Below are 54,458 nucleotides of genomic sequence, written 5' to 3'. Positions count from 1 at the left end.
CGTATTGGCCAGGCAGGAAGGCGGGTGCTGCGTCGACCTCCAGTTCGAGCATGATCGCCGCATCATTGTGCGGGCTTATGCTTGTCACCGTCGCGGAGAATGTCTGCTGCCCTGTCTTGCAGGCCGCCGATGTCGTCGGAACTGCGACTACACAATCCGAAGTCGGCTTCATCTGACAGGTCAGCACGAGGCCGCTCTCCGCCTCATCCGCCGTCAGCGCGTCGTCGATAAAGTCGTCGCCGAGGTCGTAGCTGCCGCTCTCGGCCCGGCACTTGCAGGTGCCGCACACGCCGTCGGAACAGTCCATCGGCAGGTTGATCTTGCTGCGGAAGGCGGCGTCGAGCACTTTCTCGCCGTCCTTGCATTCGATGAAACGGGTCACCCCGTCTTCGAAGTTCAATGCGATCTTGTGGCAGCCCACGGTATCCTCCTGTTCAGTCCCTGTGCCGGCCGACGACGCTCGTCAGAGGTGATAGACGTCGACGACCTGGCGGATGTAATCGTTCTTCAGCACGATCTTCTTGTTCGCGATCAGAAGCCTGTCGCCGCTCTTTTGCAGCGTGACGAACATGGTTCCGAAGAACTGGTCGGTGACCTTGTAGCGATGGTTCAAGGTTTGGAAGTTGTAGCGCACGTCGACCGCATCGCCCCGATCCTGCAGCACCTCGACATTGGTCACGTTGTGGCTGGTGCGCGGTTCTGGTGTGGAGGCGCCGGAGCGCTCGGTCTTGATGCGAAACACCCGGTCTTCCAACCCGTCCCGGCTTGGGTAGTAGATCAGCGAGATCTGCGAGTGCGGGTCTTCGGTGAGTTGATCATCGTCGTCCCAGGCCGGCATCCAGTAGGTCACGTCGGGGGCATAGCAGGTCAGCCATTCGTCCCATTGGCGATCGTCCAGAATGCGCGCCTCGCGGTAGAGGAAGGCGCAGATGGCGTCGTAGGAGATGCTCATGCGACCACTCCGCTCTTCTCGGCCGTAAGCGCATCACGCATCACCTTGGCCCAGTATTCGTGCTGGCGGACGAAAAGCCCCTCGTCCTCGCTGCGCTCTCCAGACAGGAGCGGCTCGATGCCCATGCGCCTGGCGTTTTCGTCGGGGCCGTCGATCCACAACGGCGCGCCGCGCGACAGGTCGTTCCAGAGCGCGGTGGTTCCGGCATAACCCTGTTGGCAGGCGCGAAACTCCTCCAGGTCGTCGGACGTGCCCATGCCGGACACGTTGAAGAAATCCTCGTACTGGCGGATGCGCAGCGCACGGTCTGCGGCGCCTTCGCCTTTCGGCCCGAAGCAGAAGATACTGATCTCGGTCTTGTCGACGCTGATCGGCCGCGTCACGCGGATCTGCGTGCTGAACTGGTCCATCAGGAAGACGTTCGGGTAGAGGCAGAGATTGCGGGTCTGATTGACGATGAAATCCGCCTTGTCCTCACCGACGCGCGCCGTGATCTCATGCCGGCGGTTGTAGACCGGCCGGACCTCGGGGTTCATCGTGTTGGTCCACAACAGGATATGGCCGTTTTCGAACCCGTAGACGCCTGCGACCGATCGGCTCCAGCTGTTGGCGTCGACTGCCTTTGTGCCCTCCTCGTTGCGCCGGCCCATGGTGGCGGCATAGTTCCAGTGCACGGAGCTGACGTGATAGCCGTCGCAGCCGTTTTCCATCTGCAGTTTCCAGTTGCCGTCGTAGATGTAGGACGAATTGCCCCGCAGCACTTCAAGTCCGTCGGGTGCCTGGTCGACGATCTGGTCGATGATGACCTTCGTCTCGCCGAGGTAGTCTTCCAGAGCCGGCACATCCGCCTTGAGGCTGCCGAACAGGAAGCCGCGATAGCTTTCGAACCGCGCGACGCGCTTCAGGTCGTGTGAGCCATCCTTGGCAAATTGCGGTGGATACTGTGTGGATTTTTCGTCCTTGACCTTGAGCAGCTTGCCGCTGTTGGAAAAGGTCCAGCCGTGGAAGGGACAGGTGAAGCTGCTCTTGTTGCCGTGCTTGCGGCGGCACAGCATCGCGCCACGATGCGCGCAGGCATTGATGACCGCGTGCAGTTCGCCTTGCTTGTCGCGGGTGACGACCACCGGCTGACGGCCGATATAGGTCGTGTAGTAGTCGTTATTGTCAGGAATCTGGCTCTCATGGGCCAGATAGACCCAGTTGCTTTCGAAGATGTGCTTCATCTCCAGCTCGAACAGGTCTTCGTTGGTGAAGATGTCGCGGCGGCAACGGAATATGCCGGCTTCCTTGTCGTCCTGCACGGCGGTGGCCAGCAGATGATTGAGGTCCCGGGCCTTGTCGATGATCGCAGACATGAACTATCTCCCGCAAAGCGCGCATCTTCGGGCGCAGCCTTTGCAACACAGTCGTTTATGACGATGATTGTCAGGGGTGGCGGCCCATCCGGGCCGCCGGTTTTGCCGCTCAGGCGGCCGCGCGCTTGCGCTGTTCGTTGATCTGGTTGTCGACACCGTTCACCAGGGCCGTGAGGTGAATGTCGAACTTGATCTCCGCAAAGGGGCCGGTCAGGCCATTGGCCTTTATGCTGGCCTCGTCGGTCCGCTCGATGACGGCCGGAACCAGGCCGTCTCGCGTCGCATAGGCGAAATCGTCGTCGACCAGCGGATCGCCTTCTATGTTGATTTGTGTCGTCAGCTTGCGGTGGTCGTCGGCGCTGATGAACAGGTGGATATGCGCCGGGCGCTGGCCATGGCGGCCGAGTGCCGACAACAGCCGCTCGGTCGGGCTGCCAGGTGGTACGCCATAGCCGTGCGGCACGATGCTGCGGAACTTGTAACAGCCCTTTTCGTCCGCGACGATCGTGCGGCGCATATTGAACGGCGCCTGCTTGCCTGTCGGATCGAAGTGCGAATAGAAGCCGCGGGTGTCACAGTGCCAGACTTCGACCGCGGCGCCCGGCAGCGGCCTACCGTCGGCGCCAAAAACGGTGCCATGCATGATCAGGGTGTGGCCGTTTTCGTCGGTGCCGTCGTCGAGACGGGCAAAGCCGTGCGATACGGGCGCGCCTGCCACATAGAGCGGGCCTTCGATGGTGCGCGGGGTCGGGTTGTCGATGCCGAGAGCCTCATCGATCGCGTCGAGGCGCTCGTCGAGGAAATGGTCGAGACCAAGACCGGGCGAGATCAGACCGGCCTGGCTGGTGGCGCCGATCTCGTTGAGCCAGGCGATGCCGGTCCAATATTCATCGGGGGTGATGTCGAGATCGTCGATGGCCTTGAACAGGTCGGACATGATCCGATGGACGATCTGCTTGACACGCGGATTGCCGCCGTTGTTGTCGAGGCCGCTCAGGACCTTGAGAAAGTCCTGTATCTCCGGCCTGTCGAAGATCTGCACGTTCATTTTCATCCTCCTCTTGGATTACTTGAGAAAACTGGCGCGGTTCGCATCCTCCCGGGAGCGCCGCCAAAGACGGTCTTAGCTATCGTCGTCGCGGACTGCCGAGGGATGCCGCACGAGTGGCGTCACCTCGAGGTCCATGAACTTGAACAGCGGAAGTCCCGAAAGTATCTCGTGCAGTTCCGCGTTGTCCTTCACGTCAAAGACGCTGTAGTTCGCGTACTGGCCGACTATTCGCCAGATGTGTCGCCACTTGCCGCTCTTCTGCAGATCCTGCGAATAGGCCTTTTCCCGGGCGATGATGTCGGCCGCCTCCGCCTTTGGCAGATCGTTGGGAATGTTCACGTCCATGCGCACATGAAAGAGCATGTTCAGCCTCCCTGCCCGGCAATGCTGACCGTCTTGCGCAGTCCATCGCGCGTGAAGAAGGCCAGACGCTCTTCGTCCAGCTCGATACCGAGCCCAGGTCCTGAGGGCACGGTCAGTTCAAACTCGCTGTAGTTCAGCGGTGTCGTCAGGATCTCTTCGGTCAGCAGCAGCGGTCCGAACAGCTCCGTCCCCCATTGAAGGTTGGTAAAGGTGGAGAACACCTGCGCCGATGCCACCGTGCCGAAAGCCCCTTCAAGCATCGTGCCGCCATAAAGACCGATGCCGGCTGCGTCCGCGATGGTCGCGACCCGCTGGGCATTGAAGAGCCCGCCGCTTTGCTCGATCTTGACGGCGAACACGTCCGCACCGCTGACTTTCGCGAGTTCAAAGGCGCTTTCCGGGCCGTGCAGCGATTCATCGGCCATCAGCGCGACGGGAAAGCGACGCACGAGCCGGGCCAGTGCCGCAGCCGAGGCGACCGGCTGTTCGACCAGGTCGCAACCGGCGTCCGCCAAGGCGGCCATGCCGTAGGCGGCATCTGTCTCGCTCCACGCCATGTTCACATCCACCCGAACCGAGCCACGCTCGCCCAGCGCCCGCTTGATGGCCGCAACATGGGCGATGTCCTGATGCAGGGGCCTTGCCCCGATCTTCAGCTTGAAAATCCTGTGCCGGCGCAGGTCGAGCATCTTCTCGGCCTCGGCGATGTCGGCCTTCGTATCACCGGACGCCAGCGTCCATGCGACAGGCAGATGGCTGCGCATGCGACCGCCCAGCAACTCGCTGACAGGCAACCCGAGCCGCTTGCCATGCGCATCGAGCAGCGCGGTTTCAATCGCGCATTTGGCGAAACGGTTCTCCTTGACCATCTTGCCGATGCGCGCCATCAGCGTCTGCACGGCTGTCGCATCTTGGCCGACCATGACGGGCCTGAAATAGGTATCGACCGCCAGCTTCATGCTTTCCGGGCTTTCGCCCCCATAGGCCAGCCCGGCGATCGTCGTGCCCTCGCCCACGCCGACGATGCCGTCGCTGCAATGGAGCTTGACCAACATCAGGGTCTGGCCGTTCATGGTCGCCACCGAGAGCTTGTGCGGCCGGATGGTCGGCAGATCGACGAGCAGGGTCTCGACGCGTTCTACGAGGGGGAACGCTGCTGCGGTCGGGACAACGGATGTCAAGGTCGTGTTCATGGGGCGAACTTTGCGCCGGGTATGAAGCCTCGTCCAACATCATTTGCATCTGCTATGATACCTTTCTGGTATCATAGCCAGAAAAATGCCACCTTATCTGCACTTCCCGCAGCGCAGCATATCGTCGATAGCTGCGAATCCGGAATAAGGGATGAGAGCAAAATGATGGATCTTCGCCAGCTTCGCTATTTCGTAGCCGTCGCACGCGAGCGAAACTTTACCCGCGCAGCCCAGACGCTGCACATCGCCCAACCGCCCTTGAGCCGGCAGATCCAGTTGCTTGAGGAGGACCTGGGCGTCCCACTCATCATCCGCAAGAGCCGCCCCGTCCGCCTGACGGAAGCAGGGCGTCTGTTCTATGAACAGGCGCTGCAGGTCCTCGGTCGGGTCGAACAGATGCAAGCGGCAACCCGCCGGGTCGGTTTGAACCAGAACAGCGTCCTCTCGATCGGCTTCGTTGCCTCGACCCTGTACGGCGGGCTGCCGTCACTGGTGCGAAAACTGCGCCAGCACGCCCCGGAAGTGGATATCCAGCTATTGGAAATGGTCTCCGTCCAGCAAATCCCCGCGCTCAAGGAGGGCCGCATCGACATGGGTTTTGGCCGCCTGCGGCACAGCGACCCGAACGTGGTCGGTATCGTGTTGCGCGAAGAACGTCTTGTCGTGGCAATACCGAAAGACGCGCCGCTGGCTAAGGAGGCTTCGCCGCTTCCAGTCGCCGCCCTTGCCGGTCAAAAGGTCATCGTCTACCCCAAGGAGCCTCGACCCGGCTATGCCGACCACGTGCTGAGCCTGCTGCAAAGTCATGACGCGCGCCCGGCCGAGGTTCAGGAAGTGCGGGAAATCCAGACCGCCCTCGGACTGGTCGCCGCCGAAGCAGGTGTGTGCATCATCCCCTCCTCCGCACGCCAGATGCGTTCGGACGTGCACTATCGGCTGCTCGAGGGAAAAGGCGCAACCTCACCGGTCATCCTCAGCCACCGGATCGGCGACAATTCGCGGTATATCGACCTCGTCAAACAATTGATTGCCGAAATGTACAAGGAAAGCCCGCCCTGGCTGGACCCGGAATACAACCTTGTCCATGGCTTGATCGGCAGCCCAACCGAGCACACTGAGAAATTTTAACAGGCGTACGGCGCGGTCGAGCAAATTGGCGCTTGATCTACGAGTTTCACGCGTTGGTCTGCGCCATTGGTCTCCGTGAAACAGGCAGCTACTCTGCCTGCCGGAAATTGCGGATGCGGTCGAACAGGACGGCAAGGATGGTGGCGCCGCCGATGAACGTTCCCTGCCAGAAGGCGTTGATGCCGAGCAGCCCGAGGCTGTTACGGATCACCTCGATGAGCGCCGCGCCGACCAGTGCGCCGAAGGCCGTGCCGACCCCGCCAGCCAGATTGGCGCCACCGATCACCGCCGCTGCGATGACCTGCAGTTCCATACCGGCACCGATGTTGGTCGTAACCGCGCCGAGCCAGCCGGTCTGAACGATGCCGGCGATGCCGGCCGAAAGGGCGGAAATCATGTAGACACCGACCTTGATCGGGCGCACGGGGATACCGGTGGCAGTCGCCGCCTGCTCGTTGCCGCCGATAGCGTAGATGTAGCGGCCCAGCCTCGTCCACCGCAGGACGAACCCCGTCAGCAGCGCCAGAACGATCATGTAGATCACCGGGTTGGCGATGCCGAACAGCCATGCCCCACCGCCAAGAGCGAGCAGTTTATCGTGATCCGGACCAAACTGGAAAACGACCGTGTTGTTTGACGCGACCATCGCCAGACTTCGCGCAATCGAAAGCATGCCGAGCGTGACCACGAAAGGGGGAAAGCCGACATAGGCAATGAGCACACCGTTGAAAGCACCGATGAGGACCGCAGTTGCCACCGAAGCGGCAATCCCGACCTCGATGCTGTAGCCGGAATGCATGACCACCGCGAGGACCATGCTGCATAGGCACAACACCGACCCTACCGACAGGTCGATCCCGCCGGTGATGATAACCAGCGTCATGCCGAGGGCAATGATTGCGACGAAGGTGGTGTTGCGGGTGATGTTGTAGAGGTTCTTCGCTGTGGCGAATGAATCCGTCGCGAAGGACAGGAAGATGCAGGCCAGAACGACGGCGACCAACACCCAGAACGTCTGGTTGGAGAGGATTGCAGCACCCAGCGTACGTTGTTTCTGAGCAATCGTCTGGTCGAGCGTCGTTGCCATTGTCCTTCGCATTCCTCCTATCCCGCGCTCATACCCTTTCGATGGCGCCGGTAATCAATCCCGTCACTTCTTCAGGCGACGTCTGCGCGATAGGCTTGTCGGCGACCATTCGGCCACGCCGCATGACGACAACGCGATCGGCGACATCGAAGACATCAGGCATGCGATGGCTGATGAGCACGACCGCAATGCCGCGGTCACGCAGTTCCCGGATCAGATGCAACACCTCGGCGACCTGGCGCACTGAGATGGCGGCAGTCGGCTCGTCCATGAGCACGATCTTTGCCTCGGAGATCATCGTTCGCGCGATCGCGACCGCCTGCCGTTGCCCCCCGGACATCTGCCTGACAAGATCGCGGGGGCGGGTTTCGGATCGGAGCTCCCTGAAGATTTCTCCGGCGCGTCTGTACATCGCCTTGTAGTCCAGCACACGCAAAGGGCCAACGCCGCGCCTCAGTTCGCGCCCAAGGAAAACGTTCGCCGCTGCCGTCAGATTGTTGCAGAGCGCCAGGTCCTGGTGAACGATTTCAATGCCGTGCTGTCGCGCCTCTACCGGCCGATGCAGCACGATTTCGCTACCGTCGAGCCGTATCGTGCCCTGGCTCGGACGGTAGTTCCCGGCAATCATTTTGACCAGCGTCGACTTGCCGGCGCCGTTGTCTCCCATGAGGCCGACCACCTGCCCCGCTTCCAGTGAAAGCGAAACGTCGCTGACCGCCTGGATGGCGCCGAAGTGCTTGGAAATGTTGGTGAGCTCAAGTACCGCCACCAGCCTTCTCGCCTCCAGAAGCGCACCGGTACGCCAAGGGGCGCGATCGTTCGTCTGACTTCACCCAGCGGCCGACATCGCATTTACGCAAATCCTTATGAAGGCGTCAATGACGTCCTTTGCCGAGCAACTGTTTTGTATGACAAATAGACGTTGCGCTGTATATTAGCTGTCGGTGGGAGACCAGCATGCTTATCCTTGTTACCGGTGCAACGGGCAAGGTCGGGCGGAACCTCATCGCGGGGCTGCTTGACCAACCGCGTTTTTCGAGGGCGCTGATCCGTGCGCTCTGCCACAATCGCCTGCTCGATCCGTCGGAGCGACTGGACGTGGTCTGCGGGACGATCGCCGACCGCGAAGTCGCCGAAGCGGCGATGAAGGGCGTCACCCATGTCGTGCACCTCGCCACCTGCAAGGAAACGCCCGACGCTGTCATGGACATCACGGTCAAGGGATTGTTCTGGCTGCTCGAGGCGTTCCGGACCAGTTCTTCCGCACGCCAGTTCATCCTCGTCGGTGGGGACGCGGCGGTCGGCCATTTCTTCTACCGCCACGATGGTCCCGTGACGGAGAAGACGCCGCACCGCGCCTATCCCGGTTGCTACGCGCTGTCGAAGGTCCTCGAGGAAGTGATGCTCGAGCAGTACGCGGTTCAATACGGCTCCAACACTTGCTGCCTGCGCGCGCCGTGGATCATGGAGAAGGACGACTTCAAACAGACATTGTCGTTCGGCGACGATGTTTTCGGTGCCCCCGACTGGAAGACCTTTTTTGCGCCCGCAGAAGCGCGGCGATACGCCGAGGCCGGCACGGTGCCGCTCCTGCGTGATGCCGATGGCCGGCCGCTCAAGCGCAATTTCGTGCATGTCGGCGACCTGGTCTCGGCGATCCTCGAGGCGATCGACAACCCGCGCGCCGAACGGCAGCTCTTCAACATATCGATGGACCGTCCGGTCGACTATGGCGAGGTCGCACGCTACCTCGCACGCACGCGTAACCTCGACTCGGTCGACGTTCCGAGCGCCTTCCACTCGAACTGGATGGACAACAGCAAGGCGAAGTACCTTCTGGACTGGCGCCCTGATTACGATCTCGAAAAGCTTATCGACTCGGCCTGGCAATACGAGCGTCAGCCGAACGATCCTCGTGTCGTCTGGTATCCGGGTTGATTTGTGCCGCGGACAGACGCTGTCCGCTTGTTCAACGGGAGGAAAGAATGAGAAAGACATTATTGCTGGCCGCCGTTGCCGTCCTGGCGCTCTGCGCCGGTCAGGCCCTGGCCAAGAAGCAGCTCGTCATCGTCGTGAAAGGCCTCGACAACCCATTCTTCGAAGCGATCAACCAGGGTTGCCAGAAATGGAACAAGGAAAATACGGATTCCGAATATGAGTGCTTTTACACCGGGCCTGCCTCGACATCCGACGAGGCCGGCGAAGCGCAGATCGTTCAGGACATGCTCGGCAAGGCCGACACGGCTGCCATCGCAATTTCGCCCTCCAATGCCAAACTCATCGCTCAGACGCTGAAGACCGCAAACCCGACGATCCCCGTCATGACGCTGGACGCCGACCTTGCCAAGGAGGACTCGGCCCTGCGCAAGACCTATCTGGGGACCGACAACTACCTGATGGGCGCGCGGATCGGTGAGTACATCAAGAAGGCCAAGCCGACTGGCGGCAAGATCTGCACGATCGAAGGCAACCCCGGGGCGGACAACATTCTGCGCCGAGCCCAGGGCATGCGCGACACGCTGACCGGTCAGGACGGACTGGCGGAACTGAAGGGCGAGGGAGGTTGGACGGAAGTCGCAGGCTGCCCGGTGTTCACCAATGACGACGGGGCCAAGGGCGTGCAGGCGATGACGGACATTCTCGCCGCCAACCCGGACCTCGATGCGTTCGGCATCATGGGCGGCTGGCCGCTGTTCGGTGCACCGCAGCCCTATCGCGACCTGTTCAAGCCGATAGCGGACAAGATTGCGAAGAACGAATTCGTCATCGGCGCGGCCGACACGATCGGCGACGAGGTGGCCATCGCGCGTGAAGGGCTGGTGACGGCTCTCGTCGGGCAGCGTCCGTTCGAAATGGGCTACAAGGCGCCGTCTGTCATGCTGGACCTGATCGCCGGCAAGCCGGTGGAAGATCCGGTGTTCACCGGTCTTGATGAATGCACCAAGGATACGGTCGACACGTGCATCCAGAAGTGACGCCATAGTCCGGGGTCTCGTTTGCGGGCGCCCGGACAAAGGTCGTTATTTCCGGCCGAGCCCGCATGGCGGCTTCATGCCGCCGGCGCGGGGGGTGTCAGGTCGACCCCGTTGACGCAAGCGCCACGCATCGACAGCATCAGAACGTATTGATCGGCGGCGGTGAAACCATTCTTCGCGGCGTTGCCGGCCGGGTTTGGCATGCCGCCCATGTGAGCCGTCGGCTCGAGGTCCTTGAGCGCATTGGCGAAGACAATTCGTGCGCATCACAACGGGGAGAGCAGAATGACAAAGAGGATCATCTTCACCGGCGGCAGCGGCAAAGCCGGCCGCCACGTCGTGCAATATCTCGTCGAACGAGATCACCAGGTGCTCAATCTCGACACCCGACCGCTTGATAACCCGAAAGTCAGGACGCTCACCACCGATATCACCGATAGCGGGCAAGTCTTCAACGCCTTGTCGAGCTACACCGGGCTGCACGAATTCGACCCATCCTTGAGGCCGCAGCCGATCGACGCCGTCGTACACTTTGCCGCCATTCCGCGCATCATGATCGCGCCCGACAACGAGCTTTTCCGCGTCAACGCACTCGGCACCTACAACGTCATCGAAGCGGCCGTGAAACTGGGTATCCGCAAGGTCGTCATCGCATCCAGCGAGACGACCTACGGTCTCGTCTTTGCCAACGAGCCCCGCACGCCCGCATACTTTCCGCTCGATGAGGAATACGATGTCGACCCGATGGACAGCTATGCCTTGTCGAAGGTCGTCAACGAACAGACGGCACGCGCCTTCGCGCTTCGCAGCGGCATCGACATCTACGCCTTGCGCATCGGCAACGTCATTGAGCCGCATGAGTACGAACTGTTTCCCGGATGGTTCGCAAATCCGGGCTTCCGCAAGCGCATCGCCTGGAGCTACATCGATGCGCGCGACCTCGGTCAGATCACGCTTCGTGCGGTGGAGAAGGATGGGCTGGGGTTCCAGATCTTCAACGCAGCCAGCGACGACACCTCTTCCGATCTGCCTACCCGCGAACTAATCGACCGTTTCTATCCGGGCGTGCCGCTCAAGCGGGAACTCGGCGAATTCGAGACGCTGCTGTCGAACCGAAAGGCCCGTGAAGTGTTGGGCTTTCGCAGCGAACATGGCTGGAGAAGATACGTCCCCGCTGGCTAACGTATCGGGCAAATATCGGAGGCGAGGTAACTCCGCTGCCGGGCCGCCGAGAGCGAGCAGGCGGCACGAACACTGTAGTCATCTCGCGATGACGGACGATGCCAGTTTCTATTGCATGCGGACGTAACATAACCCGCGAAACGGGTGTTCGTCCCGCCTCGAAGAAACGGCGGCAAGAGGGCAGCCGCTTCTTCGATTCAATGCCCTATTTGGCCACGTGTCACACGCCGCCAACACCGTCGACGTCGACATCTCCGGCTTTCGTGTCCTCGGCGTACTGACGGTCGAATGTCGAATAACGTGGTGGCACGAGGCAAGAAATGATAAGCCAGTTAGGCGGAGGCGTGACCATGCAGAACAGCATGAGGCTGGCATATGGCTAAAGTTGTTTCCACACGAGCCACCGACGACTTGGTGCAGCAGGTTCTGGAACGTCCGCGAGCACTTAAGAAGAAAACTCTGCCCTCCGACGGTTCCACGACGAAACTCACGCTCAATGTCGACACCGACGTGGTCGATTGGTTCAAAGCATCCGGCACCGATTGGCGCGCAAGGATGCAGGACGCTCTTCGAAATGCAACCAAGCGCGACAAGGATGCTTGATCCCAACGGATCCGCCTACGGCCTTGCGGATGGGACACGTGCTGCGTGCGTCTCAGGGTAGCCCGCGAGCACATGCTCGATGGCACGGTCAGAGTCGACCATTTCCCTCTCGGCCGGCGCCCATCCGTGACGCACACATCGTATACAATGCTTGCGTATTATGTTGACAATATTCTATTTTAGCGCTTCCTTATTGTAATCCGCCGCGCCATTTCGTGCCGGATGCCAAAAATGGGGAGTGAGATGATCAACAGACGCTCGACATTGAAATCGTTGGCGCTCGGCGCCGTTTCGATCCTGGCAATTGCAGTCGCAAGCACCTTTCCCGCACAAGCGGAGAACAAGGAACTCAAGATTGGCTTCGTCGGCGTGACCAGCGGTCCCGCCGCGGCCTGGGGTACGTCCAACGTCCGCTCGATGCAGACGCGCGCAGATTGGCTCAACGAGGCCGGCGGCGTGAAGATCGGCGACGACACCTACAACATCACCATCGTCACCTTCGATGACCAGAAGGATCCCAAGCGGGCCATCGCCGGCATGGAGAAGATGGCCCAGGAAGGCATCCATTATGTCGTCGGACCGAATGTCGATGACGGCGCGGCGGCCGTTCGTCCTGTGGCGGAATCCAAGGGGATCATCTATTTCCCCTACGCCTTCCCGAAATCGCTTTATGTCGCACCGGCCTCGAATGCGGTCCTCGGCATGGTTGCCAATTATCAGTCCGGACCGGCAATCTACAAATATCTGAAGGAAAACAAGAGTGTGAAGAAGGTGGCTTTCATCGCCGCCAACGAATCCGACCCGATCAGCCAGCGTGACGGCGGCGTCGCTGCCGCCAAGGAACTCGGGCTGGAAGTGGTCGCCGAGACCGATACCTACCAGAACGACACACGCGACTTCACACCGGTGCTGACGCCGATCGTCCAGTTGAAACCGGATCTGCTCGTCCTGTCCGGTGTGGCCCCCGCCAACGCGCCGCTGTTGATCCGCGCGGCACGCGAACTCGGCTATGAGGGCCTGATCTCGGCAGAAACGGCGCAGGACGCGACCGTGCTGCAGGAAGGCGCTGGTGAACTCGCCAACGGCTTCATCTCCGTCGGCGGCGCTTCGACCCCGGAGATCCGCACGCCACTGATGGAGGAGTTCATCGATCGCTACACCAAGAAGTTCGGCGAATACAACGATGAGTCCAACACCAAGGTCTACGCGCTCGAATACATCATCGAAACGCTCAAGGCGAACCCCAAGGCGATAGACGACGTGGCCGAGTTCAAGAAGACCATCGACAGCTTCTCCGCGCCCAATCCCTACGCCAAGGACAGCATGCTGAAATATGTCGGCACGACCTCCTTCGGCCAGAAGCGCCAGGTCTCCGTGCCGATGGTGGTGACCGAGTTCAAGGACGGCACGTTCAAGACGTTGTTCATCGGCGAAGTGGACTGACGTTGCCTGATTAAGTCAATCGAGGTTCGGGACCGGTCCCGAACCTCCCCGGCGATCGGATTTTCCGCCATGGAACAGGTCATTGCCAACGGACTGTATCTGGGTGCCCAATATGCGCTGATCGCGCTCGGGCTGACACTGATCTTCGCGCTCATGAACGTTCTCAACTTCGCGCACGGGCAGATGTACGTGCTGGGCGGCTTCGTGACATACTCGATCTACGGCCAGCTCAAGCTGCCCTTCGTGGTTGCGCTGATCTGTTCGGGGGTATCGCTGGCGATTGTCGGCGCGCTGATGGAGAAATTCCTTTTCCGGCCGGTCATCCGACGCAGCAAGCGCGAGGAAAGCACGATGCTGCTCGCCGCTGCCATCGCATTTTTCCTCGATGCCCTCATATTGCTGCTGTTCGGCGAGAAACAGCGCGGCGTGCCGAAGATCGTCAGCGGCGTTTTCATCTCCGACAGTGTGATCTTGCCTTACGATCGCATCGTCGTCGGCGTGATCGCGATACTGATGATCGCCGCCTTCATGCTCTACATGCAATACAGCAAACCCGGCCGCGCCATGCGGGCGCTGGCGCAAGATCGCATTGCCGCGCAGCTGATGGGTGTCAAGGTCGAGCGCTATTCCATGATCGGCTTCGCACTCGGGGCAATGCTCGCCGGTGTCGTCGGCGGCTTGCTCGTCAGTATCACCGGCGTCAACTCCGGCATCGGCGGACCGATTTCGATCAAGGCGTTTCTGATGGTGATGATCGGTGGCGCCGGCGTGGTTGGCGGCGCAATTGCCGGTGGTTTCATCCTCGGCATGATGGAATCGGTCGGCCTCACCGTGCTGCGCGAATATGGCGACGTCACCTATCTGGTCATCTTCGCGCTGCTGATGGCCTTCCTGAGCATCCGCCCGAACGGGCTGATGGGCAAACCGTGGGGCTGATGTCATGCGCAAATCGTCGTCCGTCAGGATCGTCTCCGCCACCCTGTTCCTGTTGGCGCTGCTTGTGGCCGTCCCGCTGCTGATCAGCGCCACCGGCCGGAGCGACCTCTATTACACGCTGACCTCGGTCGCCCTTCTCAGCATCATCAGCGCGGGCGTGTGGATCACCTTCTATATCGGCCGCATCAATATCGGCCAGGGCGCCTACGCGCTGATGGGCGGCTATGTCTCCGCCATCCTGGTGACGAATTATGGCGTGTCGTTCTGGCTGACCCTGCCTCTGGCGGGCCTGTTCTGTGCCGTTGCAAGCGTTCTCATCGGTCTGCCGATTCTGCGCCTGCGCGGCGTTTATTTTGCCATGGTGTCGCTGGTGCTGACCGAAGTCGCGCGCCTGCTTGCGCTTGCCATGCCGATCACCAACGGTGCCAAAGGCATTGTCAGCATTCCGTTGCCGACCGGCATAAGCCTTTTCGGCATCACCTTCGTTCCGGATTTCGCGAGCCTCGCCAATCCCCGGTTTGCCTTCTACATCGTCGCTGTATTGTTGATGGCGCTTTGCTTCCTCGGTCTCTATCGGCTCGCCCATTCGCGCATCGGCCAGCTCTGTCAATCGCTGCAGCAGAACGAGGAGCTCGCCTCGTCGATCGGCGTCAATATCGCCTACCTCCGCGTGGTCGCCTATGCGCTCTCGTCTTTCCTCGGCGGCGTCGGTGGGGCGATGTTCGCATCGATCTCCCAATCGATCTATCCGTCGAGTTTCACGGTCGCCGACTCGGTCAATTTCATGCTCAATTGCTTCCTCGGCGGGCTTGGCTATGTGCTCGGACCGATGCTTGGAACCTTTGTCCTCTATTTCGGTTGGGACGTGCTGTTCCAGGCGGGCGAATTCCAACTCCTGATCTTCTCGACAGTGCTGATCGTGCTGATGCTGGTCCTACCCAACGGCCTGCTGAGCCTAGCCCTGCCCGGCAAGAGGAGCGGCTAGCACCATGACCGACATTCTCGAAGTCATCGGCCTTACCAAACGTTTCGGCGGGCTCGTCGCGGTCAACGACGTCTCCTTTTCGGTGCGCGAGCGCGAGATCCTTTCAGTCATCGGGCCGAACGGCGCCGGCAAGTCGACCCTGTTCAAGCTGATCGCCTCCTTCCTGCGGCCGACCGAAGGCGAAGTGAGGTTCAAGGGCGAGCGGATCTCCGGGCTGTCGCCGCACATCACGGCTCGAAAGGGTGTGGTGCGGACATTTCAGGAGACCACAATCTTCAAGGACATGACCGTGCGCGACAACGTCGTGACGGCTCACCATCTGCGGTCCCGCGCCAGCCTCGTCGGCTTTTACTTCGGCAGTGCCTCGGCGCGCAGCGATCTGGACGCCTTCGGCAGATCCGCCGACGAGATTCTCGCCTTCCTTGGACTGGGAGCGATGCAGGCCGAGATCGCCAGCAACCTGCCCCACGGGCATCTGCGGGCGCTCGGCATTGCCATCGCGCTTGCCACCGATCCGTCCGTCATCCTGCTCGATGAGCCCTTCGCGGGCATGAATCACGACGAGACCAGGCGCGCGGTCGAAATCGTGCGTAAGCTGCGCGAACGCGGCATTACCGTGCTCCTGGTTGAACACGATATGCCGGCCGTCATGAACATTTCCGACCGCATCGTCGTACTCAACTTCGGCGAGAAGATCGCCGAGGGTACCCCGGCGGAAATCCAGCAGAACCCAAAGGTCATCGAAGCCTATCTCGGTGCCGAAGACGAATCGATCGGATTGTAGGCCATGGAACCGCTTCTCAAATTCGATGACGTCGAGCTCTACTACGACCACGTCTATGCCCTGAAAGGCGTGTCGATCGAGGTTAAGGAAGGCGAGACCGTGGCGCTGATCGGCGCCAACGGGGCGGGCAAGTCGTCGATCCTGCGTGCCATCACCGGCCTCAGAAGGATCCGCAAGGGTGAGATCCGCTATCGCGGCAACCGTATTGACGGCATCGCGCCGGATGAGATCGTCCGCATGGGAATCTCCATGGTGCCGGAAGCGCGTCGTGTCTTCCCTTTCATGACGGTGCGCGACAACCTTCTGATGGGTGCCTTCACGCGCTCCGACAAGGCCGAGATACAGCAGAGTATGGATATGGTGTTGACGCGCTTCCCGCGGCTCAAGGAGCGTTATTCGCAGCAGGCGGGGACGATGAGCGGCGGCGAGCAGCAGATGCTGGTGATCGGCCGAGCGCTGATGGCGCGCCCCCGTTTGCTGCTGCTCGACGAACCGTCGCTTGGCGTCGCGCCGAAGCTGGTCCAGGACATCGCGCGGTCGATCGTGGCGATCAACCGCGACGAAAAGGTCAGCGTGCTGCTTGTCGAGCAGAACTCGCGCATGGCGCTGCGGATCTCCCAGCGTGCCTACGCGTTGACGACCGGCAAGGTGGCGCTCAGCGGAAATTCGGTCGAGTTGCTGAATGACGACCGTGTCAGGCATCTCTATCTCGGCGGCGAAGTGTAGGTAGGACCGGACATGCGCATCCTTGTCATAAATCCCAACACCACGGCCTCGATGACCGGCAAGATCGGCAAGGCTGCAAAGATCGCGGCGTCGGCCAGAACCAGGATCATCGCAGTCAATCCCGAGGACGGCCCACCAAGCATCGAGGGCTATTTCGATGAGGCCTTCGTGGTGCCTGGCATTCTCGCCGAAATGTTCAAGGCAGGCGATATGGACGCCTATGTCATCGCATGTTTCGACGATACCGGTCTCGATGCGGCGCGCTGCGCTACAAGCGCACCGGTGATTGGAATAGGCGAAGCGGCGTTTCACCTTGCAACGTTGATTGCCGGTAAGTTCAGCGTCGTCACCACGCTTGCGCGCTCAGTGCCGGCGATCGAGCACAATCTATCGAAATACGGTCTGTCCTCTCGCTGCGCCAAGGTGAGGGCGTCGGATGTCGCCGTACTTGACCTCGAAGAGCCGGGTTCTGAAGCGCGTCAGAAGATCTCGGTTGAAATTGCCCGTGCGATCGCCGAAGACAAAGCAGAGGCGATCGTACTCGGTTGTGCCGGGATGGCCGATTTGGCGCACCAGCTTTCGAGCGAATATGGGGTGCCGGTGCTTGACGGTGTGGCCTGTGCGGTCAAGCTTGCCGAAGCCATCTGCGCTTTGGGTCTGAGAACCTCGAAGGTCGGCGGTTATGCCGCGCCACTCGTCAAGCAATTTGCCGGTCACTACGCGCCATTGTCGTCGGGGTTGAGCAAGCTTCAATAAGGATGCATCGGGATGCCCAAGGACGTTGTCCGTCGGCGAGCGAGACAAAAGACGAGCCCGCCAGAAACGATGAATATGTCGCCTATACTCGATCCGGAAATCCACAGTCGGATGCCGGCCACGCGTTGGTCGCCGATCTATCACGGCCTCCGGGACGCAATCGTCGCACATCGGCTCGCCCCGGGCACGAAGCTGCCGGAAGACGAGCTTGCATCGATCTATGCGGTCAGCCGCACGGTGATCCGGGCCGCCCTTCAGGCGCTGGCCCACGACCGTCTCGTACGACTAGAACCTAATCGCGGTGCCTTTGTCGCTCAGCCGTCGACCAGAGAAGCGCGCGAGGTTTTCGAAGCGCGCGCACTGATCGAACCCAAAGTCGCCGCACTTGCCGCGGAAGTGGCTAAACCGGAGGACATATTGCTGCTGCGCCGCCATCTCGACAAGGAGCATGAGGCGCTGCATGCCGGCCGCGACAGCGACGCGATCATGTTATCGGCGCGATTTCATGTGGGTATCGCGGAAATTGCCGGCCATTGCGTTCTGACCGGCTTCGTCCGTGATCTCGTTTCCCACTCCTCGCTGATTATTGCTCTTTACTGGAAGCGGCGCGACACAACCTGCGAAAGCCACGCGCATCATGCGCTGGTCGACGCCATCGAGGCGGGCGAATCCGCTAAGGCCGCCGACCTGATGAAGGAACACCTGCTTGACCTCCTGTCGGGCCTGGAGCTCGCTCGGCCGGCAGGCAAGCCGGCGAGCCTCGCAGACGCGCTCCGCTGAATTGCCGCTGGTCTGGCAAAGACATCAAAGCGGAGAGCGGTCGGATCGGTGGTCTGCCGACGTTTGTGTTGGTTTTGGAACGCCAGAAGCCCGCGGACATTTCTGTCTCGCGGTTTTTTTGATTTGGTTGCGGGGGCCTGATCGCACGGAGGCTTGTGAGAACCAGCCGAACTCAAGTTCTGAGTGAAGTCGTTTGCGCCAAGCGCCCAACAGCAAAGCGGAAATGATTTCCGCTTTGCAACTGACGCATCGTCGCTGTACCGTAAAGGCTGGCAAGCGTAGCGTTCAACATATAGCTGGAGCCAAAGTCCGGGCGTCGTTTCAACCCGATGAATAAGTAGCCGCTGATCATGGAACTTATCGTCGCTCTTGGCCTGATCGTCTTCAAGGTCGCGTTTCTGATTGCGATCCTGCTACTGCTGCCCTTGCCGCTGACCTGGCTGGAACGCAAGATCGCCGGTCACATCCAGCAGCGTATGGGGCCAATGCGTGTGGGTTGGCACGGGCTGCTGCAGCCGGTCGCGGACGGAATCAAGCTGTTAACCAAAGAGGACCATATCCCGGCCGAGGCCGATCGCTTCCTCTTCAAACTGGCGCCGATCCTGGCGCTTGCCCCACCCTTCGTGGTGTTCGTCGCGATCCCCTTCGGCGAAACCGTCTCGGTCCTCGGCGCCGAAATTACGCTCTACGTCTCCAACATGAATGTGGCGCTCCTTTTCGTCTTCGCGGTCATCGGGATCGAGGTCTATGGCGTCATCTTCGGCGGCTGGGCCGCCAACAGCAAATACGCTGTCCTGGGCAGCCTCAGAACCTGCGCGCAGATGATCAGCTACGAGATCCCGATGGGGTTCGCGGTCATCGGCGTGGTCATGCTGGCGCAGTCCATGAGTCTGCTCGAGATCGTGCGGGCGCAGGCCGATGTCTGGAACATCGTCTACCAACCAGTCGGCTTCTTCGTGTTCTTCGTCGCCGGACTGGCCGAAGCGCAACGCATTCCCTTCGACCTCGCGGAAGCGGAGGGCGATCTGGGGGCCGGGTTCCATACCGAGTACAGCGGTATCCGCTTCGCGTTCTTCATGGTCAGCGAATATGCCATTATGCTGCTGGTGTCGGTCCTGGTGGTGATCCTGTTCTTCGGCGGCTGGAACGGCGTGCTGCTCCCCTTGCCGCCGATTCTCTGGTTTGTGCTCAAGGTCGCCTTCTTCGTCTATGTATTCATATGGTTCCGCTTCACGTTCCCACGCTATCGCTACGACCAACTGATGGCGATCGGATGGAAAGTCTTGCTTCCGCTGTCGATGGCGAACATAATTATAACCGGTGTTCTTTTGGGAGCCACGGCGGCTCCGTAGCGGGGCGGCGATGTCGCACGCAGGAGACAAAGTTGGAACATGGATCGGCTGGGCGTTCTTCGCCGATCTAGCGAACGCTTTGGCTCTGACCTTCGGCTACATGTTCTCCAGATCCGTGACCATGCAGTATCCGGACAAGGAAAAATGGTTGCCTTACGCCCGTTACCGCGGGCACCACTTCCTGAAGCGCGACGACGAGGGCGAGATCAAATGCGTGGCCTGCGAGCTCTGCGCAAAGATTTGTCCCTGCGACTGCATCGAAGTCATCCCCTACGAGGACGAAAAGGGCAACCGTCACCCGGCAAAATTTGAAATCGACACGGCCCGGTGCCTATTCTGCGGGCTGTGCGAGGACGCGTGCCCGGCGGACGCGATCGCGCTTGGCCAGCAATACGAATTCTCGAGTTTTTCCTCGCGTGATCTGGTGATCGGGCGTGACGATCTGCTCGGTAAGCCGGGCAAGGCGACGACCGGTGGCGCTGTAGTCGCGGCGCGCCTGAACACCGAACACGACGTTCTGGTCGAGACGAGTGAACTGCAAGGGTACAACTGGTGGCGGAATATCCGGCGAACGTGAGTACGCGTCCGCCGTCAAGCCGGAACGCGTAGACAGGAGGCTCAGATGCATGTCTGCCAAATCTTGAAAACCAAGTCTCCCGGACTCATCTCGGTTACGCCGGATCAGACGATGGTAGAAGTCCTGCGGCTGTTTCGGGAAAACAACATCGGCTTTGTGGTTGTCAGCCGTTCGCCCGGGGAATGCCTGGGCACGCTGTCAGAGCGGGACTGCTGCAATGCGGTGGCCGAATACGGTATAGAGGCGCCCACCATGCGGGTCGCCGACATCATGAACCGCAGTGTGGCGACGTGCTCGACAGAGGATTTTCTGCCCTTTGTGATGGCGATCATGACCAATTGGCGCACACGCCATGTGTTGGTCATGGACGGCGGCGTTCCTGTCGGCGTGGTGAGCATCGGCGACGTGGTCAAGCACCGGCTCGAAGAAGCGTTGCGCAATGAGCAGGCGCTGCACGAATATATTGCCGGGACGGCTTATCACTAGAGCATTTCCAGGAAAAGTGCGAAGCGGTTTTCCGTCAGGAAATGCGTAAAAACAAAGAGTTATAGCGTTTCTGCGATTCCGTTTAGACCGAAAACGCTCTAAGGGCGCAAACCGGGCGCGTCGATTAAAGCGTGTCGCGCAAACGTGTGCAGCGGTCTTGCGCGTCTGATAAGACGCGCGGCGCTGTAGAGATCGCGACGCGCTTTAGGGTGGACTGCCCGGAAGCTCGGCAGTGCCTCGGCCGGGATTTTCAGGCGCCGCCCCGGCTCCCGCCGCCGCATCGAAGGCAGCGCGCACCCTTTCAACCTCCACGGGACAAGGGTATTCGCCCTGCCGCATCAGGCTGTTGAGACGCAGGTCTCTGTAATTTTCCGGCACGAACACGAGCCCCCTGGGAAAGTGCCTGTTGACCTTGAGCTGCGCTCTCAGTTCGCCCTGAGTGGATCGAACGACCACGTGATCGCGATCCGAAAGACCAAGCTGCGCGGCATCGCGCGCGCTCATCTCGACATATGGGTCGGCCGCAACCGTATTCAGGATCGCGGAGCGTTCGGAAAGATATCCGTTGTGGAACAGGCAGTTGCCGGTGATCAGCATGAGCCGGTCGCCGGCATTCGGAACGGCTGGCGGCGGCGCGAGGAACTCATCAGCCGGTGGTGTCGGGACCGATCTGGTAAATGCTCCGTCAGTACCAAGCCCGCCTGGCGTCAGCCCCTGATAGGCCGGAACCAGTTGGGTCATCTCGTCGAAGATCTCGCCTTGCGTCGACGTCCGCGCCTGCTGGTTTCGAAGCGCTGCGACGAAGTCGAGGACCGCCAGATTGCCGCGCGCCTCGAAGGCGGCTTCGCGGAACTTGCAGACTTTCTGGGTCCGGCCCTCATTGTTGGTGAAGATACCGGATTCTTCGCCGTAACTCGCTGCGGGCAGCACCACATCGGCAAGCCCCACCGTATCCGTGAGGAATGCGTCCTGCACGATCAGGAGATCGGCGGCGCCAAGCGCCCGCGTCACGAGTTTCCGGTCGGGATAGCTCATCAGAGGGTCGCTCCCAACGATATAGAGCGCACCCATCCGCCCGCCGTCGCAGAGCGCAAGCATGGTCTCGAAATCTGCGCCCGGTTCAGACGGGATCCCGGTGCCCCAGGCCCGTTCGAAAGTTGCGCGCGCAGCATCATCGGCGACGGCACGCAGTCCCGGTAGCGCCGCCGGCAGAACCCCCATGTCCCAGGCGCCCAGCTGGTTGGCACGGTCGAAGAGGAATTGCATCGCCAGATCCTTGCCGAGGGCACGAAGAATCCTCAGCAGCTTGTTGATCTGCTGTAATGCGGTGCTTGCCAGTGGCGACCTCAGGAGATCGACGCTGACAAGAACAGTGATGCTCCTGCTGTCCAGCAGTGCAGCAGCTAGGCGGTCCGGGTCGTCACCATCGGGTGCTCCCTGCTTGCCGTTTGGCGCGCCGATATCCACTGGAACATCGCCCGCCAAGGCCTGGCTGGTCGGCGCAACGAGACGGGCCACCACCGCAGCAAGGCCCGCCGCCTCACCACCCGGCGGAACGCGAACGACCGCCCGGGCATCGGCGTCCAGACGGGATGGCCGCGCCGAGAGCATGAGCAAGCCGGTCTGGCGTCGCCGCGCGCCGTCCCGCAGCAGATATTCGGTGACCGGGTTTTCCTCGGTCACGTTGCCACCGACGACCAGCACACAATCGTTGCCGATCACTTCTTCGAGCGGCGCGCGCGTGTAGAAGTCCGCCACCAATGGGCCGAGCGCATCGAAAGGTGTGGACCAGCGAGACGCGCAGTCTATGTTGTTGGTGCGGAACACCGTCCGCATCACTTTCTGGAACTGATAAAGAACCTCGTTGGGAAGGCGCGGCGAGGCCAGCCCGCCCACAACCTTTCCCTCGACGGCCGACAGCCGCCGTCGCAGATAGTCCGCCGCCTCTTCCCAGGAAACCGGAACGAGGGCGCCATCACGACGGACCATCGGCCGTTTGATCCGGTCCCGGCTCTCGACGAAATCGAGGCCGAAGCGTCCCCGCACGCAAAGCGTTTCCCGGTTGACCCCATGCTCCTGTTTCGAGCGGACCCGCATGAACTCGCCTTTGCGCGTGCCGACGGTCAGCTGGCAGCCAGTGCCGCAATGCGGGCAGACCGTATCGGTCTCGGCCAGATCCCAGGGCCGCGCCTTGTAACGATAAGGAAAGCTCATCAGCGCGCCGACCGGGCAGACCTCGACGCAATTGCCGCACTGGTCGCAACTCGCGAGACTGCCTTCAAAGCCGGTCACGGCGGTATCCATGCCTTTTTCGACCGTGCCCAAGGCGACAGCGCCGACCACTTCCTCGCACATCCGGACGCAGCGCTGGCACTGGATACACCGGTTGACATTCATGATGATGACCGGGCTGAGGCGGATGTCCTTGGAGTGGAAGACGCGTTTGGCATCACGGAACCGGCTTTCGCGGGGCCCGTAGGCCATCACCAGGTCCTGCAGCTCGCACTCGCCGCCCTTGTCGCAGATCGGGCAGTCGAGCGGATGGTTGGCGAGCAGCATGTCGAGCATGGAAGAGCGTGTTTCCTCGATCAGCGGCGTGCTCGCCCGCACCACCATGCCGTCGGTGACAGCGGTCGCGCATGCGGGCTGCAGTCGCCGCTGCCCCTCGATCTCCACCAGGCACATGCGGCAGGAGGCCAGCGCCGGCAGCCGCTTCAGATAGCAGAAGGTCGGGATGTCGATCCCCAAACGCTCGGCAGCCTGCAGCACGGTAGAGCCCGCCTCCACTTCCAGCGTTTGTTCGTTGATCGTGATGCTAACCATTGCTTTCCTGTGGCCTTCTACTTGCGCTCCTCAGTGAAACGGGCACCGCCGCGCTTCGATATGGGCGACGAATTCATGCTCGAAATGCGTTAGTGCCGCCCGCAGCCCCATGGCTGCACCGTCGCCCAGAGCGCAGAACGTGTTGCCGAAAATGCCCTTGCAGAGCGCCTCCAGCTGTTCCAGATCGCCCGGCGCCCCTTGCCCCGCCTCGACCCGGCGCAGCACTTTTACAACCCAATTGAGCCCTTCGCGGCACGGGGTGCACTTGCCGCAGGACTCATGGTGGAAGAATTCGATGATCCGGGTGGCGACCTTTACCATGCAGGTCGAGTCGTCGATTACGATTACCCCGGCCGAACCGAGCATCGAACCGGCGGCGGCCAGCGAGTCGAAGTCCATTCCAACGTCCAGCCCGCGCTCCGGGATCAGCGGCGCCGAGACCCCGCCGGGGATCACGGCCTTGATCTTGCGCCCCGGTAGCGGCCCGCCGGCGTGCTCCTCTACCAGTTCGCGCAATGGTATGCCCATCGGCAGCTCGTAAAGGCCCGGTTTGCGCACCTGCCCGCTGAGGCAATAGAGCTTCGGGCCGGGACTTTTGTCCGGGCCGATGCCGCGGAACCACTCCGGCCCCCGCGCGACGATATGCGGAACGCAGGCCAATGTTTCGACGTTGTTGATGACGGTCGGGCTGGCGTAGAGCCCTTCGACCGCCGGAAACGGCGGTTTCAAGCGCGGCTGCGCGCGCTTGCCTTCAAGCGAGTCGAGCATCGCCGTCTCCTCGCCGCAGATGTAGGCGCCGGCGCCGCAATGGATATGCACGGTGAAATTGAAATCCGAGCCGAGAATCCGCTTTCCCAGATATCCCTTCGCATGGGCCTCGGCGAGCGCCTGCTCCAGCCGCCGGATCGCCAGCACGTATTCCCCGCGGATATAGACATAGGCGGTTTCGGCCCCGATCGCGTAGCCACTGATAGCCATGCCCTCGATCAGCTGGTGCGGGTCACGCTCCATGATGATCCGGTCCTTGAAGGTGCCCGGCTCGCCCTCATCGGCGTTGCAGCACAGGTATTTCGGCTTGCCGGCGCGCTTCGGCACGAAGCTCCATTTCATGCCGGTTGGGAATCCGGCCCCGCCGCGACCGCGCAGGTTGGATTTCTTGACAAGATCGATGATCTCGTCGGGCGTGTGCTCGTGAACCGCCTTCGCCAGTGCCTGGTAGCCGCCGCCGGCCTCGTAGGTCGTGAGCAGATGGCCATCCGGCACGTCCACGTTCCTGAGAAGGACGGGTTCTGACATGGCGCTACTCTCCCGGCGGTGCTGTGGTGGCGGGATCGGCGCCAATCGCCTGCCCCGTCACCGCCCGCAGCCTTTCCAACAGCGCGTCGATCCGCGCGATGTCGAGGCCGCCGTGATAGTCGTCTCCGACCTGCATCACGGGGGCCATCTCGCAAGCGCCGAGGCATTCGACGGTCGAAAGCGTGAACAGCCCGTCCAGGGTCGTGCCGTCCTTTTCGATCCCCAGCACTGCCTCCAGATGCCTCAGCAAATCCTCGGATCCACGCAGCATGCAGGATACATTGTCGCAGAGCTGCAAGTGGAACACCCCCACTGGCTCGGTGCGGAAGAGTGTGTAGAACGTCGCCAGCTCGTAAACCCAGATCCGCTCGACACCGAGGATGTCGGCGACCTCTTCCAGCACGGGGCCGGGCAGATGCCCATGTTCCTTCTGCGCGATCAGAAGCGCGGGCATGATCGCGGAGCGCTGGTCCGGATACCGCGCCGCCGCCACTTCGATCTTTTCGCGCATGCTCATCGCGTCCAAATCTCCCGCTACTTGTCCACCTCGGCCATCACCGGGTCGAGGCTGCCCAGCACGGCGATCATGTCGGCCAGGTAGTGGGCATTGCTCGTCCCGAACAGGCCCTGCAGGTTGACGAACGACGGTGACCGCACCTTCATGCGGAACGGTTTTGCCGACCCGTCGCTGATGATGTAGAACCCGAGCTCGCCCTTTGGCGCCTCGATCGCCGAATAGACTTCGCCCTTCGGCACCTTGAAGCCATACGCCGACAGGTCAAAGTGCTGGATCAGCGCCTCCATCGAACAATGCACCTTGTCCTTGTCCACTGGGAAAGCGATCGTCGGCATGTCGATCTGGAACGGCCCCTCGGGCATCTGCTCGAGGCATTGTTCGATGATGCGCACACTCTCGCGCATCTCCTCGACCCGGCATTGCCAGCGCGCGTAGCAATCGCCCTCGTTGCGGGTGATGACGTTGAAGTCGAGCCGGTCGTAGATCTCGTAGGGCTCGTCGCGGCGGATGTCCCAGTCGACGCCTGAGGCGCGCAGGTTCGGGCCACTCAGGCCCAAATCGATGCCGTCTTCGGCGGTGATCACGCCGATTCCCTGCGTGCGCTTCAGGAACACCCGGTTGTTCTCGACCAGCCGTTCATAGTCGCGGATCCGGTTCGGGAAGATGTCGCAGAACTCCCTGATCTTGGGGAAAAAACCGTCGGGCAGGTCCTCGCGCACACCGCCGACCCGGCAGAAGGAGGTGTGCATCCGCGCGCCGCTGATCATCTCTAAAAGGTCCATGATCATTTCGCGCTCGCGCATGGCGTAGAGCAACGCGGTCATGGCGCCCAGGTCCAGCGGCAGCGCGCCGGTGATCAGGAGATGACCGGAGATCCGCGCCAGTTCGGCCATCAGCACGCGGATATATTGCGCGCGGATCGGCGCTTCGATGCCCAGGAGTTTCTCCACCGCGAGCGCGAAAGCCAGGTTGTTCGACGGCGGGCAGAGGTAATCCAGCCTATCGGTCAGCGGAAAAATCTGGGTGTAGGTGAAGCTCTCGGCCAGTTTTTCTGTGCCGCGGTGGAGGTAGCCGATATGCGGGTCGACGCGAGCGACATATTCGCCGTCCAGCTCAAGGACAAGCCGCAGCACCCCGTGTGTGCTGGGATGTTGTGGGCCAAGATTGAGGAGCACCTCCTTGGTGTCGAGCGCTTCGCCTTCTGGCCTGCTCAGTTCCGTGACTTCAGTCATCTCACGTTCCGGGCGTGGAGCGGCCTCCCTTATGGAATGTTCTTGGTCGCGAGGTCGGGCCGCGTCGGCGGCGGGCCTTCGGCGCCAAACGGGTTCAACTCGTCCTTGTAGCCGCGAAGCGGAAAGTCCTTGCGCTGAGGGAAGCCCTCGAAGCCTTCCCACATGTAGATCCGCCGCAAGTCGGGGTGGCCCTCGAACCTTATCCCGTACATGTCCCAGGCTTCGCGCTCATGCCAATTGGCGGTCCGCCAGACGCCCGTCACCGTTGGGACCCGTGGCGGATCGCCAAGGCGGCATTTGATGCGAACGCGCCATTTGTTCGGCAGCGAGTAGAGGTGGTACACGGCCTCGTAGCGCGGCACCTCAGGGTAATGATCGACCCCGCAGATGTCCGACAGGAAATTGAACCGCAGCGCCGGATGTTCCTTCAGAAACCGGCAAAGCTCGACGATCATCTGAGGCGGAGCGGCGAAGGCGTGAACACCATGCGCGAAGCCAAGATCATCGATTGCGTTGCCGAAGTGCTCCGTAATCAGGATGAGGTTGAGGGGTGTCTCCACGCTCATGGCACCGCGACCCGGTCCAGAGGAGTCCCGGCCAGCGCTCGGGATTTCTTGATCTTCTCCTGAAGCAGGAGGAAGCCATGCATCAGCGCCTCGGGCCGTGGCGGGCAGCCGGGAACATGCACGTCCACCGGCACGAAGGTCTCCGCCCCCTGCACCACGGCGTAGGTATTGTAAACACCGCCCGATATAGCGCAGGTGCCCATTGCGATAACCCAGCGTGGTTCCGGCATCTGATCATAGAGCCGGCGTACGACGGGCGCGAATTTCCGGGTTATGGTACCGGCGATAATCATCACGTCGGACTGGCGCGGTGATGGCCGGAACACCACGCCGAACCGATCGAGATCATAACGGGCGCACCCCGCCGAAATCATCTCGATGGCGCAGCAGGCAATACCGAAGGTCTCGGGCCACAGCGCCGATTTTCTGCCCCAGTTGATAACGCTCTCGGCGGTGGTGAACAGCACGCTGTCGCGGATCCCATTGTTTACGCCTCCCATTCCAGCGCTCCCTTCAACCAGGCGTAGGCGAAGCCCACAAGAAGCAGCAATATGAAGACGAACATCTCGACATAGCCGACCAGCCCGATGTCTTTCAGCACGACAGCCCAGGGAAAGAGGAACATCGTTTCGACATCGAAGACGACCAGCAGGATTGCGAGAACAAAGAACTGCACCCGGAAGCGGCCTCCGGCGGCCTCGCCTGCCGGGTCCATGCCGCATTCATAGGGCATGTTCTTTGCGGGATAGGGATTGGACGGACGCAGCAGCGAAGAGACAAATAGCGTCGCCCCCGCCACCCCAACAATTCCGGCGACCATGACAAGAACCGGGAGGAACTCCATCGCAATCATATCGCGTTGCCCCACTCACCCGCCGAGGGCTTTCCTCAGGCCGCGACCGACCCAATTTAGGACCGGTAACGCGTCGCCCAGGGAAGGGACTTGGGCTATCCTTTCTTGAACTCCCAGTCTATTCTGTCGGGCGGATCATTGCAAATCCAATCGATTAGCCCCCAAACACCGAATGCTGGGCAAGCCTCAGAAACCACGCCGGGAATAGGCCGATGCCGATGGTGCCGACGGCGGTGAAGGCGAGCGTGGCGCGGACCAAGGGCGTCAGTGCCGGGTCGAACGCCCTCTCCGGCTCCCGCATGTAGATCACCATGACGATGCGGATGTAAAAATAGGCGGCGACGGCGCTCAGCAGCACTGCGATCACCGCCAGCATGACGAAACCGCGCTCGACGAGCGCGACCAGGACGTAGAACTTGGCGAAGAACCCGGCCGTCGGCGGAATACCGGCCAGTGAGAACAGATAGAGCAGCATCAGAAGCGCCAATCCGGGATGCGACTTGGCGAAACCCGCGTAGTCTTCGATAATCTCGCCCGAGAAATCGCCGTTCCGCATCATGATGACGGTGCCGAAAATGCCGAGATTCATGAAAGAGTAGATCAACAGGTAGAGCATCACGCTGGCAATCCCGTCGGCACCGCCGGCCACCACGCCGAAAATGGCGAACCCGGCATGTGCGATGCTGGAATAGGCCAGCAGGCGCTTGAAATTATCCTGCACCAGCGCCACGAAACTGCCGAGCGCCATCGTCACCACCGCAATGACCGCGACGATAATCCAAACGTCGGAGGTCGCGAACAGCGGGTTGAGGAACACCCGCAGGATCACCGCGAACCCCGCCGCCTTGGGACCCACCGACATGAAGGCGGTGATCGTCGTCGGCGCGCCTTCATAGACGTCCGGTATCCACATGTGAAACGGCACCGCGCCGACCTTGAAGACCAACCCCGCGACGATGAAGACCACAGCCAGCAGCAATCCGGGATCGGGCGGATCGCCGGTCACCGCCGCAGCCATCGCGTCCAGTTGTGTGGTGCCGGTGAGCCCGTAGACCAGCGAAACGCCGTAAAGGAAAATCCCGGTCGAGACCGAGCCAAGGATCACATATTTCAGCGCCGCTTCGTTCGACCGCTGCTCTCGGCGCAGGAAGCCGGTCAGCACATAGGTGCAGATCGCCATCAGTTCGACGCCGACATAGACCGACAAGAGGTCGGTCGCCGAGGCCATGATCATCATTCCCGAAAGCGCAAGAAGCAGCAGGACATAGTATTCGCTGCTCCCGATCCCCTCGGTCTCGGCATATCGCTGCGAAAGCAGGAATGTCAGAACGGTGGCGAGGTAGAACACAAACTTGAAGAAGACAGCGAAGCGGTCGGCGATGAACATGCCCGTGTAGGCCGGCCGCACCTCGCCGGCCAGCATGAGTGTCACAAAAGCGGCAATCAGCACGACCGCGACGGAAGCCCAGACAAGGAACGGTTCCTGCCCCTTGCGCAGAAACTGTCCCAGGATCAGCAGGATGCAGGCCCCAGTGATCACCACGATCTCGGGTAGGCTCGCTAGCACCGACTGGAAGAGCGCGACGGCGGTCATTGGCCGCTCCCCTCACCGTGCACCTGCATCAGCAGATGCTTCGCGGAGGCGTCGATAATGTCGAGAAAGGGTTTCGGATAGAGCCCGACCCAAAGCACGAAGGCGGCCAGGGGCAGGATTGCGGCCATCTCGCGGGCATTCACATCGCGTATGCTGAACCGGGCGACGCTGGCCGGACCAAGCGCGACTTTCCTGTACATGCCAAGCAGATAGGCCGCGCCCAGCAATGCGCCCAAGACGGCGGTCGCGCCGATGGCCAGATCGGCCGCAAACCCGCCCGACAGCACGAGCAACTCTCCCACGAACGAATTCGTTCCCGGCAGCGCCATCGCCGACAGGACGAACAACGCAAGAAACGCGGTATAAACCGGCGCCGCCTTCATCAACCCGCCATATTCCGCCATGCTGCGAGTGTGGGTCCGCTCGTAGATCAGGCCGACGAACAGGAACAACGCACCCGTCGTTACGCCATGATTGAACATTTGCAGGATGCCGCCCTCAAGCCCGCGCAGGTTCAACGCAAAAATCCCTAACGTCACGAAGCCCATGTGGCTGATGCTCGAATAGGCCACCAGCTTCTTCAGGTCGTCCTGTGCCAGCGCAAGCAACCCGCCATAGACGATCGCGAGCGCCGAAAGTGCCAGCATCAGCGTCGAATAGTGCACTGACGCCTGCGGCAGCATCGGCAGCGAGAACCGCAGGAATCCGTACGCACCCATTTTCAGGAGCACTCCCGCCAGGATGATGCTGCCCGCCGTCGGCGCCTGCACATGGGCATCCGGCAGCCAGGTATGGACCGGGACCATGGGGACCTTGACCGCGAAGGCGACCAGGAAGGCGAAAAACAGCCAGGACTGGACCTGGAACGGCAAATCCTGCGCTGTCAGGGCGAGGATGTCGAAGGTCTCGCCGCCGTGAAAATAGAGCACGATGACACCGATTAGGAATAGGAGGCTTCCCGCCAGCGTGTAGAGGAAGAACTTGAATGCTGCATAGACCCGGCCGTCGCCGCCCCAGACGCCGATGATCAGATACATCGGGATCAGCATCGCTTCCCAGAAGACGTAGAACAAGAACAGGTCGAGCGCGCAGAACACGCCCAGCATCAACGCCTGCATGACCAGCAGGCTGACCATGAACTCCTTCACCTTGCGGTCGATCGCGGCCCATGAGGCAAGCACGCAGATCCAGCCCAACAGCGCAGTCAGGAACACGAAGAGTGCGCTTATTCCGTCGATGCCGAGCGCATATGTGATCCCAAGCGCGGGCACCCACGGGCGCCTCTCGGTGAACTGCATCTCATGGGTGGTGGTGTCAAAGCTGGCTAGCATGGCTACGCAGAGAGCGAGGTCGAGGATGGTGACACCCAGTGCTGTCCACCGCACCGCATCGTCACGGCGCAGAAACATCAGGACCGCTGCCCCGGCGACGGGCGTGAATACGATGAGACTGAGTAGCGGGAATCCCATCGCACCTCCTACCGCCACGCCACGGCGAAGACGGCGACGGCTGCGATCACACCGACAATCATCGCCAGCACGTAGTGGGTCACGACGCCGGTCTGGAGCCGGCGCAGCGCCGCGCCGCCGCGCAGGATCGAGCGGGCGACGCCGTTCACGACGGCGTCCACGCCGGTGAGATCGATCGACAGTCCTGCCCGTGCCGCCCCATGCAGGAAGGGCAGCGCCGCGGTCTCGGACACGTCGCTCACCGCCTTCTCGTAGCGCGCCAGCGGCTTTTCGGCGAGCCACATGAAGTATCGTGCACCCTTGCGATAGAACCAATCGGTGTCGATGCTGATCGTGTTATGCGGGTCGAGCGCCCTGAGCAACATGACGAAGCCCAAGGCGGTGAACATCAGTACGCCAAGGCTCTCGGTGACATGGACGCCGGTGTACGGTTCGAAGTCGACCGGATGGGGAAGAAGCGCGTAAAGCGGCTGGGGCAACACCCCGATCGCAATGCACAACACCGCCGCCATGCCCATCGCAACCAGCATGTTGCGGGGTGGCTCCCGCGCCTCCAGCCTCCGGTCCGTGCCGAAGAACATATGGTACGCGAGCTTGAGCCCGATAGACAGGAACGTCCCCGACGACGCCATCGTCAGTGCCAGCACCACCAGCGCGCGGTGATCCTGCCCGGCGGCCGCCACCACCATCGACTTGGTGACGAAGCCCGAGAAGAACGGAAATGCCGAGATCGCGACGGCGCCGACCATATAGAGCACCACGGTCAGCGGCATGGTCCTGTAGAGCCCGCCGAGCTCGGTGAGCTTGCGCCGCCCGGTGACGTAAATCACCGCCCCCGCCCCCATGAACAGGAGCGCCTTGTAGAGGATATGTGCGAAGGCATGACTGACAGCTCCGTTCACCGCCATCTCGGTCCCGATGCCGACGCCCGCCACCATGTAGCCCACCTGACTGATGATGTGATAGGCCAACAGTCGCCGGCAGTCGTTCTCCAACACCGCGTAGATGACGCCGTAGAGCGCCATCGCGGTGCCGAGCCAGACCAGAAGCTCGGTGCCCGGAAACGCCCGTGCCAGCACGTAGACGGCGGTCTTGGTGGTGAAAGCGCTCATGAACACCGCCCCAGTGACGGTCGCCTCCGGATAGGCGTCGGTCAGCCAGGCGTTGAGCGGCGGAACCGCCGCGTTGAGCAGGAACCCGGCAAGAATCAGGTAGGCGCCCACGCCCATCCCCCCCTCGATCGGGCCGAAGAGCAGCGAGCCGGTGGCGAGCCCGTGGAGAACGACGCCGCCGAGCAGGGCCACCCCGCCGGTGATGTGGACCATGAGATAGCGAAAACCGGCGGCGACCGCCTGCCGGCTGCCCTGGGCGAAGACCAGATAGGCAGAGGCAAATGCCATGCCCTCCCAGAACAGGTACAGGGTCAGGTAGTCGCCGGCGAACACCACACCGAGCGCGCTGCCCACATAGACGAACGCAGCGACATGCTGGCCGGCGTGAGGCAGGTGCAGCGCGTAGACCGTTCCGATCAGCGCCATGATGGTGAAAACGGTTGCGAAGACGATGCTCAGCTTGTCGACCTTGGCGATCAGGACTTCCTGCCCGATGAACTGCATCTCGCCATAGCTGCCCGGCTGCATCGCAAGCACGGCGAGGATCGCCAGCGCCGGAATCAGCAGCAGATAGGCCTTGCGGATCGCCCCACTGAGCAACGGGATCGGCAGCGCGCCGAGAATGAAGATCAGGCCCGGATGGATGAGATCAGTCATAATAGTCCTCGCGCCGCATGAGCCCACCCTGATGGCCGAGGAACTTGGAAACGAAAATCAAAAGCACGCAGGAGCCGAAGCCGTAGACGGCAGACCAGCCAGGCAGGCGGTCCCACAGGTATTCGGCGTGTTCGCGGGAAACCAGAAAGTCAGCGACGACGATCAGGGCGAGCACCAGATAGAACAGTCGGCGGCGCTGCCTCGCATATTCCTCGTCACCAAAGAAGTCGACGACGCGCTTGATCATTTGACCACTCCGTCCGCCAGAGCGAGAAAATAGCCGGGGAAGATGCCCATCAGCACCGACAGGATGGCGGTTGCGACCAGCGGGATCGTCATCATCGGAATTTCGCGAACCGGCGTCCGGCTCTCCTGCGTTTCCGTCTCGAAGAAGGCGGTATAGCTGACCGGCAGGAAATAGGCGGCGTTCAGGATCGAACTCACCAGGAGCACGGCGAGGAACGCGATGTGCCCCGCGTCCACCGACCCTGTCGCCAAGTACCACTTGCTGACGAAGCCCGCAGTCGGCGGCACCCCGATCATGCTCAGTGAAGCGATGAAAAATGCCCCCATCGTCCATGGCAACCTGCGGCCGATACCGGCCATGTCGCTGATGTTCCGCTTGCCAGACGCACAATAGATCGACCCGGCGCAGAAAAAGAGTGTGATCTTTGAGAAGGCATGAGCTGCAATGTGGATGATCCCGCCGACCATCGCGACCGGCGACAACAGAACCACACCCAACACGACATAGGAGAGCTGGCTCACCGTCGAGTAGGCGAGCCTGGCCTTCAGGTCGTCGCGCGTCAGGGCGTAAACCGACGCCATCAGGATGGTGAACGAGACCAGATAGGCCGTGGCTATGCCGAGGCCCAGCTTGCCGACCAGCTCGACGCCAAAAACATGGAACAACATGCGCAGAACGCAGAAGACGCCCATCTTGACCACGGCCACCGCATGCAAGAGCGCGCTGACCGGTGTCGGCGCCACCATCGCCGCAGGCAGCCATGCGTGCACCGGCATCACGGCAGCCTTGGCGAAGCCGAAAAGATAGCAGAAATAGACGACCGTCAGCAGCGCCGCCGAGGCATCGGCCCTCGCCAGCAGTCCCCCCGCCACAAAGTCCAGCGACCCCGCAATGTGGTAGGTTAGCGCCAGCGCGGCGAGCAGCACGCTTTTCGACGCGCCCATCAGATAGACGAGGTACTTGCGGCTGCCCGTCCATCCCTCTTCGTCCTCGTGGTGGTAGACGAGCGGATAGGTAACGAGGCTGAGCACCTCATAGAAGATCACCAGCGTAAACAGATTGGCCGCGAAGGCGCCCCCGACGGCCGCTGCGAGGCTGGTGGCGAAACAGGCGAAGAACCGGGTCTGCGCATGCTCGTTCAGGTGCCGCATGTAGCCGATGGAATAGAACGCGGCCACGATCCATAGAAGTGACGAGACCGTGGCAAAGACCATGCCGAGCGCATCGACGCGGAAAGCGAAGTCGATCCCCGGCAGTATCTCGAAAAGGCGCAAATCGACGGTCCCGCCCGCCAGCACTGTGGGCGCCATCGAGGCGACAATCGCAAACAGGGCGATCGCGGCCAACGGCGAGACGACGTCGCGGAGTTTCTCGCGGTTGTTCAGAAGGACAACGGCCAGGGCCGCCAGAGCCGGGACGGCGATGGCAAGCAGCGGCCGGATCGATGTCTCCGGGTCCAAGCCGCTATCCTTTCATCATCGTCACATCGTCGACCTTGAGGGTGGATTTGTTCCTCACAAGGGCGACCAGGATGCCGAGGGCGACCGCAACCTCCGCCGCAGTGATTGCGATGACGAAGATCGCAAAAATCTGCCCGCGGAAATCGTCGTACTGACGACCGAAAGCGATGAAGTTGATGTTGACCGAGTTGAGCAGCAGCTCCAGCGACATCAGCACGACCAGAATATTGCGTCTGAGCAAGACGCCAGCCGCTCCAATCACGAACAGGACCACTCCGAGCAAAATGTACCACCAGAGCGGAACCATCACCCCGACTCCTTCCGCGCCAGCACGATGGCGCCCACCAGGGCCGCCAGCAGGATCACGGAGGCGGCTTCAAACGGCAGGAGATAGTCGGCAAAAAGCGTCGTGCTGAGCTGTCTGATCGCATCGCCGCCGCGCGTCGCGACGGGCTCGGTGACGGAAAAACGGTCGCTCCGGAGCACCAGCACGAGCATCTCGATCCCAAGCAGGACGAGCAGCACGAGAGTTGGAAGGTTACCGCCCGGCAAGAACCGCTGCAAGACGGCTTCCCGCACATCGATCATCATGATCACGAACAGGAACAGCACCATGATCGCGCCAACATAGACGAAGATCTGGATGACCGCGAGCAACGGCGCCCCGAGCATGATGAAGATTGCGGAGATCTGCAGAAAACAAGCCATCAACGCCAATGCGCTGTGAACCGGATTCCGCGCCACGACGACCATCAGGGCCGCGACCACGGCCACCGTAGCGAACAGAAGAAAGAACCCCTGATCCATCGACGCCGCCCCTCAGGCGCAAACTGTCACTCGGCGAGACGGCCGGATTGGAGATAGCGCCGCACTTCAGATGCGTTCATAAATTGTGCCCTAGTATCGGATTTTTCACAAGATTATTGTCGGCGGCTGAGTGGGCTGCGCTGGTCCGATCGTGGCGCGACAGCTCCCGAGGGCTTTAAGCAAACGCCGGAAGCAAAAGTCACAAAACTCCACCGGAAGCTGCTCGGCGCGCGCCCCTCTCCGCGCGGCTCGCAAGCCAAACAAAAGCCACCCTTTTGGAGCGGCTTTTGTTTGGCTTGGTTGCGGGGGCCTGATTGCGTGGAGACTTGCAACTCCTCGCTCTTGATAGGATCGAACTCTCCAGCACTACGACTTGCCAGCCGGGTGCGATGGTGCGCCTCAATTCGGGCCGTCCATCCTGATCGGACGGTCAATCGATAGACGATGGGTTGTGCAAAGTTTGAGTTGACCGTGTTTGATGGCGAGGCGACACTTGCAACCTGCAAGGCAGGAGGAAAAATGATGGCCGAGTCAGACCGCTGGCGTCACATGGCAAGCGCGCCGAAAAACGGCAGTCGGATCCTCGTCACGATCCGCCCGTCCGAACAGGGGGCGGCAGAAGTTGACCTCGCGTATTGGTCGAATGGCGATCAGTTCGGTGCAGAAGGCTGGCGCGCCTCTGATTCCTCGCCCGGCCGCATCATCGAATACGCCGAGCCGGAATTGAAGTGCTGGATGCCGATGCCCTCGGCCAATCTCAATCGCACCTCGATGCCCTCACCCTGGGAAGGCGACGACGACCGAGAGCTCGACGGCTCAGGGATTTAAGAACTCGCGCCGCCAAGTTGCGAAGATGCTACGCAACGAGTTGCAAGATCCAGTTGAGCTATCCATAACCGGAGTACCTCTCGCAAGCCTGTTCATATTGACTGCGTTTGGCTGACTTTCTCGTACCACGGGGACCGTACTGATACAGACGGAAGGCAGTTCCGACACCAGGATCCTCTCGGCTACGATCGCGGCGATGTACCCCGAGTTTTATTATGGAACTTTCGGATAGGCTGTTCAGCTCTCGTGCGAGGAGTTCCCGAGCGGCTCGCCCGCGACGAACCACTCGTTGGAAGGAATTTCGACAAACATCACCGTCGTCGCCTCCGGCTTGATACCGCCCACCCGCTCCAGCGTTTCGGCAATGGCCTTGGCAAGTTCGGCCTTTTTCTCCGGACCGCGCTTGCCATCCCTCGGCAGCACGCCGCCGACCTCGGACATCATCGCGAAGTATATTCGCGAGGCTATAGTCACGGGCGCGCTCGATGAGCACGAGCCCATCAGACAGGATGACATAGCCAAGCTTTTCGACGTCAGCAAAATCCCCGTCCGGGAAGCGCTGAAGCGACTGGAAGCTGAAGGCCTTGTCGAGTTTCAACGAAATCGCGGCGCCGTGGTAACGAGCATCACCGAACCGGAGATCGCCGAGATCTTCGAAGTCCGGGCTATGCTCGAGGCAAATGCGCTTAAACTCTCGATACCACGGATGACCGAGCGCACCTTCCAACGTGCCGAAGGGTATTGCGATGAATTCGCGCGCGAAACCGATGTCGCACGGTGGGCCGAACTCATTTGGCAGTTTCATTCCTGTCTCTATGAGGACGCCGACAAGCCCTTCCTTCTCAATCTCATCCGGTCCGTCAACGACCGAATTGAACGCTATCTTCGCATCCAATTGACTTTGTCGGGTGGAACAGGCGTGGATGATCGAGAACATCGGCAAATACTTGCCGCCTGTCGGCAGCGCGACGTGGCGCTGGCATCGGAGCTCCTCGTTAGCCACATCACGAAGGCATGCGCATCACTCCTGAGCAACCTCCCGAAAATGAGAGACGGCAAATAGTCGTCGCTTCGCTCAGCTGGGCGCAGGTGACCCGCTAACCTCAGGCAAACTGGAAGGCGCGCTCTGTTTTTCAAGTGCAACAAATCCGCTTTTCTGCGCAAGTGCGCGGGCGCGATCGTGATCATTGAGACAAAGTCTCCGCCCATGGCCATCCGGCTCGCAGTGCAGGGTCTGGGGAAGGCGTTACAGCGCCGCGCGTCAAATATGACCCGCAAAGGACGCTGTAACGCTTTAAACTTGCTGCATAATTTCCTCCTTAAATCGATTCCGATTTAAGGAATTATGCAGTAGGTGTTGCAATCGCCGCGCGCCGAGCAAATGGACATGGAAAGCTTACCTCCGTTGCCGGAAGATCCATGCACGGATCGGCTCGATCGTATAGGCTACGCGCCATGTGTTGCGGTGGCCGCTGGCCCCGGCGGTGGATTCGCCTTCGGGAATGACTGTGCCCCGGGGCAAAGGTCACATAGTTGATCGGGCTTGCCTCGGCATCGATCTCATCGAAGGCGGCGCGGAATTCTTCGGCCGACCAGCGGGCGTCCCAGGTGGCACGACTGATCTTTGCGCCCTCGGCTTCCAGCACCCCGGTGATGGCATTCTGTCCGGGGAAGGCCTTGGCATCGTCCTGCGAGACCAGGATCCAGAGCCTCTGTTTCGCCAGCGGCTTGACGAGTGTCGGATCCCATTGACCGGCAACGAGGAAAGAGGCGGCGAAGAAATCGGGATACTTAATATCCATTGCTATCGACATCATGCAGCCGCCCGACTGGCCGGTGCTGTAGAGGCGGTTCGTGTCGATGCTGTATTCCCCGGCTAGCCTATTGATCAGATTGATCGTGGCATCGAGCGCTTCGCAAGTACGGGAATCGTCGTCGGCGATGATTTCGGCGAATTGCGGCGCCAGAACGAAAGCCGGACGCTCGGCCTGGTCTTCCGGACTCGCCCAGGAGATCGCGCCGAGCCCCTGGAACAGCGTGGTGCGTGTCACGTCGCTGGTCGCCCCCGCATCGTGCATGAACAGCACCAGCGGATAGCGTTGCGCCGGATCGTGGTCCTTGGGCACGAAGAGATTGTAGCGCAGGTGCTTGCCCGTCTTCGTGTCGTTGAATTCGAGCTGTTGGAAATTGTCGACGACCAGGTTTTCGACATTCGCCGTCTCGACAGCTCGGTCGCCACCGTCGATCACTTGGCCATCGGCCAGCGTGACCAGCCCGGACTGCACAACCGTCGCAGAGGCGGGTGGATAGGTCGTATCATAGACTGGTACGTCGCCTGCATGGCCAGGGCCGCCGCGGCCCCCCGGACCGCCGCCACTACTGCCCTGCTCTCCGCTCTTTTGGACGAGCGCCGCATTCGCATCCTCGGCTGAAAGGACGACGATAACGAAAGGTCCCTCGTCGGCCCGATCCGCCGGGTCGGCGGTAGTGCTGGCGAAAACTTCAGTGACGGTCCGTCCCTCGACCGAGAAGCTATCGGCAGAGAGAGACGCACCATCAACCGATGCCTCGTATTCGATCACCACGGCGATCAGCTTGACGCCCTCGCCGAAGACTTTTGTGACCGCTATGGCGGACTTCGTATGGTTGCCGCCGTCCTGCGCAAAAGCCGATACGCCGACCGCAAGCAACGCCCCGGTGCCAGCACCCATGATCAGAAAATCCCTGCGGAAGTGCATAGTATCGTTCTCCTTCAATTCCCGGACAGTTTCATTCGTTTGAAATGCCCGATAATCCCCGAGGTCGCGGATTCCGCAGCGCCGCTGCCAAAGGGCAAGCTGCACACCTCGTTGGTGAAGCGGTCGTAGCGCTGGGCATAGGCATGTACTGGGCCGCGCCGTCGACCATCGTCACCATTATGGTGGCGTTCGTCGAGTTGGGGTTTACGCGCACGACCACCGCTACGGTTGCGGCGAAGGCGAAGGTTTTCAAGCGTTCGATCTATGAAGTCTTCAGCGACAAGATGGAACTGTTCGACGCAGCCGTCCGCGAGCAGAGCAACTGATTCCAATTCAGTGCGCCGCGACGAACCCGTCCTTTCATCTCCGGAACGGTAATCGTCTAGATTCCTCCGCTGCCCCACGGGCCGTGGTGCGCGTCGGCGCCATCGACGCGGTCGAAGCCGTGGGCGCCGAAGAAGTCGCGCTGGGCCTGGATGACGTTCGCCGTGCCGCGGCCGCGGCGGTAGCTGTCGAAATAGCCGAGCGCCGAGGCCAGCGCCGGTGCCGGCAGGCCGCCAAGGGCTGCCGCCGAAACGACGCGGCGCAGTGCTGCGTCGGTTTCCCTGACCATGGCGGCAAAGGCCGGCGTGACGATCAGGTTGGCGGCATCGGGCGCCTTGGTGAAGGCGGTGGTGATTTCATCCAGGAACTGCGAGCGGATGATGCAGCCGGCGCGCCAGATCTTGGCAATCGTCGGCATCGGCAGCGACCAGTTGAATTCCTTCGAGGCGGCGGACATGACGGCGAAGCCCTGCGCATAGGCGCCGATCTTGGCGGCGAGCAGCGCGTTTTCCAGGTCCCTGATGAAGGCGGCCCTGTCGGCGACCGTGAACGCGCCGACATCGGGCAGGCCAAGGATCTTCTCGGCGGCCTCGCGCTCTGCCTTGGCCGACGAGATGCTGCGGGCGGCAACGGCCGCTTCGATCGCCGTTGCCGGCACGCCCATGTTCTGCGCTTCGATCACCGACCACTTGCCGGTGCCCTTCTGGCCGGCCTTGTCGAGGATCAGGTCGACGATCGGCTGGCCGGTCAGTGGGTCGGCGGCCTTCAGCACCTTCTCGGTGATCTCGATCAGGTAGGAGTTGAGGCGGCCCTTGTTCCAGGCGCCGAACACTTCGCCGATCTCGCCCGCCGCCATCTTCAGGCCGTCGCGCAGGATGCCGTAGATTTCGGCGATCATCTGCATGTCGGCATATTCGATGCCGTTGTGGATCGTCTTGACGAAGTGGCCGGCGCCGTTTTCGCCGAGCCAGGCGACGCACGGGTCGTTGTCGTATTTGGCGGCGATCGAGGTCAGCACCGTCTCGACGCGCCTGTAGGAGTCTTCCGTGCCGCCGATCATGATCGACGGGCCATGGCGCGCGCCCTCTTCACCGCCGGAAACGCCCATGCCGATGAAGGTAAGGCCGCTGTCCTTCAGCGCGTCGAAGCGGCGCATCGTGTCGCGGAAGTTGGCGTTGCCGGCATCGATCATGATGTCGCCCTTGGCGAGGTAGGGCTTGAGGATTTCCATCTGCTGGTCGACCGGCTCGCCGGCCTTGATCATGATGATGATCGGGCGCGGCGGGCGGATGGCGGCGACGAACTCCTCGATCGTGTCGCAGGGCACGATCTGGCCCTGAAGCGCGCCGGCTTCCGCGTAGAATTTGTGCGTCGCCTCGACGGTGCGGTTGAACACCGCGATCTTGTTGCCTTTTTCAGCGATGTTGAGCGCCAGGTTCGAGCCCATGACGCCGAGACCGATAAGGCCGATTTCCGCCTGTGACATTGCAAATCTCCTGTCCTGATCGCTCAGAAGCTCAACTGCACCTTCATGGAGCGATTGCGGTCGCCGGCGGTCTCAAAGGCAGCCACCGCCTCCTCGAGCGGGAAGACGCCAGTGAGAAGCGGCTTGAGGTCGACACGTCCCGCATTGATGAGATCAACGGCCAGGCCAAACTCCTCATGGAACCGGAATGTCCCTCGCATCTCGATCTCCTTCGCCACCACCAGGTTCTGCGGGATGGAAACGTCACCTCCAAGGCCGAGTTGCACCAGTACCGACCGAGGCTTCAGAACTTCGAGGCCAGAACGCACAGCCTGCGCATTTCCGGAGGCTTCGAAGTGGACGTCGAAATAGCCTTTGTTGGTAGCGTAGGCTGCGAGCTGATCGGGATTGCTGGCGACGTTGATCACCCTGTCCGCGCCGATGGACTCGGCCTTTTCGAGCACGCCATGCATGACGTCGGTCGCAACGATCTCACGCGCGCCGTGAACACGGGCGGCGATGATCGCGAGCGCGCCGATCGGGCCACAGCCGGTAACGAGCACCCTTTTTCCGAGCAGTGAGCCTGCACGCGCCACGGCGTGCAACGTGACGGCGAAAGGCTCGGCAAGTGCTGCCTCATTGATCGATACGCCGTCAGCAACTTTATGGCACTGCCACGCTTCGGCAGCCAGACGTTGCCTGAACGCGCCCTGGATATGCGGCATCGGCATGGCGCTGCCGTAAAAGCGCATGTTCAGGCAATGATTCTGTTGGCCGCGCTGACAATAGTCGCATGTCCCGCAGGGACGGCTCGGCGACACGGCCACCCGGTCACCGACAGAGAGCCCGGAGACGCCTTCGCCAAGCGCCCTGATCGTGCCTGCGACCTCATGGCCGAGGATCATCGGCTCGCGCAGGCGCACCGTGCCGAAGCCCCCATGGTTGTAATAGTGGAGATCCGATCCGCAGATACCGCCGGCCTCGATCTGAACCTCGATTTGACCAGGGCCCGGAACCTGGTCTTCCCGTTCCTCGATCCGCAAGTCCTTGGCGGCGTGAATGACGACAGCCTTCATGGCGAACCTCAAACAACAGGCGTGACAAGCGCAGCACCGGAGAAGTGCGCTGCGAGGTTTTCACGAACGAGCCGGCCCATCGCCTTTCGGGTTTCGATCGTGCCGGAGGCGTGGTGGGGCTGCAGCAGGACGTTGTCGAGCATCAGGAACCGCGGATTGAGCATCGGTTCGCCTTCGAAGACATCGAGCGCCGCCGAACCGAGCGCGCCGCTTTCCAATGCATCGAGCAAGGCATCCTCGTCGATGTTGGACGCGCGGGAGATGTTGATCAGCATGCCCTCGGGTCCGAGCGCCTCGATGACATCCTTCGAGACGATGTGCCGTGTGGCGGCGGAGGCTGCGAGCGTCACGAACAGGACATCGGAGCGCTCGGCAAGCGCGACCGGATCGGCGACGAAGGTCATACCTTCGGCATAGGGCCTCTCGGAAACGTCGCTATAGGCGATGTCCATATCAAAGCCGCGCAGACGTTTGGCCACTTCGAAACCGATGCGCCCAAGGCCGAGCACGCCGGCCCTCTGGCCCCAGACACGCCGCTTCAACGGATAGAGTCCCTTGGCGACCCAGCTGCCGTCCTTTACCCAGCTTTCTGCGCCGATCATTCCGCGCGATTGGCAGAGCATCATCGCCACACCGAGATCGGCAACGTCGTTGGTCAGCACATCGGGGGTGTTGGTGACGCGGATGCCGCGCTCGCGGCAGGCGGCGAGATCGACGGCGTCATAACCGACGCCATAGACGGACACGATCTCCACCTGCGGAAGCTTGCCGATCAGGTCCGCCGACGCACCAAGCTCGCCTCGGGTGGCGACCGCCCGGATGCGTGGTCCATGCGCTGCAAGGAAGGCGTCGCGATCCTCGGCTTCATAGATCTTGTGCACCGCATAGCGCGCCTCAAGATCCACCAGGTCCCAATCCGGATAGGGACCCATGAGCAGAATTTCCGGCTTCGTCATCGTATTACTCCCGTAGTTTCGTCGCTGGCCAGGCGATCCGCACGGATCGCCAGCGTGTTGATCGCCAGCGCAACGATGCGCTCCAGCGACTGATCGATTTCGATGGTTATGACGTCCACCTCCCCCGAGGGAAGCTCGAGAACGGCGAGTTGGCTGTCGAGTAGTGACAGCGGCATGTAATGACCCTTTCGCTCCGCCAGGCGTGTCGCGAGCATGGCCCTGGTACCCTGCAGAAAGACGAAGGTGACTGGCTGCCAGGCGCCCTCCCGAAGCCGCTCGCGATAGGATCGCTTCAGGGCCGAGCACGACACGACGGTGGCAGTCGGGCTTGCCAGCCGTGCACCGATCTCATCCAGCCAGGGCCAGCGGTCGGCATCGGTCAGCGGGATACCGCTGCGCATCTTCTCGACGTTCGCCGCCGAATGCAGGCTGTCGCCCTCGATGAAGCTTGCACCCAGATAGGTGGCAAGCCGTTCGCCGACCGTCGATTTCCCGCAGCCCGAGACGCCCATGACGACGATCGGACCGAAGCCGCGGCGGGCCTCAAAGGCTTGTTGTGATACCGCCGTCGACATAGAGCGTGTGTCCATTGACAAAGGAGGAAGCGTTGCTCGCCAGGAAGACGGCCGCACCCACCAATTCTTCGACCTCACCCCAGCGCGCCGCCGGCGTGCGTTTTTCCAGCCAGGAGGAAAACTCCGCACTGTCGACCAGAGCCTGGTTCAACGGCGTCTTGAAGTAGCCAGGGGCGATCGCGTTCACCTGCAATCCGTATTTCGCCCAGTCGGCGCACATGCCGCGCGTGAGGTTCCTGACAGCACCCTTGGTCGCCGTGTAGGGGGCGATCGACGGGCGAGCGAGCTCGCTCTGCACCGAGGCAATATTGATGATCTTGCCCGCGCCGCGGCCGATCATGTGTCGGGCCACTGCCTGGCCGACATAGAAGACGCTGGAAACATTCGTCTTCAGCAATTGTTCCCAACGCTCGGCGGGAAAGTCTTCGAGCGGCGAGCGGAACTGCATGCCGGCATTGTTGACGAGGATGTCGATGGCGCCGACGTCCCGTTCGATCAGATCGATGCCGGACTTGACCGCATCTGCATCAGTGACATCGAATTCGCTGACGGCAACCTCGTATCCGAACGCGCGAAGCGACTTTGCCGCGTCTTCGAGCTTGCCGCGGTCACGTCCATTGAGAACGATCGATGCGCCGTGCTCGGCAAGGCCCCGCGCAAGCGCGAAGCCAATGCCCTGGGAGGAACCGGTGATCAGCGCCCGCTTACCCTCAAGACTGAACAATGAATGTGCCATCGTAGCTTCCTTTTGCGAATGATATCGTTCGTGCTCCCTCGCGCTTGTTCGGGAGCACTGACATCATAGACCGACGACCAGGCCCTTCGCCTTAAGAACCGGCTCGAGGTTGCTGACTTCGATGACGGATTTGCCTTGTTTATAGGCTGCGATGTAGCCGGCCTCGGCATCTTCGCGGGCCTGCGAAAGCCTTGCGACCTCCCTGACTTCGTTCCGGCGCACCACGACCAGGCCGTCCGCATCGCCGACAATGACGTCGCCCGGGTTGATCAATTCGCCGCCGACGATGATCGGGTCATTGGTCGCTGTCAGCGTCTCCTTGACGGTTCCCTTGATGCAGACGCTCAGAGAAAACACCGGGAAGCCGAGTTCTCGCAGCTGAAGGGTGTCGCGGACACCTGTGTCGGTCACAAGCCCGCCGATACCCTTGGCGAGGCAGGCGTTGGCGAGCACGTCGCCGAACGAACCGGCCTCCTCATATTCGCCGGCCGACACGACGATGATGTCGCCGGGCTGGGCGTAATTGATCGCAAGCTGGAGCATGATGTTGTCGCGTGGAGCGCATTTGACGGTAAATGCGGGACCACAAAGCTTCATGCGATAGTCGACGGGCTTGAGGCGGGACGAAAGCGCCCCGCGGCGCCCCTGCGCTTCGTGGATGGTCGCCGGCGAGAACTTCGAGATCGCCTCGAGGTCTCGCGCTGACGGACGTTCGGCAATGTTTTTGATATGGGTCATGAAGAGCCTCAAGGTCGTGACGGTGCGATGGCGGCAGTGGTCCCACCGCCCTCAGTGTCGAAATTGTCTGAAAGAAAGCGCGGTAGCCGCTATCCAATCACGGGATCGGATCGAACTTCAGTTCGCTGAGCGGCACGACCTTGTCGGTCCGTGTCATCTTGTATTCGGTGCCCTGGCCGAGCCACTTTTCCCAGATCTTGTTGATCTCGCCATCGGCGTCGAGTTTATGCAGGACTTCGTTGACCTTGGCGACGAGCGCTGGTTGATCCTTGGGCATGCCGATACCGATCGGCTGGAACAGCATCGGTTCCTCGATCATCCGCATTTCCTTTCCGCGCGACTTCGATTCGTTGACGAGCTTCGTCGTCGTCATGGTGTTGGCCACCATCCCGCGCGCCTTACCCTGCTGGACTGCGAGGTATGCGGAGGCAGTGTCCTGGAAAGTCAGCGGCTCGGACTTGTTGAGCTTGATCGAAAGCTCCGACGTCGAACCTTTCGCTGACGCAATCCGCACGCCGGCGAAGTCGGCCTTGGTCTTGCCTTCTTCGCTGACCGGCACGATCAGCATTTCCTTTGCGAGGTAGTACGGATCGCTGAAGTCGATCTGCTCGGCGCGCCCAAGCGTGTAAGCCAGATTGGCGACAGTGATGTCGACCCGGCCGAGTTTGACCTCAGGTACGCGTGCCTCGACCGACACCGGCTTGACTTCGGCTGCAACGCCCATCGCCCCAGCGATCGCCTTGCAGAGATCGACGTCGAAACCGACCATTTCACGGGTAGCCGGATCGGGCGCAGCAAATGGCGGCACGTCGGCAAACGTGGCGCAGCGAAGGGTTTTGGATGACATGATGTTGTCCAGCTGATCAGCTTTCGCGGGCGCAACGGCACTCGCTCCGGCAAGGACAACGCCCAGCGTGATGCACTTCCATTTCATTGCTGTTCTCCTTTGTTGATTTGGTTAGTGCCGCAAGTCCGCGAGGAAACGCTGCGCACGCGGGTGCTGCGGATTCTTGAAAAACTCGTCCGGGGTCGCAGTTTCAATGATCTGGCCGGCATCGATGAACCAGATGCGATCTGCAACATCGCGGGCAAAGCCCATTTCGTGGGTGACGCAGAGCATCGTCATGCCTTCTGCCGCCAGGCTCTTCATCACGCTCAGAACCTCGCCGACCATTTCTGGATCAAGAGCGCTGGTCGGCTCGTCAAACAGCATCACCGGCGGCTCCATGGCGAGTGCCCTGGCAATTGCCACGCGTTGCTGCTGGCCACCCGACAGTTGGCCCGGATAGGCCGTCTGCTTGTCGGCGAGACCGACGCGCTCGAGCAGCTTGACAGCCCTGGCGCGCGCCTCCGCCACTGGGACGCCTTTCACGCGGATCGGCGACATCGCCACGTTTTCGAGGACGGACAGATGCGGGAAAAGATTGAAGTTCTGGAACACGAAACCGATCCGGCTGCGCAAAAGATTGAGTTCCTTGGTGCGCATCGAGGCGTGAATGTCGTGGCCGTTGAAGGAGATCGATCCGCTGTTGATCTCTTCAAGGCGGTTCACGGTCCGGATCAGCGTCGACTTTCCCGAGCCGGACGGGCCACAGATGACGACGACCTCGCCACGCCCGACTTCAGCATTGATGTCCTTCAGAACCTTGTAGTCGCCATAGCTCTTGCAGACATTGGAGATGCGGATTGCCTGCGGGTCGCGTTGCTCGATGACTGAGGTGCTCATGGCTGCTCCGTTATGATCTTGGTTGCCGGCGTGGTCTCAGCGATCGCGGCACTGACGGTACCCGCCCGGCGGCGTGCGATGCGCCGTTCCACCCGGTTAGCGACATAGGTCAGGCTCCAGCAGAGCACGTAGTAGACAAGGGCGAGAATGAGGAACACCTGGAACGGCTGTGTCAGCAGTTGGTTGTTCACCTGGCTCGCGGCAAACGTCAGGTCTGGCACGTTGATCACGTAGCCAAGCGTCGTGTCCTTGATCGTCGACACGAAGGTCGAGATGATACTCGGGATCATGTTGTAGAGCGCCTGCGGCAGGATGATGAAACGCATCGCGCCGAGGTAGCTGTGCCCAAGCGCTCGCGCCGCATCCATCTGGCCATGGCTGAGCGAGACAATCCCAGCCCGCACAACTTCGCTCAGGAAGGCGCCCTGATAAATCACGAGCGTCGTCAGCATGATCACGAAGCTCGGGACGTCGGTACCCGTCACGAGCGGCACGACAAAGTAGCACCACAGGATCAGCATCAGGAGGGGCACGCCGCGCGTCACGTAGACCAGCACGGTGACCGGCCAGCGCAACAGCGGCCATCTCGAAAGACGCGCCAGCGCGAAGATGATGCTGACGGGGAATGCAAACCCGATGCTCAACGCCGAAAGGATCAGCGTGTTTGCAAGGCCACCCAGAGGTCCGTTCGGGTATTGACCGATCAGGAGCAGAAGCCAGTAGTCGCGGATGATGGCGATGAGGTCGGTGATCATGCGCGCCCTCCTACCGCCGGGTTCGCCCGCATCGACAGATAGGCGCCGCCCGCCATGATGAGCAGGGAGATGAAGAGGTAGATGAGCGTCCCGATCAAATAGATTTCGAAGGTGCGGAAGCTCAGGTTCTCGATCTCCTTGATCGCATGCGTCAGTTCCGGCGCACCGATGACAAGCGCGAGGCTGCTGTTCTTGAAGAGTGAAACGCTGTGATTGATGAGCGGCGGCAAGGCGTTGCGCACGCCCTGCGGCATGATCACGAAACGCATGGCCGAGAGATAACCATGCCCCAGCGCCTGCGCCGCTTCCATCTGACCGGGACTGACGGCTCTCAGACCAGAGCGCAAATCCTCGCTGAAATAGGCAGCCTGGCAAAGCCCAAGGCCAATGATCGCGAAGATGACTTCGGCGTTGTGGCTGGTGAGCCAGCCGGTCAGCCAATCCGGCATCAGGGTGAAGATGCCGAAGTACCAGAGCATGAGCTGAACCAGCGTCGGAACATTGCGATGGTAGGAAACGTAAGCTGCAACCAGGCGGTTTCCGAACGGCAGCGGCGAGAAGCGTATGCCGAGCAGCAGGATTGCGAGCGACATCGCGAGCGACCAGGAGCCGACATAGATGATGAATGTCGCCTCGATGCCGTGCGCGAGCATCGACATGAATTCCGGATTCGTCAGGATCACGGAAAGGTCAAACCCGTTCACGGCTTCGTCCCTTTCCCGCGGCTCGCGGGAATAGCGGGCCCTTCCGGCTTTGCGGTTTGCAGACCACCCATCACCTGAAGCGTGGGCGTGATCTCCATGTGTCCGACATTGACGGCCACAGGTGCGGCGACGGCAAAGGCGATGGCTTCGGCTATGTCGGTGGCTTGAGGCAGTTCGAAGCCATCGATGAAGCGCTCCCGAATAGATGGGTCGTCGCCGTGGACATGGGCGAAGATGTCGGTCGCGACCCGGCCGGGGCAAATCTCCGTCACCCTCACCCGCCTTCCGAAAGCGTCGATGCGCAGCTGGTTCGACAGCATGCTGACGCCTGCCTTGGTGGCATGATAGGTCGAGTTTCCGCCGAAATTATAGGCGCCCGCAATCGACGATATATTGATGACATGGCCGCGATCGCGCTTGACCATTCCGGGCACGACCATTCGGCAAAGGTGCAATACTGCACGGAGGTTCACATCCACGAGCAGGTCGATGTCGCCGTCGTCGGCCTCCAGGAACTTCTTGGGGCGATCGACACCGGCATTGTTGACGAGGATGTCGAATTCGACCTCCTTGGCAAGTGCCGAAAGCGCGTCGCGATCGGTGACGTCGATGGCATGCGGCACGCAGCCGGTGCGTTGAGCGAGCTGTTGAAGCGCATCCAGACTGCGAGCGACCGCATGGACCTCGAGACCTTCACGGCAAAATCGCTCCACCACGGCAGCACCGATTCCGGAGGATGCTCCTGTCACCAAAGCGGTCTTGTAATCTGAAAACGGCATCGCGCTCCCCTTTGTTTTGATAACCCTAGCGAAGCTTTGAGGGCTTGCCTAAGACCGATTATCTCTGGAGCAATAAGCAAGCCTTATGGAGCCCGACGGACCCTTGCTCACGGGCACTCTGGCGCCCTCCGCGCTCACGCGTGACGGCGTCCTTACCGGCAAACCGCGGGCCCGCGCGGTTGCAAAACGGCATCCAGCTTGTAACATGCTAAAAAAACTTAGAAACGATCCGCGCGGGCCATGGACATCAGGCGCCTCAAATCCTTCATTGTCATCGTCGACAGCGGCAGCATCACGCGCGCCGCTGACATCCTTCACGTTGCCCAGCCCGCACTCAGCCAGCAGCTTGCAGCACTTGAAGATCACTTCGGACAGAAGCTCCTGATCCGCAGCCAACAGGGCGTGAGCATGACCGATGCCGGTCATGCGGTGTATCGCCACGCTCAGATCATCCTGCGGCAGATGGAGCAGGCCCAAGCCGACGCGGCGGCCGCGGGCAACTCTCTCGCCGGCCGTGTTTCAGTCGGCCTCGTGCCGTTCAGCAGCGCCGCGACGCTTTCGGGCGACCTTCTAGCAGAAACCAGAAAACGTCATCCGGGCATTCTTTTGCATCTGACCGAAAGTGTCGGCCAGACCTACAGCCAGATGATCATGAACGGCCGCCTGGAGATGGCGCTCCTGCATGGGACGGGACCGATCAAGGGGGTCCGCTTCGAGCCGTTACTTAGCGAAGAGTTCTTTCTCGTCGCTCACCGGGATTTTGCGATCGAGGATGGCGACAAGCCGGTCCCGGTCGCGGCCCTCGACGGCCTCCCATTCCTGCTGCCGCCTGCGTACAATTTCGTGCGTCGTGCCGTCGACACGGCCTTCACTCGGACGCGCACCAATCTCAAGGTTGTCGGTGAGGTGGAGATCGTGCGAACGCTTGCCCATGCGGTTGCCGGAGGCCTTGGGGCAACAATCATGCCCAAAGCAATCGCTGACCGGATCGTGAAAGAAACAAGTGAACCGTTGATATGCCGCGTGGTGACGCCGAGGATCGAGGAGACGCTTTCGCTCTGCGTCTCCGATCACACCCCGCTTTCGGAGCCGGCGGCAGCCGTGAAGGATATCCTTCTCGAGCTCACCGCCAGGCTCAAACCGTAGTTACTGATAGCCCTTCTGCCGTCTATCTCATCTCGGCGCAGAACTCGGCGATGCGAGCGCAGCCTTCGGCGAGTTGCTCCATGCTCGTTGCATAGGAAATGCGGAAATAGGGGCTCATTCCGTAGGCCGCACCCTGGACCGTTGCCACGTGGTGTTCGTCGATCAATGCCGTAACGAAGTCCACGTCAGTCTCGATCTGTCGGCCGCCCTTGGTCGTCTTGCCGATGAGCCCGGCGATGTTCGGAAAGATGTAAAAGGCTCCATCCGGTTGATGGCACCGCAGACCTTCGATCTCCGCAAGCTTCTTCAAAACGAAATCCCGGCGGGCTCTGTAGATTCTTGCCCGCTCGCGAAGAAGGTCCTGAGGGCCGTCGAGTGCTGCGACCGCCGCTGCCTGCGTCAGCGTTGAAATGCCACCGCTGTTCTGGCCGTTGACGTTGCTGATCGCCGAGATCAGGTCTTTCGGCCCGCCGCAGAAGCCAAGCCGCCAGCCGGTCATCGCGTAGGCCTTGGAGACACCGTTCATGGTCAGCACACGATCGTAAAGCCGCGGCTCGACCTCGGCGATGGTACAGAACTCGAAGTCGCCGTAGACGAGATGCTCGTAGATGTCGTCGGTCAGGATCCACACATGGGGATGGCGCAGCATGACCTCGGCGATCGCAGCCATTTCGTCACGCGAACACGCGGCACCCGTCGGGTTGTTCGGAAAATTGAGAATGAGCCACTTGGTGCGGGGTGTGATCGCGGCATTGAGATCCTCGGCGCGCAATTTGAAGCCCGTCTGTTCCGGGCATGAAACCGGAACCGGCACTCCGCCAGCGAGCTTGACGATGTCGGCGTAGCTCACCCAGGACGGGGTTGGGATGACCACTTCGTCGCCGGGATTGCAGGTGGCGAGGATCGCATTGAAAATCACCTGCTTGCCGCCGCCGGAAACCACGATCTGGCTCGGTTCATAGTCGAGATTGTTGTCGCGCTTGAACTTGCGCGCAATCGCCGCCTTCAGCGCCGCAGTGCCGTCCATTGGCGGATATTTCGTATCGCCGGCAAGGGCGGCGGCATGGGCCGCTTTAATCGCATGATCGGGCGTTGGAAAATCAGGTTCGCCCGAGGATAGGCTTATGACCTTCACTCCACGGGCGGCAAGCTCTCTTGCGCGCTGGGTCATCGCCGCGGAAGCGGAAACGGCGACGTTCTTCAATCGGTCGGCGGTAGCAGGCATGATCTCTTCTTTCGAGTGGTGGACGAATTGAGCTGGAGGCCGAGCAGGCCTGTCACACAACCTCGGCGGCCGGTGCGAGCACGCCGCCGGCGGCCTCGACTTCGCTGCGGACGATCCTGGCAAGCTCCAGGGATCCAGGCGTGTCGCTGTGGACGAGGATCGATCGGGCGGGAACGGCAATCGTGGCACCGTCGATGGTCTTCACGGTTCCTTCGACCAGAAACCGGCGCACGCGGACGCGAACGGCTGCCTCTTCCTTGACCAGGGCTCCCGGCTCGCCTCGCGCGACAAGGCGACCGCTCGCATCGTAGGCGCGGTCGGCGAGAAAAAGAGCGAGGGTCTTCAAATGGGCTCGTTTGGCGGCGGCCTCGATTTCGCTGCCGGGCATGGCAAAGACGATCAGTTCGCTATCCACCGCCCGGATTGCGTCCATCATCAGATCTGCAAGATTAGGATCCCGGCTGACCATGTTGCCCATGGCGGCATGAAAGCTGAAATGGGACACGCGTTGTCCCTCGCTACGCGCAATCGCGATCAGCGCCCCGAGCTGGTAGAGCATCTGCTGACGCAGTTCGTCGGCCTGGTACGGCAACTCGCGGCGGCCGAAGCCCGCGCGATCCGGCAGGCCCGGATGTGCTCCGATGCCAACACCATTCGCCTTTGCAAGGCGGACCATGCGCGCCATCGTGTCCGGATCGCCCCCATGGAAACCGCAGGCGATGTTGGCCGAGGACACGACCTTCATCATCGCTTCGTCGTCACAGAGCCGATAGGGCCCGAAGCCTTCGCCCATATCGGAATTCAGATCGATCTTCATTGATCACTCCTCTTGGCCGACAGATTGTCGTCAGGCCATGATGTTCAGAGCCCGGGTCACCATCGCCGAAGTGACACGGACATCCTCGAGAAAGCGCGCCATCGCCCTTTCGACATCGAGTGCTTCGCGATGCGTCGCCCGGACAAATCTCAAACGGCTGCCGATACGCGCCTGACCCAGACGCCAGAGATCGGCATCAATGACGCCGGCGATCTTCGGGTAGCCGCCAGCGGTATTGGCATCGCTCATCTGAACGATCGGCTCACCGCCCGGCGGGACCTGAACCACGCCGGGGACTACGCCATGTGAGCGCATCTCGACGGGCGTCGTCGGCCTGATCGGCTCTCCGGAGAGGCGATAACCGGTACGGTCGCTCTTCGAAGAGATCTTCCAGGTCTCAGTCCAGAAACGGTCCGCGTCGTTTCCAAAGAGATCGTGCTCGCCGGCTGGCAATGCACGGATTAGCAGAGACCCGTCATCGGAAACCGGCAGGTGGTCAGAAAGAGCGAACGCAGGATCCACGACGGAAATACCGGCACGCGCCCGATGTCCATCTGTCGCGGCACAAAGTGAGAGCGTGTCCCCTACCCGCAGGTATCTGCCGTCGTTGCCGCCGAACGCACCGCGCAACGACGTGCTGCGCGAGCCCATGACCGGTTCGACATCAACGCCGCCTGCGACACAAACATAAGCGCGTGCCCCAGTCCGGGGCTGGCCAAGGTCAAGCACCTGGCCCTTATCGGCAACATAGGTGCACAAGGCCAGGAGCGGATGCCCGTCGAGGCCGGCGCCACAGTCCGCGCCCGCCACTGTGAAAACGACCGCACCGGTAAAACGAAGCCGGAAAGGAAAGGTCTGAACCTCGATGGCGGCAGCCCCGGGTGCGTTACCGACGAGCAGATTACCAAGCTTGAGGCCTAGGGGATCCATGGCTCCGCTCGCGGTGACCCCGATCTTCCTGTAGCCAGGACGGCCGAGATCCTGGACGGTGTTGAACGGGCCGGTCTCGATAACCTCGATCATAGTTCCACCCTTACAGGCACGAAGCGCACCGTATCGCCCGGCGCCATGATGGCCGGCGTTGGCGACGACGGGTCGAACATCTGCAGTTCGGCAAAGCCGATCGAATTCCAGCCGTTCGGACCGGTCAAAACGGCAACACCCGTCTGCATGCCGCCGATCGTCACACATCCCCTGGCCATGTTGATCGAGGGAACGGTCTTGCGTGGCATGTAGATGCGGGGGTCAAGCCCGTGCAGATAGCCGAATCCGGGAGCGCTCCCCACGGCGAAGACCCGATACGTCGCCTCGTAATGGATGCGGACGACTTCCCGGTCGCTGAGACCGGAGCGGTCGCAAAGTGCGGCAAGATCCGTCGCATGTTCGCCGCCGTAGCAGACGTCGATCTCGATCGTCTTGCCGTCAAGGTCGATGCTCTGAGCACCCTCCCAGGCTTCCATGATACGTGTGACGACCGGTTCCGGATCCTCGGGGATGTCCTTGAAGATCACGAGAAGATTCGTCATCCCCGGAACGATCTCGGAGAGATCCTCCCACGCCTCGACGGCCCGCGACAAAGCCCAGATGCGACGCTGCGACGCGAGGTCGAACTCGCCCAACGCTTCAAGAAGGAAGGCGCGGGCTCCGATCGCTGAGACCCGCGCGCCGACACGGGTCAATTGCAGAGCTGCCGGCGAGGACGTGGGCATGGCAAGCGAAGCGTTCATGATCGAGGCTCGATTTCAAAGAGAGGGTCGCCGAAGCCGACGATCGCGCCATGCTCTGCCACATGCCGTACGATCTGGCCGGAAGCAGGTGCGGCAAGCGGAAGCAGGATCGGGCCGACTTTCACGAAGCCGATCACGTCGCCGCTCTCCACCTCTTGCGGGTGATCTTCCGGCGCGGCGGACCGCGAGATGTCGTGCGACAGGAATTCACCCGCCATCGGCGCCTTCACGGCCACGAACGATGCAGGAACAACGGCGGACCGATCTTCGGCCGTGCGATCGACAATAGGCGACCGTCCGCGTGCAAGGAGAATACGAACACCTTGGGTCGGGCGTTCGATCTCAAGACCGTCGACGCCGGCGGCTTCGAGAGCCGCTGTCAGCTCAGCGATCGTGGCGGGGTCCGTGAAATCCACCTGGCTCATGCCGCGCTCCGTTCCTTCAACCACTTTTCCAGGTAGTGGATGTCCGTTTCACCGCGCGCGAAGCCTTGATCCTCAAGGAGAGTGCGAAGCAAAGGAAGGTTGGTGGCGATGCCCTCGATGCTTAGCTCGGCAAGCGCCCCGCGCATTCTCGCGATCGCCTCGGCGCGCGTTTCGCCGTGAACGATCAGCTTGGCGACGAGCGAGTCGTAGTAGGGTGAGATCCGGTAGCCTTCGAAGACGTGCGAATCGACACGAATTCCCACACCACTTGGAAGCCTCAGCCCGGTGATGACGCCGGCGGAAGGCATGAACGTCGTCGGATCCTCCGCATTAATGCGGCACTCGATGGAGTGGCCAACGCAGCGGATGTT

Annotated in this window: 62 protein-coding genes (2 of these 62 cut by a window edge); 19 read left to right on the top strand and 43 right to left on the bottom strand. The window is 61.4% G+C overall.

What is annotated here, in order from left to right:
• The 6 genes from benC to BC360_RS17705 form a co-directional block, all read right to left on the bottom strand.
• Window positions 1-421, bottom strand: the 5' portion of a protein-coding gene (gene benC / locus BC360_RS17730; protein ID WP_065796289.1) for a benzoate 1,2-dioxygenase electron transfer component BenC. The gene continues 602 nt to the left of window position 1, outside the view; the window shows 421 of its 1,023 coding nt (coding positions 1-421); it begins with the start codon at window positions 419-421; its stop codon lies off the left edge, out of view.
• 42 nt (window positions 422-463) lie between these two features.
• Window positions 464-952, bottom strand: coding sequence for a benzoate 1,2-dioxygenase small subunit (benB, locus tag BC360_RS17725; protein ID WP_065796287.1), 489 nt, complete (start codon window positions 950-952; stop codon window positions 464-466).
• Window positions 949-2,307, bottom strand: a complete 1,359-nt coding sequence (locus BC360_RS17720; protein ID WP_065796285.1) for a Rieske 2Fe-2S domain-containing protein — start codon at window positions 2,305-2,307, stop codon at window positions 949-951. The genes benB and BC360_RS17720 overlap by 4 nt, the downstream gene beginning before the upstream one ends.
• A 109-nt stretch (window positions 2,308-2,416) precedes the next feature.
• A complete protein-coding gene (catA, locus tag BC360_RS17715; protein ID WP_065796284.1) occupies window positions 2,417-3,355 on the bottom strand; it encodes a catechol 1,2-dioxygenase in 939 nt (312 codons plus the stop codon).
• A 75-nt stretch (window positions 3,356-3,430) separates the two neighbouring features.
• On the bottom strand, window positions 3,431-3,721 hold the full coding sequence (catC, locus tag BC360_RS17710; protein ID WP_065784980.1) for a muconolactone Delta-isomerase: 291 nt from the start codon (window positions 3,719-3,721) through the stop codon (window positions 3,431-3,433).
• Between the two features lie 2 nt (window positions 3,722-3,723).
• Entirely contained in the window at window positions 3,724-4,914 is a 1,191-nt protein-coding gene (locus BC360_RS17705) for a muconate/chloromuconate family cycloisomerase (RefSeq protein ID WP_065796282.1), read from the bottom strand.
• Between the two features lie 165 nt (window positions 4,915-5,079).
• Here BC360_RS17705 and BC360_RS17700 point away from each other — a divergent pair, with 165 nt between their 5' ends.
• On the top strand, window positions 5,080-6,042 hold the full coding sequence (locus tag BC360_RS17700) for a LysR family transcriptional regulator (RefSeq protein ID WP_065796303.1): 963 nt from the start codon (window positions 5,080-5,082) through the stop codon (window positions 6,040-6,042).
• 88 nt (window positions 6,043-6,130) lie between these two features.
• Here the strand turns inward: BC360_RS17700 and BC360_RS17695 are convergent, their stop codons facing one another.
• Window positions 6,131-7,129, bottom strand: coding sequence for an ABC transporter permease (locus BC360_RS17695; protein WP_065796280.1), 999 nt, complete (start codon window positions 7,127-7,129; stop codon window positions 6,131-6,133).
• 28 nt (window positions 7,130-7,157) lie between these two features.
• Window positions 7,158-7,916 (bottom strand): ATP-binding cassette domain-containing protein, encoded by a 759-nt coding sequence (locus BC360_RS17690; RefSeq protein WP_244512771.1) that lies wholly within the window; start codon window positions 7,914-7,916, stop codon window positions 7,158-7,160.
• Window positions 7,917-8,086: 170 nt separating this feature from the next.
• On the opposite strand from BC360_RS17690, the gene BC360_RS17685 reads away from it, so the two are divergent.
• The gene (locus BC360_RS17685) at window positions 8,087-9,067 is read left to right on the top strand and encodes an NAD-dependent epimerase/dehydratase family protein (RefSeq protein ID WP_065796278.1); all 981 of its coding nucleotides are present in this window, start codon (window positions 8,087-8,089) and stop codon (window positions 9,065-9,067) included.
• A gap of 47 nt (window positions 9,068-9,114) precedes the next feature.
• Window positions 9,115-10,104, top strand: a complete 990-nt coding sequence (locus BC360_RS17680) for a sugar-binding protein (protein ID WP_065784975.1) — start codon at window positions 9,115-9,117, stop codon at window positions 10,102-10,104.
• A 74-nt stretch (window positions 10,105-10,178) separates the two neighbouring features.
• Here BC360_RS17680 and BC360_RS32540 read toward each other — a convergent pair whose 3' ends face one another.
• Complete coding sequence (locus BC360_RS32540; protein ID WP_208858193.1) at window positions 10,179-10,316, bottom strand: hypothetical protein; 138 nt, start codon at window positions 10,314-10,316, stop codon at window positions 10,179-10,181.
• Between the two features lie 73 nt (window positions 10,317-10,389).
• Here BC360_RS32540 and BC360_RS17675 point away from each other — a divergent pair, with 73 nt between their 5' ends.
• The 9 genes from BC360_RS17675 (at window position 10,390) to BC360_RS17635 (ending at window position 18,299) form a co-directional block, all read left to right on the top strand.
• On the top strand, window positions 10,390-11,286 hold the full coding sequence (locus tag BC360_RS17675; protein WP_065796276.1) for an NAD-dependent epimerase/dehydratase family protein: 897 nt from the start codon (window positions 10,390-10,392) through the stop codon (window positions 11,284-11,286).
• Between the two features lie 375 nt (window positions 11,287-11,661).
• Window positions 11,662-11,889, top strand: a complete 228-nt coding sequence (locus BC360_RS17670; protein ID WP_065784973.1) for a BrnA antitoxin family protein — start codon at window positions 11,662-11,664, stop codon at window positions 11,887-11,889.
• 243 nt (window positions 11,890-12,132) lie between these two features.
• The gene (locus tag BC360_RS17665; protein ID WP_065784972.1) at window positions 12,133-13,332 is read left to right on the top strand and encodes an ABC transporter substrate-binding protein; all 1,200 of its coding nucleotides are present in this window, start codon (window positions 12,133-12,135) and stop codon (window positions 13,330-13,332) included.
• A gap of 69 nt (window positions 13,333-13,401) precedes the next feature.
• Window positions 13,402-14,268 carry a branched-chain amino acid ABC transporter permease gene (locus tag BC360_RS17660; RefSeq protein ID WP_065784971.1) on the top strand — a complete coding sequence of 289 codons (867 nt, stop codon included), beginning with the start codon at window positions 13,402-13,404 and terminating at the stop codon, window positions 14,266-14,268.
• A gap of 4 nt (window positions 14,269-14,272) precedes the next feature.
• The gene (locus tag BC360_RS17655; protein ID WP_065796272.1) at window positions 14,273-15,253 is read left to right on the top strand and encodes a branched-chain amino acid ABC transporter permease; all 981 of its coding nucleotides are present in this window, start codon (window positions 14,273-14,275) and stop codon (window positions 15,251-15,253) included.
• A 4-nt stretch (window positions 15,254-15,257) separates the two neighbouring features.
• The gene (locus tag BC360_RS17650) at window positions 15,258-16,037 is read left to right on the top strand and encodes an ABC transporter ATP-binding protein (protein WP_065784969.1); all 780 of its coding nucleotides are present in this window, start codon (window positions 15,258-15,260) and stop codon (window positions 16,035-16,037) included.
• Between the two features lie 3 nt (window positions 16,038-16,040).
• Entirely contained in the window at window positions 16,041-16,763 is a 723-nt protein-coding gene (locus BC360_RS17645; RefSeq protein ID WP_065796270.1) for an ABC transporter ATP-binding protein, read from the top strand.
• A 12-nt stretch (window positions 16,764-16,775) separates the two neighbouring features.
• A complete protein-coding gene (locus tag BC360_RS17640) occupies window positions 16,776-17,519 on the top strand; it encodes an aspartate/glutamate racemase family protein (RefSeq protein ID WP_065796268.1) in 744 nt (247 codons plus the stop codon).
• Window positions 17,520-17,594: 75 nt separating this feature from the next.
• On the top strand, window positions 17,595-18,299 hold the full coding sequence (locus BC360_RS17635; protein ID WP_065784988.1) for a GntR family transcriptional regulator: 705 nt from the start codon (window positions 17,595-17,597) through the stop codon (window positions 18,297-18,299).
• A 172-nt stretch (window positions 18,300-18,471) separates the two neighbouring features.
• Here the strand turns inward: BC360_RS17635 and BC360_RS31660 are convergent, their stop codons facing one another.
• The gene (locus BC360_RS31660; protein WP_139110094.1) at window positions 18,472-18,651 is read right to left on the bottom strand and encodes a hypothetical protein; all 180 of its coding nucleotides are present in this window, start codon (window positions 18,649-18,651) and stop codon (window positions 18,472-18,474) included.
• Here BC360_RS31660 and nuoH point away from each other — a divergent pair.
• The 3 genes from nuoH to BC360_RS17620 are packed head-to-tail and all read left to right on the top strand — an operon-like array spanning window position 18,650 to window position 20,714.
• A complete protein-coding gene (gene nuoH / locus BC360_RS17630; RefSeq protein WP_065796267.1) occupies window positions 18,650-19,651 on the top strand; it encodes an NADH-quinone oxidoreductase subunit NuoH in 1,002 nt (333 codons plus the stop codon). The genes BC360_RS31660 and nuoH overlap by 2 nt on opposite strands.
• A 10-nt stretch (window positions 19,652-19,661) precedes the next feature.
• Window positions 19,662-20,228 (top strand): NADH-quinone oxidoreductase subunit I, encoded by a 567-nt coding sequence (locus tag BC360_RS17625; protein WP_065796265.1) that lies wholly within the window; start codon window positions 19,662-19,664, stop codon window positions 20,226-20,228.
• Between the two features lie 45 nt (window positions 20,229-20,273).
• Window positions 20,274-20,714 carry a CBS domain-containing protein gene (locus BC360_RS17620; RefSeq protein WP_065796263.1) on the top strand — a complete coding sequence of 147 codons (441 nt, stop codon included), beginning with the start codon at window positions 20,274-20,276 and terminating at the stop codon, window positions 20,712-20,714.
• A 204-nt stretch (window positions 20,715-20,918) separates the two neighbouring features.
• On the opposite strand, the gene nuoG is transcribed toward BC360_RS17620, so the two are convergent.
• From nuoG to BC360_RS17550, 14 genes are all read right to left on the bottom strand, one after another.
• Window positions 20,919-23,537, bottom strand: a complete 2,619-nt coding sequence (gene nuoG / locus BC360_RS17615; RefSeq protein ID WP_065796261.1) for an NADH-quinone oxidoreductase subunit NuoG — start codon at window positions 23,535-23,537, stop codon at window positions 20,919-20,921.
• A 30-nt stretch (window positions 23,538-23,567) separates the two neighbouring features.
• Window positions 23,568-24,833 carry an NADH-quinone oxidoreductase subunit NuoF gene (gene nuoF, locus BC360_RS17610; RefSeq protein ID WP_065796259.1) on the bottom strand — a complete coding sequence of 422 codons (1,266 nt, stop codon included), beginning with the start codon at window positions 24,831-24,833 and terminating at the stop codon, window positions 23,568-23,570.
• 4 nt (window positions 24,834-24,837) lie between these two features.
• Window positions 24,838-25,350, bottom strand: coding sequence for an NADH-quinone oxidoreductase subunit NuoE (gene nuoE, locus BC360_RS17605; RefSeq protein WP_065784961.1), 513 nt, complete (start codon window positions 25,348-25,350; stop codon window positions 24,838-24,840).
• A 17-nt stretch (window positions 25,351-25,367) separates the two neighbouring features.
• Complete coding sequence (gene nuoD / locus BC360_RS17600) at window positions 25,368-26,582, bottom strand: NADH dehydrogenase (quinone) subunit D (protein ID WP_065796257.1); 1,215 nt, start codon at window positions 26,580-26,582, stop codon at window positions 25,368-25,370.
• Between the two features lie 29 nt (window positions 26,583-26,611).
• A complete protein-coding gene (locus tag BC360_RS17595) occupies window positions 26,612-27,148 on the bottom strand; it encodes an NADH-quinone oxidoreductase subunit C (protein WP_065796255.1) in 537 nt (178 codons plus the stop codon).
• Window positions 27,145-27,648: an NADH-quinone oxidoreductase subunit NuoB gene (gene nuoB, locus BC360_RS17590; RefSeq protein ID WP_065784958.1), complete on the bottom strand. Its 504-nt coding sequence runs from the start codon at window positions 27,646-27,648 to the stop codon at window positions 27,145-27,147. Before nuoB ends, BC360_RS17595 begins: the two co-directional genes overlap by 4 nt.
• On the bottom strand, window positions 27,636-28,001 hold the full coding sequence (locus BC360_RS17585; protein WP_065784957.1) for an NADH-quinone oxidoreductase subunit A: 366 nt from the start codon (window positions 27,999-28,001) through the stop codon (window positions 27,636-27,638). The genes nuoB and BC360_RS17585 overlap by 13 nt, the downstream gene beginning before the upstream one ends.
• 154 nt (window positions 28,002-28,155) lie before the next feature.
• Window positions 28,156-29,595 (bottom strand): NADH-quinone oxidoreductase subunit N, encoded by a 1,440-nt coding sequence (locus BC360_RS17580; protein WP_065796254.1) that lies wholly within the window; start codon window positions 29,593-29,595, stop codon window positions 28,156-28,158.
• Window positions 29,592-31,064: an NADH-quinone oxidoreductase subunit M gene (locus BC360_RS17575; protein WP_065796252.1), complete on the bottom strand. Its 1,473-nt coding sequence runs from the start codon at window positions 31,062-31,064 to the stop codon at window positions 29,592-29,594. Before BC360_RS17575 ends, BC360_RS17580 begins: the two co-directional genes overlap by 4 nt.
• A gap of 8 nt (window positions 31,065-31,072) precedes the next feature.
• Complete coding sequence (locus tag BC360_RS17570; protein ID WP_065796250.1) at window positions 31,073-32,833, bottom strand: Na(+)/H(+) antiporter subunit D; 1,761 nt, start codon at window positions 32,831-32,833, stop codon at window positions 31,073-31,075.
• Window positions 32,826-33,080: a hypothetical protein gene (locus BC360_RS17565; protein WP_065796248.1), complete on the bottom strand. Its 255-nt coding sequence runs from the start codon at window positions 33,078-33,080 to the stop codon at window positions 32,826-32,828. The genes BC360_RS17570 and BC360_RS17565 overlap by 8 nt, the downstream gene beginning before the upstream one ends.
• Entirely contained in the window at window positions 33,077-34,540 is a 1,464-nt protein-coding gene (locus BC360_RS17560; protein WP_065796246.1) for a monovalent cation/H+ antiporter subunit D family protein, read from the bottom strand. Before BC360_RS17560 ends, BC360_RS17565 begins: the two co-directional genes overlap by 4 nt.
• Before the next feature lie 4 nt (window positions 34,541-34,544).
• The gene (nuoK, locus tag BC360_RS17555; protein WP_065784951.1) at window positions 34,545-34,847 is read right to left on the bottom strand and encodes an NADH-quinone oxidoreductase subunit NuoK; all 303 of its coding nucleotides are present in this window, start codon (window positions 34,845-34,847) and stop codon (window positions 34,545-34,547) included.
• Window positions 34,847-35,347, bottom strand: coding sequence for an NADH-quinone oxidoreductase subunit J (locus BC360_RS17550; protein WP_065784950.1), 501 nt, complete (start codon window positions 35,345-35,347; stop codon window positions 34,847-34,849). The genes nuoK and BC360_RS17550 overlap by 1 nt, the downstream gene beginning before the upstream one ends.
• Before the next feature lie 522 nt (window positions 35,348-35,869).
• On the opposite strand from BC360_RS17550, the gene BC360_RS17545 reads away from it, so the two are divergent.
• A complete protein-coding gene (locus tag BC360_RS17545) occupies window positions 35,870-36,175 on the top strand; it encodes a hypothetical protein (RefSeq protein ID WP_065796244.1) in 306 nt (101 codons plus the stop codon).
• A gap of 237 nt (window positions 36,176-36,412) precedes the next feature.
• Here the strand turns inward: BC360_RS17545 and BC360_RS17540 are convergent, their stop codons facing one another.
• Complete coding sequence (locus BC360_RS17540) at window positions 36,413-36,598, bottom strand: tautomerase family protein (protein WP_244512766.1); 186 nt, start codon at window positions 36,596-36,598, stop codon at window positions 36,413-36,415.
• On the opposite strand from BC360_RS17540, the gene BC360_RS17535 reads away from it, so the two are divergent.
• Window positions 36,540-37,238 (top strand): GntR family transcriptional regulator, encoded by a 699-nt coding sequence (locus BC360_RS17535; RefSeq protein WP_065796240.1) that lies wholly within the window; start codon window positions 36,540-36,542, stop codon window positions 37,236-37,238. The two genes, BC360_RS17540 and BC360_RS17535, sit on opposite strands and share 59 nt — an antisense overlap.
• Window positions 37,239-37,518: 280 nt before the next feature.
• Here BC360_RS17535 and BC360_RS17530 read toward each other — a convergent pair whose 3' ends face one another.
• Window positions 37,519-38,913: a hypothetical protein gene (locus BC360_RS17530; RefSeq protein WP_208858192.1), complete on the bottom strand. Its 1,395-nt coding sequence runs from the start codon at window positions 38,911-38,913 to the stop codon at window positions 37,519-37,521.
• Window positions 38,914-39,056: 143 nt separating this feature from the next.
• On the opposite strand from BC360_RS17530, the gene BC360_RS17525 reads away from it, so the two are divergent.
• A complete protein-coding gene (locus tag BC360_RS17525; RefSeq protein WP_065796238.1) occupies window positions 39,057-39,239 on the top strand; it encodes a TetR family transcriptional regulator in 183 nt (60 codons plus the stop codon).
• A gap of 56 nt (window positions 39,240-39,295) precedes the next feature.
• Here BC360_RS17525 and gndA read toward each other — a convergent pair whose 3' ends face one another.
• The 11 genes from gndA to BC360_RS17470 form a co-directional block, all read right to left on the bottom strand.
• A complete protein-coding gene (gene gndA, locus BC360_RS17520) occupies window positions 39,296-40,723 on the bottom strand; it encodes an NADP-dependent phosphogluconate dehydrogenase (RefSeq protein ID WP_065796236.1) in 1,428 nt (475 codons plus the stop codon).
• Between the two features lie 23 nt (window positions 40,724-40,746).
• The gene (locus BC360_RS17515) at window positions 40,747-41,778 is read right to left on the bottom strand and encodes an L-idonate 5-dehydrogenase (RefSeq protein ID WP_065796234.1); all 1,032 of its coding nucleotides are present in this window, start codon (window positions 41,776-41,778) and stop codon (window positions 40,747-40,749) included.
• An 8-nt stretch (window positions 41,779-41,786) separates the two neighbouring features.
• Window positions 41,787-42,734 carry a 2-hydroxyacid dehydrogenase gene (locus BC360_RS17510; protein ID WP_065796232.1) on the bottom strand — a complete coding sequence of 316 codons (948 nt, stop codon included), beginning with the start codon at window positions 42,732-42,734 and terminating at the stop codon, window positions 41,787-41,789.
• Window positions 42,731-43,309, bottom strand: coding sequence for a gluconokinase (locus tag BC360_RS17505; RefSeq protein ID WP_065796230.1), 579 nt, complete (start codon window positions 43,307-43,309; stop codon window positions 42,731-42,733). Before BC360_RS17505 ends, BC360_RS17510 begins: the two co-directional genes overlap by 4 nt.
• Entirely contained in the window at window positions 43,278-44,045 is a 768-nt protein-coding gene (locus tag BC360_RS17500; protein WP_065796228.1) for an SDR family oxidoreductase, read from the bottom strand. The genes BC360_RS17505 and BC360_RS17500 overlap by 32 nt, the downstream gene beginning before the upstream one ends.
• 63 nt (window positions 44,046-44,108) lie before the next feature.
• Window positions 44,109-44,783: a 4-carboxy-4-hydroxy-2-oxoadipate aldolase/oxaloacetate decarboxylase gene (locus BC360_RS17495; protein ID WP_065784147.1), complete on the bottom strand. Its 675-nt coding sequence runs from the start codon at window positions 44,781-44,783 to the stop codon at window positions 44,109-44,111.
• 97 nt (window positions 44,784-44,880) lie between these two features.
• Complete coding sequence (locus BC360_RS17490) at window positions 44,881-45,717, bottom strand: ABC transporter substrate-binding protein (protein WP_065796226.1); 837 nt, start codon at window positions 45,715-45,717, stop codon at window positions 44,881-44,883.
• A 24-nt stretch (window positions 45,718-45,741) separates the two neighbouring features.
• The gene (locus BC360_RS17485) at window positions 45,742-46,509 is read right to left on the bottom strand and encodes an amino acid ABC transporter ATP-binding protein (RefSeq protein WP_065784149.1); all 768 of its coding nucleotides are present in this window, start codon (window positions 46,507-46,509) and stop codon (window positions 45,742-45,744) included.
• Complete coding sequence (locus BC360_RS17480; RefSeq protein ID WP_065784150.1) at window positions 46,506-47,264, bottom strand: amino acid ABC transporter permease; 759 nt, start codon at window positions 47,262-47,264, stop codon at window positions 46,506-46,508. The genes BC360_RS17485 and BC360_RS17480 overlap by 4 nt, the downstream gene beginning before the upstream one ends.
• On the bottom strand, window positions 47,261-47,968 hold the full coding sequence (locus BC360_RS17475) for an amino acid ABC transporter permease (RefSeq protein WP_065796225.1): 708 nt from the start codon (window positions 47,966-47,968) through the stop codon (window positions 47,261-47,263). The genes BC360_RS17480 and BC360_RS17475 overlap by 4 nt, the downstream gene beginning before the upstream one ends.
• Complete coding sequence (locus BC360_RS17470; RefSeq protein WP_065796224.1) at window positions 47,965-48,747, bottom strand: SDR family oxidoreductase; 783 nt, start codon at window positions 48,745-48,747, stop codon at window positions 47,965-47,967. Before BC360_RS17470 ends, BC360_RS17475 begins: the two co-directional genes overlap by 4 nt.
• A gap of 240 nt (window positions 48,748-48,987) precedes the next feature.
• Here BC360_RS17470 and nac point away from each other — a divergent pair, with 240 nt between their 5' ends.
• Complete coding sequence (gene nac / locus BC360_RS17465) at window positions 48,988-49,893, top strand: nitrogen assimilation transcriptional regulator NAC (RefSeq protein WP_065784153.1); 906 nt, start codon at window positions 48,988-48,990, stop codon at window positions 49,891-49,893.
• 22 nt (window positions 49,894-49,915) lie between these two features.
• Here nac and BC360_RS17460 read toward each other — a convergent pair whose 3' ends face one another.
• The 6 genes in view from BC360_RS17460 to accC are tightly spaced (at most 52 nt apart) and all read right to left on the bottom strand, a layout consistent with a single transcriptional unit that may run on beyond the window.
• Window positions 49,916-51,118 carry a pyridoxal phosphate-dependent aminotransferase gene (locus BC360_RS17460; protein ID WP_065784154.1) on the bottom strand — a complete coding sequence of 401 codons (1,203 nt, stop codon included), beginning with the start codon at window positions 51,116-51,118 and terminating at the stop codon, window positions 49,916-49,918.
• A gap of 52 nt (window positions 51,119-51,170) precedes the next feature.
• Window positions 51,171-51,935 carry a 5-oxoprolinase subunit PxpA gene (locus BC360_RS17455; RefSeq protein WP_065784155.1) on the bottom strand — a complete coding sequence of 255 codons (765 nt, stop codon included), beginning with the start codon at window positions 51,933-51,935 and terminating at the stop codon, window positions 51,171-51,173.
• A 30-nt stretch (window positions 51,936-51,965) separates the two neighbouring features.
• Window positions 51,966-52,958, bottom strand: coding sequence for a biotin-dependent carboxyltransferase family protein (locus BC360_RS17450; protein ID WP_065784156.1), 993 nt, complete (start codon window positions 52,956-52,958; stop codon window positions 51,966-51,968).
• Window positions 52,955-53,644: a 5-oxoprolinase subunit PxpB gene (pxpB, locus tag BC360_RS17445; protein ID WP_244512770.1), complete on the bottom strand. Its 690-nt coding sequence runs from the start codon at window positions 53,642-53,644 to the stop codon at window positions 52,955-52,957. Before pxpB ends, BC360_RS17450 begins: the two co-directional genes overlap by 4 nt.
• A 14-nt stretch (window positions 53,645-53,658) precedes the next feature.
• Window positions 53,659-54,087, bottom strand: a complete 429-nt coding sequence (locus BC360_RS17440) for a hypothetical protein (protein ID WP_065796223.1) — start codon at window positions 54,085-54,087, stop codon at window positions 53,659-53,661.
• Window positions 54,084-54,458: the 3' end of an acetyl-CoA carboxylase biotin carboxylase subunit gene (gene accC / locus BC360_RS17435; protein WP_065796222.1), read on the bottom strand. It continues 1,008 nt past the right edge of the window; the window shows 375 of its 1,383 coding nt (coding positions 1,009-1,383); its start codon lies beyond the right edge, outside the window; it ends in the stop codon at window positions 54,084-54,086. The genes BC360_RS17440 and accC overlap by 4 nt, the downstream gene beginning before the upstream one ends.

The sequence above is a fragment of the Ensifer sp. LC163 genome, from assembly GCF_001695855.1.
GTDB lineage: Bacteria > Pseudomonadota > Alphaproteobacteria > Rhizobiales > Rhizobiaceae > Ensifer.
This window is presented reverse-complemented; position numbering and strand designations above follow the sequence as displayed.

Bases quoted from the DNA above. Each gene is read 5' to 3' on its own strand.
- benB (WP_065796287.1), bottom strand. From the start codon at position 952: ATGAGCATCTCCTACGACGCCATCTGCGCCTTCCTCTACCGCGAGGCG.
- BC360_RS17720 (WP_065796285.1), bottom strand. From the start codon at position 2,307: ATGTCTGCGATCATCGACAAGGCCCGGGACCTCAATCATCTGCTGGCC.
- catA (WP_065796284.1), bottom strand. From the start codon at position 3,355: ATGAACGTGCAGATCTTCGACAGGCCGGAGATACAGGACTTTCTCAAG.
- catC (WP_065784980.1), bottom strand. From the start codon at position 3,721: ATGCTCTTTCATGTGCGCATGGACGTGAACATTCCCAACGATCTGCCA.
- BC360_RS17705 (WP_065796282.1), bottom strand. From the start codon at position 4,914: ATGAACACGACCTTGACATCCGTTGTCCCGACCGCAGCAGCGTTCCCC.
- BC360_RS17700 (WP_065796303.1), top strand. From the start codon at position 5,080: ATGGATCTTCGCCAGCTTCGCTATTTCGTAGCCGTCGCACGCGAGCGA.
- BC360_RS17695 (WP_065796280.1), bottom strand. From the start codon at position 7,129: ATGGCAACGACGCTCGACCAGACGATTGCTCAGAAACAACGTACGCTG.
- BC360_RS17685 (WP_065796278.1), top strand. From the start codon at position 8,087: ATGCTTATCCTTGTTACCGGTGCAACGGGCAAGGTCGGGCGGAACCTC.
- BC360_RS17680 (WP_065784975.1), top strand. From the start codon at position 9,115: ATGAGAAAGACATTATTGCTGGCCGCCGTTGCCGTCCTGGCGCTCTGC.
- BC360_RS32540 (WP_208858193.1), bottom strand. From the start codon at position 10,316: ATGGGCGGCATGCCAAACCCGGCCGGCAACGCCGCGAAGAATGGTTTC.
- BC360_RS17675 (WP_065796276.1), top strand. From the start codon at position 10,390: ATGACAAAGAGGATCATCTTCACCGGCGGCAGCGGCAAAGCCGGCCGC.
- BC360_RS17670 (WP_065784973.1), top strand. From the start codon at position 11,662: ATGGCTAAAGTTGTTTCCACACGAGCCACCGACGACTTGGTGCAGCAG.
- BC360_RS17665 (WP_065784972.1), top strand. From the start codon at position 12,133: ATGATCAACAGACGCTCGACATTGAAATCGTTGGCGCTCGGCGCCGTT.
- BC360_RS17660 (WP_065784971.1), top strand. From the start codon at position 13,402: ATGGAACAGGTCATTGCCAACGGACTGTATCTGGGTGCCCAATATGCG.
- BC360_RS17655 (WP_065796272.1), top strand. From the start codon at position 14,273: ATGCGCAAATCGTCGTCCGTCAGGATCGTCTCCGCCACCCTGTTCCTG.
- BC360_RS17650 (WP_065784969.1), top strand. From the start codon at position 15,258: ATGACCGACATTCTCGAAGTCATCGGCCTTACCAAACGTTTCGGCGGG.
- BC360_RS17645 (WP_065796270.1), top strand. From the start codon at position 16,041: ATGGAACCGCTTCTCAAATTCGATGACGTCGAGCTCTACTACGACCAC.
- BC360_RS17640 (WP_065796268.1), top strand. From the start codon at position 16,776: ATGCGCATCCTTGTCATAAATCCCAACACCACGGCCTCGATGACCGGC.
- BC360_RS17635 (WP_065784988.1), top strand. From the start codon at position 17,595: ATGTCGCCTATACTCGATCCGGAAATCCACAGTCGGATGCCGGCCACG.
- nuoH (WP_065796267.1), top strand. From the start codon at position 18,650: ATGGAACTTATCGTCGCTCTTGGCCTGATCGTCTTCAAGGTCGCGTTT.
- BC360_RS31660 (WP_139110094.1), bottom strand. From the start codon at position 18,651: ATGATCAGCGGCTACTTATTCATCGGGTTGAAACGACGCCCGGACTTT.
- BC360_RS17625 (WP_065796265.1), top strand. From the start codon at position 19,662: ATGTCGCACGCAGGAGACAAAGTTGGAACATGGATCGGCTGGGCGTTC.
- BC360_RS17620 (WP_065796263.1), top strand. From the start codon at position 20,274: ATGCATGTCTGCCAAATCTTGAAAACCAAGTCTCCCGGACTCATCTCG.
- nuoG (WP_065796261.1), bottom strand. From the start codon at position 23,537: ATGGTTAGCATCACGATCAACGAACAAACGCTGGAAGTGGAGGCGGGC.
- nuoF (WP_065796259.1), bottom strand. From the start codon at position 24,833: ATGTCAGAACCCGTCCTTCTCAGGAACGTGGACGTGCCGGATGGCCAT.
- nuoE (WP_065784961.1), bottom strand. From the start codon at position 25,350: ATGAGCATGCGCGAAAAGATCGAAGTGGCGGCGGCGCGGTATCCGGAC.
- nuoD (WP_065796257.1), bottom strand. From the start codon at position 26,582: ATGACTGAAGTCACGGAACTGAGCAGGCCAGAAGGCGAAGCGCTCGAC.
- BC360_RS17595 (WP_065796255.1), bottom strand. From the start codon at position 27,148: ATGAGCGTGGAGACACCCCTCAACCTCATCCTGATTACGGAGCACTTC.
- nuoB (WP_065784958.1), bottom strand. From the start codon at position 27,648: ATGGGAGGCGTAAACAATGGGATCCGCGACAGCGTGCTGTTCACCACC.
- BC360_RS17585 (WP_065784957.1), bottom strand. From the start codon at position 28,001: ATGATTGCGATGGAGTTCCTCCCGGTTCTTGTCATGGTCGCCGGAATT.
- BC360_RS17580 (WP_065796254.1), bottom strand. From the start codon at position 29,595: ATGACCGCCGTCGCGCTCTTCCAGTCGGTGCTAGCGAGCCTACCCGAG.
- BC360_RS17575 (WP_065796252.1), bottom strand. From the start codon at position 31,064: ATGGGATTCCCGCTACTCAGTCTCATCGTATTCACGCCCGTCGCCGGG.
- BC360_RS17570 (WP_065796250.1), bottom strand. From the start codon at position 32,833: ATGACTGATCTCATCCATCCGGGCCTGATCTTCATTCTCGGCGCGCTG.
- BC360_RS17565 (WP_065796248.1), bottom strand. From the start codon at position 33,080: ATGATCAAGCGCGTCGTCGACTTCTTTGGTGACGAGGAATATGCGAGG.
- nuoK (WP_065784951.1), bottom strand. From the start codon at position 34,847: ATGGTTCCGCTCTGGTGGTACATTTTGCTCGGAGTGGTCCTGTTCGTG.
- BC360_RS17550 (WP_065784950.1), bottom strand. From the start codon at position 35,347: ATGGATCAGGGGTTCTTTCTTCTGTTCGCTACGGTGGCCGTGGTCGCG.
- BC360_RS17545 (WP_065796244.1), top strand. From the start codon at position 35,870: ATGGCCGAGTCAGACCGCTGGCGTCACATGGCAAGCGCGCCGAAAAAC.
- BC360_RS17535 (WP_065796240.1), top strand. From the start codon at position 36,540: ATGGCCTTGGCAAGTTCGGCCTTTTTCTCCGGACCGCGCTTGCCATCC.
- BC360_RS17530 (WP_208858192.1), bottom strand. From the start codon at position 38,913: ATGCACTTCCGCAGGGATTTTCTGATCATGGGTGCTGGCACCGGGGCG.
- BC360_RS17525 (WP_065796238.1), top strand. From the start codon at position 39,057: ATGTACTGGGCCGCGCCGTCGACCATCGTCACCATTATGGTGGCGTTC.
- gndA (WP_065796236.1), bottom strand. From the start codon at position 40,723: ATGTCACAGGCGGAAATCGGCCTTATCGGTCTCGGCGTCATGGGCTCG.
- BC360_RS17515 (WP_065796234.1), bottom strand. From the start codon at position 41,778: ATGAAGGCTGTCGTCATTCACGCCGCCAAGGACTTGCGGATCGAGGAA.
- BC360_RS17510 (WP_065796232.1), bottom strand. From the start codon at position 42,734: ATGACGAAGCCGGAAATTCTGCTCATGGGTCCCTATCCGGATTGGGAC.
- BC360_RS17505 (WP_065796230.1), bottom strand. From the start codon at position 43,309: ATGTCGACGGCGGTATCACAACAAGCCTTTGAGGCCCGCCGCGGCTTC.
- BC360_RS17500 (WP_065796228.1), bottom strand. From the start codon at position 44,045: ATGGCACATTCATTGTTCAGTCTTGAGGGTAAGCGGGCGCTGATCACC.
- BC360_RS17495 (WP_065784147.1), bottom strand. From the start codon at position 44,783: ATGACCCATATCAAAAACATTGCCGAACGTCCGTCAGCGCGAGACCTC.
- BC360_RS17490 (WP_065796226.1), bottom strand. From the start codon at position 45,717: ATGAAATGGAAGTGCATCACGCTGGGCGTTGTCCTTGCCGGAGCGAGT.
- BC360_RS17485 (WP_065784149.1), bottom strand. From the start codon at position 46,509: ATGAGCACCTCAGTCATCGAGCAACGCGACCCGCAGGCAATCCGCATC.
- BC360_RS17480 (WP_065784150.1), bottom strand. From the start codon at position 47,264: ATGATCACCGACCTCATCGCCATCATCCGCGACTACTGGCTTCTGCTC.
- BC360_RS17470 (WP_065796224.1), bottom strand. From the start codon at position 48,747: ATGCCGTTTTCAGATTACAAGACCGCTTTGGTGACAGGAGCATCCTCC.
- nac (WP_065784153.1), top strand. From the start codon at position 48,988: ATGGACATCAGGCGCCTCAAATCCTTCATTGTCATCGTCGACAGCGGC.
- BC360_RS17460 (WP_065784154.1), bottom strand. From the start codon at position 51,118: ATGCCTGCTACCGCCGACCGATTGAAGAACGTCGCCGTTTCCGCTTCC.
- BC360_RS17455 (WP_065784155.1), bottom strand. From the start codon at position 51,935: ATGAAGATCGATCTGAATTCCGATATGGGCGAAGGCTTCGGGCCCTAT.
- BC360_RS17450 (WP_065784156.1), bottom strand. From the start codon at position 52,958: ATGATCGAGGTTATCGAGACCGGCCCGTTCAACACCGTCCAGGATCTC.
- pxpB (WP_244512770.1), bottom strand. From the start codon at position 53,644: ATGCCCACGTCCTCGCCGGCAGCTCTGCAATTGACCCGTGTCGGCGCG.
- BC360_RS17440 (WP_065796223.1), bottom strand. From the start codon at position 54,087: ATGAGCCAGGTGGATTTCACGGACCCCGCCACGATCGCTGAGCTGACA.